Annotated in this window: 56 protein-coding genes and 3 pseudogenes (1 of these 59 only partly in view); 26 read left to right on the plus strand and 33 right to left on the minus strand. The window is 61.5% G+C overall.

From position 1 onward, the window contains the following. Nucleotides 1-215: 215 nt before the first annotated feature. Nucleotides 216-731 (minus strand): DUF1697 domain-containing protein, encoded by a 516-nt coding sequence (locus Q8O29_RS12415; protein WP_305563227.1) that lies wholly within the window; start codon nucleotides 729-731, stop codon nucleotides 216-218. Nucleotides 732-1072: 341 nt separating this feature from the next. Between Q8O29_RS12415 and Q8O29_RS12420 the strand changes: the two genes are divergently transcribed. The 3 genes from Q8O29_RS12420 (at nucleotide 1073) to Q8O29_RS12430 (ending at nucleotide 4347) form a co-directional block, all read left to right on the plus strand. Then, nucleotides 1073-1654 (plus strand): GbsR/MarR family transcriptional regulator, encoded by a 582-nt coding sequence (locus tag Q8O29_RS12420; protein ID WP_305563229.1) that lies wholly within the window; start codon nucleotides 1073-1075, stop codon nucleotides 1652-1654. 130 nt (nucleotides 1655-1784) lie between these two features. After that, nucleotides 1785-3323: a cytochrome ubiquinol oxidase subunit I gene (locus Q8O29_RS12425; RefSeq protein WP_305563231.1), complete on the plus strand. Its 1539-nt coding sequence runs from the start codon at nucleotides 1785-1787 to the stop codon at nucleotides 3321-3323. After that, nucleotides 3316-4347 carry a cytochrome d ubiquinol oxidase subunit II gene (locus Q8O29_RS12430; protein ID WP_305563233.1) on the plus strand — a complete coding sequence of 344 codons (1032 nt, stop codon included), beginning with the start codon at nucleotides 3316-3318 and terminating at the stop codon, nucleotides 4345-4347. Before Q8O29_RS12425 ends, Q8O29_RS12430 begins: the two co-directional genes overlap by 8 nt. 1 nt (nucleotide 4348) lies before the next feature. On the opposite strand, the gene Q8O29_RS12435 is transcribed toward Q8O29_RS12430, so the two are convergent. From Q8O29_RS12435 to Q8O29_RS12465, 7 genes are all read right to left on the minus strand, one after another. After that, complete coding sequence (locus Q8O29_RS12435) at nucleotides 4349-5467, minus strand: 2Fe-2S iron-sulfur cluster-binding protein (protein ID WP_305563235.1); 1119 nt, start codon at nucleotides 5465-5467, stop codon at nucleotides 4349-4351. Between the two features lie 206 nt (nucleotides 5468-5673). After that, nucleotides 5674-6174: a 1,2-phenylacetyl-CoA epoxidase subunit PaaD gene (paaD, locus tag Q8O29_RS12440; protein ID WP_305563237.1), complete on the minus strand. Its 501-nt coding sequence runs from the start codon at nucleotides 6172-6174 to the stop codon at nucleotides 5674-5676. A gap of 12 nt (nucleotides 6175-6186) precedes the next feature. Further along, a complete protein-coding gene (paaC, locus tag Q8O29_RS12445) occupies nucleotides 6187-7077 on the minus strand; it encodes a 1,2-phenylacetyl-CoA epoxidase subunit PaaC (protein WP_305563239.1) in 891 nt (296 codons plus the stop codon). Continuing rightward, nucleotides 7077-7409: a 1,2-phenylacetyl-CoA epoxidase subunit PaaB gene (gene paaB / locus Q8O29_RS12450; protein ID WP_305563241.1), complete on the minus strand. Its 333-nt coding sequence runs from the start codon at nucleotides 7407-7409 to the stop codon at nucleotides 7077-7079. The genes paaC and paaB overlap by 1 nt, the downstream gene beginning before the upstream one ends. Then, nucleotides 7406-8413: a 1,2-phenylacetyl-CoA epoxidase subunit PaaA gene (gene paaA / locus Q8O29_RS12455; RefSeq protein ID WP_305563243.1), complete on the minus strand. Its 1008-nt coding sequence runs from the start codon at nucleotides 8411-8413 to the stop codon at nucleotides 7406-7408. The genes paaB and paaA overlap by 4 nt, the downstream gene beginning before the upstream one ends. Before the next feature lie 128 nt (nucleotides 8414-8541). Further along, a complete protein-coding gene (locus Q8O29_RS12460; RefSeq protein WP_305563245.1) occupies nucleotides 8542-8700 on the minus strand; it encodes a hypothetical protein in 159 nt (52 codons plus the stop codon). Nucleotides 8701-8725: 25 nt separating this feature from the next. Further along, nucleotides 8726-9712: a 23S rRNA (adenine(2030)-N(6))-methyltransferase RlmJ gene (locus Q8O29_RS12465; RefSeq protein WP_305563247.1), complete on the minus strand. Its 987-nt coding sequence runs from the start codon at nucleotides 9710-9712 to the stop codon at nucleotides 8726-8728. 232 nt (nucleotides 9713-9944) lie between these two features. Here Q8O29_RS12465 and rplM point away from each other — a divergent pair, with 232 nt between their 5' ends. From rplM to erpA, 5 genes are all read left to right on the plus strand, one after another. Then, entirely contained in the window at nucleotides 9945-10400 is a 456-nt protein-coding gene (gene rplM, locus Q8O29_RS12470) for a 50S ribosomal protein L13 (RefSeq protein ID WP_305563249.1), read from the plus strand. Beyond that, nucleotides 10397-10789 carry a 30S ribosomal protein S9 gene (rpsI, locus tag Q8O29_RS12475; protein ID WP_188707544.1) on the plus strand — a complete coding sequence of 131 codons (393 nt, stop codon included), beginning with the start codon at nucleotides 10397-10399 and terminating at the stop codon, nucleotides 10787-10789. Before rplM ends, rpsI begins: the two co-directional genes overlap by 4 nt. Nucleotides 10790-10955: 166 nt before the next feature. Then, nucleotides 10956-11663 (plus strand): DUF6776 family protein, encoded by a 708-nt coding sequence (locus tag Q8O29_RS12480; RefSeq protein ID WP_305563251.1) that lies wholly within the window; start codon nucleotides 10956-10958, stop codon nucleotides 11661-11663. Between the two features lie 26 nt (nucleotides 11664-11689). Next, nucleotides 11690-12133 carry a polymer-forming cytoskeletal protein gene (locus tag Q8O29_RS12485; RefSeq protein ID WP_305563253.1) on the plus strand — a complete coding sequence of 148 codons (444 nt, stop codon included), beginning with the start codon at nucleotides 11690-11692 and terminating at the stop codon, nucleotides 12131-12133. Nucleotides 12134-12206: 73 nt separating this feature from the next. Further along, a complete protein-coding gene (gene erpA / locus Q8O29_RS12490) occupies nucleotides 12207-12572 on the plus strand; it encodes an iron-sulfur cluster insertion protein ErpA (RefSeq protein ID WP_305563255.1) in 366 nt (121 codons plus the stop codon). Between the two features lie 90 nt (nucleotides 12573-12662). Here erpA and Q8O29_RS12495 read toward each other — a convergent pair whose 3' ends face one another. Both Q8O29_RS12495 and Q8O29_RS12500 read right to left on the minus strand, forming a co-directional pair. Continuing rightward, a complete protein-coding gene (locus tag Q8O29_RS12495) occupies nucleotides 12663-13817 on the minus strand; it encodes an anhydro-N-acetylmuramic acid kinase (RefSeq protein ID WP_305563257.1) in 1155 nt (384 codons plus the stop codon). A gap of 73 nt (nucleotides 13818-13890) precedes the next feature. Continuing rightward, nucleotides 13891-15249, minus strand: coding sequence for a M23 family metallopeptidase (locus Q8O29_RS12500; RefSeq protein WP_305563385.1), 1359 nt, complete (start codon nucleotides 15247-15249; stop codon nucleotides 13891-13893). Between the two features lie 209 nt (nucleotides 15250-15458). On the opposite strand from Q8O29_RS12500, the gene tyrS reads away from it, so the two are divergent. The 3 genes from tyrS to Q8O29_RS12515 are packed head-to-tail and all read left to right on the plus strand — an operon-like array spanning nucleotide 15459 to nucleotide 17486. Beyond that, the gene (gene tyrS / locus Q8O29_RS12505) at nucleotides 15459-16691 is read left to right on the plus strand and encodes a tyrosine--tRNA ligase (protein ID WP_305563259.1); all 1233 of its coding nucleotides are present in this window, start codon (nucleotides 15459-15461) and stop codon (nucleotides 16689-16691) included. A gap of 58 nt (nucleotides 16692-16749) precedes the next feature. Continuing rightward, nucleotides 16750-17064, plus strand: a complete 315-nt coding sequence (locus Q8O29_RS12510) for a type II toxin-antitoxin system VapB family antitoxin (RefSeq protein WP_305563261.1) — start codon at nucleotides 16750-16752, stop codon at nucleotides 17062-17064. Beyond that, entirely contained in the window at nucleotides 17064-17486 is a 423-nt protein-coding gene (locus tag Q8O29_RS12515) for a PIN domain nuclease (RefSeq protein ID WP_305563263.1), read from the plus strand. Before Q8O29_RS12510 ends, Q8O29_RS12515 begins: the two co-directional genes overlap by 1 nt. Before the next feature lie 13 nt (nucleotides 17487-17499). On the opposite strand, the gene Q8O29_RS12520 is transcribed toward Q8O29_RS12515, so the two are convergent. Continuing rightward, entirely contained in the window at nucleotides 17500-18219 is a 720-nt protein-coding gene (locus tag Q8O29_RS12520; protein ID WP_371134229.1) for an ankyrin repeat domain-containing protein, read from the minus strand. Between the two features lie 137 nt (nucleotides 18220-18356). Between Q8O29_RS12520 and Q8O29_RS12525 the strand changes: the two genes are divergently transcribed. From Q8O29_RS12525 to dtd, 3 genes and pseudogenes are all read left to right on the plus strand, one after another. Next, nucleotides 18357-19271: a cation diffusion facilitator family transporter gene (locus Q8O29_RS12525; protein WP_305563264.1), complete on the plus strand. Its 915-nt coding sequence runs from the start codon at nucleotides 18357-18359 to the stop codon at nucleotides 19269-19271. Then, nucleotides 19268-19441 (plus strand): annotated as a pseudogene (locus tag Q8O29_RS12530) (D-aminoacyl-tRNA deacylase); the annotation flags it as partial. The gene Q8O29_RS12525 and the pseudogene Q8O29_RS12530, both read left to right, overlap by 4 nt. A gap of 168 nt (nucleotides 19442-19609) precedes the next feature. Continuing rightward, nucleotides 19610-19891 (plus strand): annotated as a pseudogene (dtd, locus tag Q8O29_RS12535) (D-aminoacyl-tRNA deacylase); the annotation flags it as partial. Between the two features lie 130 nt (nucleotides 19892-20021). Here dtd and Q8O29_RS12540 read toward each other — a convergent pair. Continuing rightward, on the minus strand, nucleotides 20022-20711 hold the full coding sequence (locus Q8O29_RS12540; protein WP_305563266.1) for a glutathione S-transferase family protein: 690 nt from the start codon (nucleotides 20709-20711) through the stop codon (nucleotides 20022-20024). Between the two features lie 96 nt (nucleotides 20712-20807). Continuing rightward, complete coding sequence (locus Q8O29_RS12545; protein WP_305563268.1) at nucleotides 20808-21797, minus strand: complex I NDUFA9 subunit family protein; 990 nt, start codon at nucleotides 21795-21797, stop codon at nucleotides 20808-20810. 136 nt (nucleotides 21798-21933) lie between these two features. Here Q8O29_RS12545 and Q8O29_RS12550 point away from each other — a divergent pair, with 136 nt between their 5' ends. Then, nucleotides 21934-22377, plus strand: coding sequence for a hemerythrin domain-containing protein (locus tag Q8O29_RS12550; protein ID WP_305563270.1), 444 nt, complete (start codon nucleotides 21934-21936; stop codon nucleotides 22375-22377). A 157-nt stretch (nucleotides 22378-22534) separates the two neighbouring features. Here the strand turns inward: Q8O29_RS12550 and Q8O29_RS12555 are convergent, their stop codons facing one another. Continuing rightward, the gene (locus Q8O29_RS12555) at nucleotides 22535-24559 is read right to left on the minus strand and encodes a lytic transglycosylase domain-containing protein (protein ID WP_305563272.1); all 2025 of its coding nucleotides are present in this window, start codon (nucleotides 24557-24559) and stop codon (nucleotides 22535-22537) included. 9 nt (nucleotides 24560-24568) lie between these two features. Here Q8O29_RS12555 and Q8O29_RS12560 point away from each other — a divergent pair, with 9 nt between their 5' ends. Then, on the plus strand, nucleotides 24569-25207 hold the full coding sequence (locus Q8O29_RS12560) for a 5-formyltetrahydrofolate cyclo-ligase (protein WP_305563274.1): 639 nt from the start codon (nucleotides 24569-24571) through the stop codon (nucleotides 25205-25207). Nucleotides 25208-25503: 296 nt separating this feature from the next. Here the strand turns inward: Q8O29_RS12560 and glmU are convergent, their stop codons facing one another. Next, the gene (gene glmU, locus Q8O29_RS12565) at nucleotides 25504-26916 is read right to left on the minus strand and encodes a bifunctional UDP-N-acetylglucosamine diphosphorylase/glucosamine-1-phosphate N-acetyltransferase GlmU (RefSeq protein ID WP_305563276.1); all 1413 of its coding nucleotides are present in this window, start codon (nucleotides 26914-26916) and stop codon (nucleotides 25504-25506) included. Here glmU and Q8O29_RS12570 point away from each other — a divergent pair. Then, nucleotides 26915-27835, plus strand: a complete 921-nt coding sequence (locus Q8O29_RS12570) for a DUF6279 family lipoprotein (RefSeq protein WP_305563278.1) — start codon at nucleotides 26915-26917, stop codon at nucleotides 27833-27835. The two genes, glmU and Q8O29_RS12570, sit on opposite strands and share 2 nt — an antisense overlap. 298 nt (nucleotides 27836-28133) lie before the next feature. Here Q8O29_RS12570 and Q8O29_RS12575 read toward each other — a convergent pair whose 3' ends face one another. Beyond that, complete coding sequence (locus Q8O29_RS12575; RefSeq protein WP_305563280.1) at nucleotides 28134-28895, minus strand: Crp/Fnr family transcriptional regulator; 762 nt, start codon at nucleotides 28893-28895, stop codon at nucleotides 28134-28136. 77 nt (nucleotides 28896-28972) lie between these two features. Between Q8O29_RS12575 and Q8O29_RS12580 the strand changes: the two genes are divergently transcribed. Then, on the plus strand, nucleotides 28973-29377 hold the full coding sequence (locus tag Q8O29_RS12580) for a BLUF domain-containing protein (protein WP_305563282.1): 405 nt from the start codon (nucleotides 28973-28975) through the stop codon (nucleotides 29375-29377). A gap of 172 nt (nucleotides 29378-29549) precedes the next feature. On the opposite strand, the gene Q8O29_RS12585 is transcribed toward Q8O29_RS12580, so the two are convergent. From Q8O29_RS12585 to Q8O29_RS12600, 4 genes are all read right to left on the minus strand, one after another. After that, on the minus strand, nucleotides 29550-30539 hold the full coding sequence (locus tag Q8O29_RS12585; protein WP_305563284.1) for an MBL fold metallo-hydrolase: 990 nt from the start codon (nucleotides 30537-30539) through the stop codon (nucleotides 29550-29552). Between the two features lie 90 nt (nucleotides 30540-30629). After that, nucleotides 30630-31226, minus strand: a complete 597-nt coding sequence (locus tag Q8O29_RS12590; protein ID WP_305563286.1) for a TetR/AcrR family transcriptional regulator — start codon at nucleotides 31224-31226, stop codon at nucleotides 30630-30632. Between the two features lie 47 nt (nucleotides 31227-31273). Continuing rightward, nucleotides 31274-33496 (minus strand): hypothetical protein, encoded by a 2223-nt coding sequence (locus Q8O29_RS12595; protein ID WP_305563288.1) that lies wholly within the window; start codon nucleotides 33494-33496, stop codon nucleotides 31274-31276. After that, nucleotides 33493-34551 (minus strand): Fic family protein, encoded by a 1059-nt coding sequence (locus Q8O29_RS12600; protein WP_305563290.1) that lies wholly within the window; start codon nucleotides 34549-34551, stop codon nucleotides 33493-33495. Before Q8O29_RS12600 ends, Q8O29_RS12595 begins: the two co-directional genes overlap by 4 nt. A 159-nt stretch (nucleotides 34552-34710) precedes the next feature. Between Q8O29_RS12600 and Q8O29_RS12605 the strand changes: the two are divergent. Next, nucleotides 34711-34902, plus strand: a pseudogene (locus Q8O29_RS12605) (TfoX/Sxy family protein); the annotation flags it as partial. A 17-nt stretch (nucleotides 34903-34919) separates the two neighbouring features. On the opposite strand, the gene Q8O29_RS12610 reads toward Q8O29_RS12605, so the two are convergent. After that, nucleotides 34920-35528: a DUF2917 domain-containing protein gene (locus Q8O29_RS12610; RefSeq protein WP_305563291.1), complete on the minus strand. Its 609-nt coding sequence runs from the start codon at nucleotides 35526-35528 to the stop codon at nucleotides 34920-34922. A 119-nt stretch (nucleotides 35529-35647) separates the two neighbouring features. Between Q8O29_RS12610 and Q8O29_RS12615 the strand changes: the two genes are divergently transcribed. Next, a complete protein-coding gene (locus Q8O29_RS12615; protein WP_305563293.1) occupies nucleotides 35648-36634 on the plus strand; it encodes a LysR substrate-binding domain-containing protein in 987 nt (328 codons plus the stop codon). Between the two features lie 48 nt (nucleotides 36635-36682). Here the strand turns inward: Q8O29_RS12615 and Q8O29_RS12620 are convergent, their stop codons facing one another. Further along, nucleotides 36683-37165, minus strand: a complete 483-nt coding sequence (locus Q8O29_RS12620) for an Lrp/AsnC family transcriptional regulator (protein WP_371134230.1) — start codon at nucleotides 37163-37165, stop codon at nucleotides 36683-36685. Nucleotides 37166-37311: 146 nt separating this feature from the next. On the opposite strand from Q8O29_RS12620, the gene glmS reads away from it, so the two are divergent. Then, the gene (gene glmS / locus Q8O29_RS12625; RefSeq protein ID WP_305563295.1) at nucleotides 37312-39159 is read left to right on the plus strand and encodes a glutamine--fructose-6-phosphate transaminase (isomerizing); all 1848 of its coding nucleotides are present in this window, start codon (nucleotides 37312-37314) and stop codon (nucleotides 39157-39159) included. 689 nt (nucleotides 39160-39848) lie between these two features. Here glmS and Q8O29_RS12635 read toward each other — a convergent pair. Beyond that, entirely contained in the window at nucleotides 39849-40325 is a 477-nt protein-coding gene (locus Q8O29_RS12635) for a peptidylprolyl isomerase (protein ID WP_305563297.1), read from the minus strand. 242 nt (nucleotides 40326-40567) lie between these two features. On the opposite strand from Q8O29_RS12635, the gene Q8O29_RS12640 reads away from it, so the two are divergent. Then, complete coding sequence (locus Q8O29_RS12640) at nucleotides 40568-42697, plus strand: TonB-dependent receptor (protein ID WP_305563299.1); 2130 nt, start codon at nucleotides 40568-40570, stop codon at nucleotides 42695-42697. Nucleotides 42698-42819: 122 nt separating this feature from the next. Further along, on the plus strand, nucleotides 42820-43527 hold the full coding sequence (queC, locus tag Q8O29_RS12645) for a 7-cyano-7-deazaguanine synthase QueC (protein WP_305563301.1): 708 nt from the start codon (nucleotides 42820-42822) through the stop codon (nucleotides 43525-43527). Here queC and Q8O29_RS12650 read toward each other — a convergent pair whose 3' ends face one another. The 10 genes from Q8O29_RS12650 to Q8O29_RS12695 all read right to left on the minus strand — a co-directional run bounded on the left by Q8O29_RS12650 (nucleotide 43528) and on the right by Q8O29_RS12695 (nucleotide 53179). Next, nucleotides 43528-45330: an ABC transporter ATP-binding protein/permease gene (locus tag Q8O29_RS12650; protein ID WP_305563303.1), complete on the minus strand. Its 1803-nt coding sequence runs from the start codon at nucleotides 45328-45330 to the stop codon at nucleotides 43528-43530. Between the two features lie 23 nt (nucleotides 45331-45353). Further along, nucleotides 45354-46388: a 5'-nucleotidase gene (locus Q8O29_RS12655; RefSeq protein ID WP_305563305.1), complete on the minus strand. Its 1035-nt coding sequence runs from the start codon at nucleotides 46386-46388 to the stop codon at nucleotides 45354-45356. Nucleotides 46389-46399: 11 nt separating this feature from the next. Beyond that, nucleotides 46400-46951: a histidine phosphatase family protein gene (locus tag Q8O29_RS12660; RefSeq protein ID WP_305563307.1), complete on the minus strand. Its 552-nt coding sequence runs from the start codon at nucleotides 46949-46951 to the stop codon at nucleotides 46400-46402. Between the two features lie 118 nt (nucleotides 46952-47069). After that, nucleotides 47070-47918: an adenosylcobinamide-GDP ribazoletransferase gene (locus Q8O29_RS12665; protein ID WP_305563309.1), complete on the minus strand. Its 849-nt coding sequence runs from the start codon at nucleotides 47916-47918 to the stop codon at nucleotides 47070-47072. 147 nt (nucleotides 47919-48065) lie between these two features. Further along, nucleotides 48066-49121 (minus strand): nicotinate-nucleotide--dimethylbenzimidazole phosphoribosyltransferase, encoded by a 1056-nt coding sequence (gene cobT / locus Q8O29_RS12670; RefSeq protein ID WP_305563311.1) that lies wholly within the window; start codon nucleotides 49119-49121, stop codon nucleotides 48066-48068. Further along, nucleotides 49090-49332 carry a cysteine-rich CWC family protein gene (locus Q8O29_RS12675; RefSeq protein WP_305563313.1) on the minus strand — a complete coding sequence of 81 codons (243 nt, stop codon included), beginning with the start codon at nucleotides 49330-49332 and terminating at the stop codon, nucleotides 49090-49092. The genes cobT and Q8O29_RS12675 overlap by 32 nt, the downstream gene beginning before the upstream one ends. 12 nt (nucleotides 49333-49344) lie before the next feature. Further along, nucleotides 49345-50937, minus strand: coding sequence for a threonine ammonia-lyase, biosynthetic (ilvA, locus tag Q8O29_RS12680; RefSeq protein ID WP_305563315.1), 1593 nt, complete (start codon nucleotides 50935-50937; stop codon nucleotides 49345-49347). A gap of 9 nt (nucleotides 50938-50946) precedes the next feature. Further along, nucleotides 50947-51459 carry an RES family NAD+ phosphorylase gene (locus tag Q8O29_RS12685; RefSeq protein WP_305563317.1) on the minus strand — a complete coding sequence of 171 codons (513 nt, stop codon included), beginning with the start codon at nucleotides 51457-51459 and terminating at the stop codon, nucleotides 50947-50949. Then, a complete protein-coding gene (locus Q8O29_RS12690) occupies nucleotides 51456-51941 on the minus strand; it encodes an antitoxin Xre/MbcA/ParS toxin-binding domain-containing protein (protein WP_305563319.1) in 486 nt (161 codons plus the stop codon). The genes Q8O29_RS12685 and Q8O29_RS12690 overlap by 4 nt, the downstream gene beginning before the upstream one ends. Before the next feature lie 134 nt (nucleotides 51942-52075). After that, nucleotides 52076-53179 (minus strand): porin, encoded by a 1104-nt coding sequence (locus Q8O29_RS12695; protein WP_305563321.1) that lies wholly within the window; start codon nucleotides 53177-53179, stop codon nucleotides 52076-52078. A 315-nt stretch (nucleotides 53180-53494) separates the two neighbouring features. Here Q8O29_RS12695 and Q8O29_RS12700 point away from each other — a divergent pair, with 315 nt between their 5' ends. The 3 genes in view from Q8O29_RS12700 to coq7 are tightly spaced (at most 1 nt apart) and all read left to right on the plus strand, a layout consistent with a single transcriptional unit that may run on beyond the window. Continuing rightward, complete coding sequence (locus tag Q8O29_RS12700; RefSeq protein ID WP_305563323.1) at nucleotides 53495-53764, plus strand: CopG family ribbon-helix-helix protein; 270 nt, start codon at nucleotides 53495-53497, stop codon at nucleotides 53762-53764. Continuing rightward, complete coding sequence (locus Q8O29_RS12705) at nucleotides 53764-54039, plus strand: type II toxin-antitoxin system RelE/ParE family toxin (RefSeq protein WP_305563325.1); 276 nt, start codon at nucleotides 53764-53766, stop codon at nucleotides 54037-54039. The genes Q8O29_RS12700 and Q8O29_RS12705 overlap by 1 nt, the downstream gene beginning before the upstream one ends. 1 nt (nucleotide 54040) lies before the next feature. Beyond that, nucleotides 54041-54171, plus strand: the beginning of a protein-coding gene (gene coq7 / locus Q8O29_RS12710; RefSeq protein ID WP_305563326.1) for a 2-polyprenyl-3-methyl-6-methoxy-1,4-benzoquinone monooxygenase. 487 nt of this gene lie beyond the right edge of the window; 131 of the gene's 618 nt are visible here — the first part of the coding sequence; the start codon lies at nucleotides 54041-54043; its stop codon lies off the right edge, out of view.

Below are 54171 nucleotides of genomic sequence, written 5' to 3' on the forward strand. Positions count from 1 at the left end.
TGACAAGTCTCCTTCAAAACCGGGGAATATTCCCCAGCTTGAAGGTTTCTCCTCAGACTCCCCGAACGCAAGCCACCCCTCAACAAAAACGCGGTGGTGGCCTGTGCGGACCCGCCACCGCGTAGCGGTTTAGTTCAACGAAAGTTGAGGGGCGCTTGGAGGCCGTAGGCCGAAAAGCGTCCCCTCGATGGAAGGGCTAGGCCGCGCTGCGAGACTCATGCGGACACGCATTTCTTGATGGTCTCCCACGTTCGCGTGGTGACCTCGCGTCCGAATGCGTTCTCGAGCAGCTTCATAAACACCGGCCCCTTGTCGCTCGGCACGTAAGCAGTGAATACCTCCCGACCAACTACGCCCAGGATTTGGGCCCCATCAGATTCAAGCGGGAGCGCGAGTTTGGGGGTGCTCGGCTCGCGCAGAAAGCTCACGACGCGCTTTGCGCCTGACGGGGCCGAGAAAGCGGTATACGGGTCTGTCTCCAACAAGCTTCGTAGAGCGTTGACTGATCGCACAATTGTGTAGAACGTGCGACCGAGTGAGTCCTGCATTGAAGCCTCTGCTTTTCGCTCAAGCGAAGATTCGGCCGCTGAGCGTGCATCGAAGACCACGTTGCCGCTGGAGAGTACGGTTCTCACGTTCGTGAAACCGGCCGCCTCGAAGGCACGCTTCAGCTCGGGCATCTTGGCATTCAGGGGACTGACCCCGCGAAGAAAAGCAACGTATCGAGGCATGATGGATTTTGCGCGGTCTAATTAATGTATAGAGCAAGGTCTGCTCGATAAACTGGCCCGTACTCGATATTCTGGACCTACCAAATACGCACAAGTCCTTATTCTTAAAAGAATATTCCATCTTTACCGGTGCTCCTCAGCCAAATAAATAAGCGCCAAACCCTGCAGCCGCAAGTTTAGGCGCTGCTGGTAGCACCGCGCATCTCCCATTTGAACGGCCCCCTTTTTTCCCGGGGGGCCTCAAATCCCCTTGGATCGTTAATGGCAAAACAAGCAAACCTTAATTTGCATCAATAATTCCTATAATTTCAGTAACTCCTGAAAATACAGTAGGTCAAATCATGAACATCGCCCCCCTGACCCAGCGCTTTGTTTTGCACTTCGGCGAAATGGGCAGCCGCTGGGGCATCAACCGCACCGTCGGCCAGATTTATGCGCTGCTGTATGTCTCGCCGCGCGCGCTCAATGCCGACGAGATTGGCGAGGCGCTGGCTTTCTCGCGCTCCAACGTCAGCATGGGTTTGAAAGAGTTGCAGTCCTGGAATCTGGTGCGGCTGCAACACCTGCCCAACGACAGGCGCGAGTACTTTCAGGCGCCGGAAGACGTGTGGGCGATCTTCCGCACGCTGGCTGAAGAGCGGCGCAAACGCGAGATTGATCCCACGCTGTCGATGTTGCGCGACGCGCTGATGGAAGAAGGCGTGACGGGTGACGATGTTCACGCCCAGGCGCGGATGCGGCAAATGCATGACTTGATTGAACTCATGACGGGCTGGCTGCAAGAGGTGCAGAAGATGGACTCAGCGACTTTGGCCAGTTTGATGAAAATGGGGGCCAAAGTCGCCAAGCTGCTGGAGGCCAAGGACAAGGTGGCGACCACCCTCGGCTTAAAGGCGGTAGTGGTAAAAAATGCATCCTTCTAAAACGGTGTTTTGTCTGTCACCGCGGGCTCGACCCGGGATCCAGTCCAATTTCTATGCAGCATGCCGAGGGAACTGGATTGCGGGTCAGGCCCGCAATGACAGATCTATACAAACTTGACCGGAACTCACCATGGAAAACCTTGACGCATTCCTGCTGGCGCGGATCCAGTTTGCGGCCAACATCACGTTTCACATCCTGTTCCCCACCATCAGCATCTCGCTGGGCTGGGTGCTGCTGTTTTTCAAGCTGCGTTTTGTCAAGACCGGCCAGCAGCACTGGATGGACGCCTACCAGTTCTGGGTGAAAATTTTCGCGCTGACTTTTGCGCTGGGTGTGGTCAGCGGCATCACCATGAGCTTCCAGTTTGGCACCAACTGGCCGGGCTACATGGAAAAAGTCGGCAACATTGCCGGGCCGCTGCTGGCCTATGAGGTGCTCACTGCGTTTTTCCTGGAAGCCACCATGCTGGGCGTGATGCTGTTCGCGCGAGAACGTGTCAGTGAGCGCATGCACACCATCGCTACCTTGTTGGTGGCCGGTGGCACCACGCTGTCGGCCTTCTGGATCCTGGCGCTCAACTCCTGGATGCACACGCCGGCCGGGTTTGAGATGATCAATGGCCAGGCGCATGTGACGAGCTGGCTTGAAGTTATCTTTAACCCGTCCTTCCCCTACCGTTTCACCCACATGATGCTGGCCTCGGGGCTGACGGTGGCGTTTCTGGTGGCGGGTATTTCGGCTTACCGCTGGCTGCGTGATGACAAAAGCGCCGAGGTGTTGGCCAGTCTCAAAACCGGCATCTACCTAGCCGCCATGCTGATTCCGCTGCAGATCATCGCAGGCGATTTGCACGGCCTGAACACGCTGGAGCACCAGCCGGCCAAACTGGCGGCGATGGAGGGCATCTGGAAAACCCAGAAGGGCGCACCGGCCATTCTGTTTGCGCTGCCCGATGAGAAGGCCAAGGAAAACCGCTACGAAATTGCCATTCCGAAACTCGCCTCGCTCTACCTGACCCATTCGTGGGACGGAGAGATCAAGGGCCTGGACCAGTTTGAAGGCAAACACCCGCCAGTGGCGCCAGTGTTCTGGGCTTTTCGCATCATGGTTGGCATGGGGCTGTTGATGCTCGTTGTGAGTTGGGCCAGTGCCTTTCAGCTCGCACCCTGGAGAAATAGAGCCCCCACGCTTGTCGCTTCGCGAGCCTCCGGCAATTCGCTGCCCCTTGCACCAGGAACAGGGGCGCTGCGCCTGCGGGCCGGCGAAGCCGGACCCGCGGCCCTGGCTGGTGAAGAGGTTGTCCCCCCGCGGGAGTTGAAGCGCTGGCAACTGCGCATGCTGGTGGCCATGACCTTTGCCGGCTGGGTCGCGCTGATCGCCGGCTGGTATGTCACCGAAATTGGCCGCCAGCCCTGGCTGGTCACGGGTGTGCTGACCACAGCCGAGGCGGCCTCCCAAGTGTCGGCGCCGCGTATTGCACTGACGCTGGCCTTGTACCTCACGCTGTACGCGGCGCTGATTGTGGCTTATATCTCGGTGGTGTTTTACCTGGCGCGCCACAAGACACACGCCGACAAACCGTTTGGCGACGACAACACCGCCGGCGACACGGAGAAGCAACTCAACGTCGTCAACTACCCGGGGAAAGAAGGAGGCGCCCATGCTTGACCTCGCTCCCGACCTGACGCAGGCCGCTGGCTGGATGCCGATTGTTTTTCTGGCGGTCATGGGCCTGGCCATGCTGGCCTATGTGATTCTTGACGGCTACGACCTGGGCGTGGGTGTGCTGATGCGCCGCGCCAGCGACGACGACAAGGACAGCATGATTGCCAGCATTGGCCCCTTCTGGGACGCCAACGAGACCTGGCTGGTGCTGGGTGTGGGCATCATGCTGACGGTGTTTCCGATGGCGCACGGCGTGATTCTGGGTGCGCTGTATCTGCCGGTCGCTTTCATGCTGATTGGCCTGACTCTGCGTGGTGTGGCCTTTGACTTCCGCGTCAAGGCGCGGGCCGCGCACAAGCCGCTGTGGAACCGCCTGTTCTACGGCGGCTCGCTGCTGGCGAGCTGGTCCCAGGGCTACATGTTGGGTTCGCTGATCACCGGTTTTGCCGATACCTGGTGGACCATGCTGTTCAATGCCGTGATCGGGCTGGCGCTGGTGGCAGCTTATTGCCTGCTCGGTGCGGGCTGGCTGATCATCAAGTCAGAAGGCGCGCTGCAACTGCACGCGGTGCGCTGGGCGCGCGCCAGCCTGCTGTTCACCATGGTCGGCGTGGCCGCCATTTCAATCGCCACGCCGCTGGTCAGTCCCAGCATTTTTGACAAATGGTTTTCGTTTCCCAACATCGTGCTGCTGATACCGATTCCGGCGGCCACAGCGGTGTTGTTTGCAGTGATCTTCCGCAGCCTGCAGCGCCTGCCGGTACGCCTGGCCGCAGGCAATGAATACGGCGCCTGGGTGCCGTTTGGTGCCACGGTCGGTGTGTTTTTGCTGGCGTTCTACGGCCTGGCCTACAGCCTGTTTCCGTGGCTGGTGATTGACCGCATCACGATCTGGCAGGCCGCGACCGCACCGGCGGCCATGGGCGTGATTCTGGTGGGTGCGACGGTGGTGCTGCCCATGATCATTGGCTACACGGTGTTTGCCTACCGTGTGTTCTGGGGCAAAAGCGCGGCGCTGAAGTATTAGGTCAACGCTCGTCGTAGCTGATGGACAGGCTGTCACTCAGCGGCCTGGCCTGGCAGCTCAGCACAAAGCCTTTTTCGACTTCCCAGTCTTCGAGCGTATAGTTTTTCTCCATCGCCACCTGGCCTTCAGTCACCTTGGCGCGGCAGGTGCAGCAGACGCCGCCCCTGCAGCTGTAGGGCAGGTCCAGGCCCGCAGCCAGCGCCACGTCCAGCACCTTCTCATGCGCGAACATGCGCAGCGCGTGGGCCTTGCCGTCGAGTTGCACCGACAAGTGGATGGGGCCGGGTACTGCGCTTTTTATAGAGCTATTTTGGCCACTAGCCCTTATCCCACCTGCGTAATTAGCTCCTGATTTGATAGCATCAGCGGTTGGCGACCCGCTTAGAAAACGTTCTGCGTGGATGTGCGCCCTGGGCACACCGGCGGCCAGCAGGGCCTGCTCACAGCCTTCAATCATGGCTTCGGGGCCACAGATAAAAGTTTCGTCAATGCTGGCAGCGGGGATCAGGCTGGCCAGCAATTCGCTGACCTTGGCCGCATCAAGTCGACCATTGAACAGGGCCACCTCCTGCGCCTGGCGCGACAGCAGGTGAATCAGGCTCAGGCGCGCCGGGTAGCGGTCTTTCAGGTCCTGTAGCGCTTCATTGAACAGGATGGAGCTGCTGCGCTGGTTGCAGTACACCAGCGTGAAGGTGGAGCCGGATTCGCCGGCCAGTGTGCTGGCGATGATGGACAGCAGCGGTGTGATGCCCGAGCCCGCTGCCCAGCCCACGCGGTGCACCGCGCCGCTCAGGCGCGGCGTGAAGCGGCCCTCGGGCTGCATCACATCCAGCGTGTCGCCGGGTTGCAGGCGGGTGGCCCAGTTGGAAAAGACGCCGCCTTCGACCGGCTTGATGCCGACTTCAATCTCCTGCGTGGCTGCCAGGTGCTGGGTGCTGCTACAGATAGAATAACTGCGGCGCACGGATTCGCCGCCTATCTGCGCCTTCAGTGTGAGGAACTGGCCCGGCGTGAAGCGGAACACATCCTGCAGCTCGGGCGGGATTGCAAAGCTGATGGCTACTGCGCCAGCGGCTTCGGGCGTGACGCGTGAAATGGTGAGTGAATGGAAGTAGGACATGTGAAGTCAGTTGCCGGTGTTCTCTTGACCAGTCGGGGCTGCGGAGACGGCTTTGCCGGGCCGCAGGCGCAGCGCCCCCTCGGGGCTGGAACCTGCGGCTCCAAACCTGCTTGAGCAGGTTTGGACAGGCGACAGAAGCGAAGCCTCTGGCGAGCGGCGGCCTGCAAGGTGCAGAGAGCTACACGGAGTGAGAGAACGTGGGGGCATCAATAACTTTTGAAATAGTCAAACGGCTCCAGGCAATCCAGGCACTTGTACAAGGCCTTGCAGGCGGTCGAGCCGAAGTGCGAGGTTTCTGTGGTGTTGACCGAGCCGCATTGCGGGCAGGCCACCGCATCAACGGCAGACTTGCGGGCTGTAAAGCGGATCACCCTGTCGCTGTCGGGCGTGGTGGTGTGCGGCGGCGCAATGCCGTAGCTGCGCAGCTTTTCCTTTGTCGCCGGGCTGATCCAGTCGGTGGTCCAGGCGGGTGCGAGCTGGGTGGTGATGCGGGCCGTGATGTGTTGCTGGGCCAGCACGGCGTGGATGTCGTCCTCAATTTGCCCCATGGCCGGGCAGCCGCTGTAGGTGGGCGTGATGATGATTTCCACCCCTGCGCTGGTGTGGCGTACATCGCGCAGAATGCCCAGCTCGCGGAGGGACACCACCGGAATTTCCGGGTCGGGCACGGCTTCCAGCGCGTCCCAGATCGCTTGCACGGTGTTCACCACATCACCTTGTCACCACCGCGCCTGGGGGTGCGCGCGCGCCAGGCTTTGCATGTCAGCCAGCAGCGGCGCCAGGTGCGCGCTGTGCTGGCCGTTTTTGCCCTGTGGCGGTTTCGCCATGACACGCGGGCGTTGCAGGCCTGCTTCTTCCAAAGCGTCGTTGACCAGTTCGTCCCAGCGGGTTTGCAGCATCGCCATACCAGCAGCAGTCTCTGGAGTTGCTATTGTTTCGATAGCTGCTTGCGCCCAGTACTCGTGGGTGTAAGGCATTAAATGGTTCACAGCCGACTGGCTGCGGGCATGCGACTCGGCGGTGCCGTCGCCCAGGCGCACCAGCCAGTCGCGCGAGTGGCGAAAGTGGTAACGCACTTCTTTGAGCGACTTGCCGGCAATCGCTGCCAGTTGCGTGTCTGTCGATGTTTGCAGCGCCTCCCACAGCAGCAGCATGAGGGCGCTGTAGAAAAAATTGCGGGTGATGGTCACCGCGTAGTCGCGCTCCGAGCTGCTGGAGGCATGCGGCAGTTCGAGCAGCGTGAAGTTGCGAAAGTCCCCAGCGTCACGAAAGTAGGCCAGCGTGTCTTCGGTGACGAGTTCGCCTGCAGCCTCTTCACCAGCCGGGGCCGCGGAACCTGCTTTGCCGGGCCGCAGGCGCAGCGCCCCCTCGGGGGGCAGCGAACCACACGAAGTGGGGAGCGTGGGGGTATAAATTTTAGCCGCATGCTGGTACAACATCCGCGCCTGGCCTATCAGGTCCAGGCTCATGTTGGCCAGGGCGATGTCTTCTTCAAGCACCGGGCCGTTGCCGCACCACTCGGCATTGCGCTGGCCCAGCACCAGTGCGTTGTCGGCCAGGTGCAGCAGGTAGTCCAGCGGCGCGGTGACGGGTGTTGCCAGCGCAGCCATCACATGTGGCCCACTTCATCGGGGATGTTGTAGAAGCTGGGGTGGCGGTAAATCTTGTCGGCCATAGGCTCAAAAAACGCGGGTTTGTCATCAGGCTCGCTGGCGGTGATGGTGCTGGAGGGCACGACCCAGATGCTCACGCCTTCCTGGCGCCGGGTGTAGACATCACGCGCCATTTGCAGCGCCTGCTGCGCATCGGTGGCATGCAGGCTGCCGCAGTGTTTGTGTTCAAGACCCTGCTTGCTGCGCACAAACACTTCCCAGAGAGGCCAGTCGCGCTGCACTACTCCCTCTCCCTCTGGGAGAGGGTTGGGGTGAGGGCTCTTGCTCATGCGGCCTCCTTCAAAAGGCGCGCTTGCTGTTTGGCGGCATACGCCTGCGCCGCATCACGCACCCACTGTCCGTCCTCATGCGCTTTCACGCGATTGGCCAAGCGTTCCTTGTTGCAGGGGCCGTTGCCGCCCACCACGGCCCAGAAATCGTCCCAGTCGATGGCGCCATAGCTGTGCTGCTGGCGCTCGTCGTTCCATTTCAGATCGGGGTCGGGCAGGGTCACGCCCAGTACCGCAGCCTGCGGCACGGTGGCATCCACAAACTTCTGGCGCAAATCGTCGTTGGAAATGCGTTTGATGCCCCAGCGCATGCCCTGCGCGCCATGGGTGCTGTCGGCATCGGGTGGCCCGAACATGGCCAGCACCGGCCACCACCAGCGGTTCACCGCGTCCTGCACCATGGCGCGCTGCTCGGGTGTGCCCTGCATTTGCACCATCAGGCTTTCAAAGCCCTGGCGCTGGTGAAAACTTTCTTCCTTGCAGATACGGATCATGGCGCGCGCATACGGGCCGTAGGAGCAGCGGCAGAGCGGCACCTGGTTCATGATGGCCGCACCGTCAACCAGCCAGCCAATCACGCCGACATCGGCCCATTGCAAGGTCGGGTAGTTGAAGATGGAGCTGTATTTGGCCTTGCTGGTGTGCAGTGCGTCCAGCAGCTGATCGCGCGATGTGCCCAGGGTTTCAGCCGCCGAATACAGGTACAGGCCGTGGCCGCCTTCGTCCTGCACCTTGGCCAGCAAAATCGCCTTGCGCTTGAGCGAGGGTGCGCGCGAAATCCATTGGCCTTCGGGCTGCATGCCGATGATTTCGCTGTGCGCGTGCTGGCTGATCTGGCGCACCAGGGTGCGGCGGTAGGCCTCGGGCATCCAGTCCTGCGGCTCGATTTTCTGGTCAGCGTCAATCTTTTCGTCAAAGCGGGTTTGCAGCGCGTCGGGCGCTGATGGCACGGCCGCTAGCGCGGGCGCCGATGCATCGGGCACGTCAAGGGATTGGGTATACATGCTTGTCTCCTGTCGCTAGGGCTCGCTGAACCTTCGGTTTTGCAACAGTATATCAATTAACCGACCGTTCGGTCGGTTAATTGCGGTTGGGCGAGCAGGCTGGTTTCAGGCGACGCGCGCCAGGTCGGTCAGCAGGTCGTCGGCCGAGGTGCAAGGTACCAGCGGGTTCTGGCCATGAGACGGTTCGCTTCGGTGGCGGCCAGGGTGTCAAAACCTTCGAGCTTCAAGAGGCGGACGTTGTTGCCTCGGATGTCATCGTCGTCCTCGATCACCGGAACCAACGCCATGGCCCTGTCCTTGCTGCCTCCGGTATCAGCCGCCGTGTTCCAGCGTGAAACCTGCGTTACGGTCCTGCCCCAGGCGCGCCACCATCTGCGGCAGGGCGGCCTGCAGGTCGGCCTTCAGCGTATGCGGTGGGTTGATCACAAACATGCCGCTGGCCGGCAGGCCGGGCCGCTTCACATCGCCGGCTTCGTCGGTCGTCAGTTTGCTGGACTTGACGGTCAGGGTCGCGTTGAGCCAGCTGCGGCCAGCCTTGACCGCCAGGGTTTTGAGCTTGCGCGGCAGGTCGTGCGCTTCGGGGCGCGGAATGATGGGGTACCAGACCACATAGGTGCCGGTGGCAAAACGCTTGACGGCGTCGGCCATGCAGACCACCACCCGCGCATAGTCGGTCTTGATTTCGTAGCTCGGGTCGCACAGCACCATGGCGCGGCGCGCCGGCGGCGGCAAAAAGGTTTTCAGCACCTCAAAGCCGTCCTCGCGCGTGACGCTGACCTGCCGGCCCGCGCCGAGCTGCTCGATGTTGCCGGTCAGCGACTTGAAATCGGTGGGATGCAGTTCGAACAACTTGAGCTTGTCGCGGCCGCTGAGGAACTTTTGCGCGATGAAGGGCGAGCCGGGGTAAATCTTGAGCTGGGCCGGGTCGCCGGTTTCCGCAAAAGCCTGGTTCAGGCTGCGCAGCAGGTCAACGTAATCCTGCAGAGCCGGCGCTAGCGGCTGCACAGCGGGCGCCTTCGTTTTTTTAGATGCTATTATTTTAATAGCTGGTTGCCCTTGACCGACGTGGGCTGGAGGCGTATTTGGCACTGAAATCAAGCGAAAAATACCGTCTTTGGCCTCACCGCTGGTTTCGGTGTAATCCCCGTCAAGCCGGTACAGGCCGGCACCCGCATGGGTGTCGAACACGGTCAGCGCCGTGTCTTTCTGGGTCAGGTACTTCATCAACGCGATCAGCGTGGTGTGCTTGAGCACGTCGGCATGGTTGCCGGCATGGAAGGCGTGGCGATAACTAAACATGGCGCTATGGTAACGGGCAGGGGATTTTGTCCGGTTAAAAGGAGGCCGGTTGGAGCTTGTTTCTGAAATTTGTACCCGCCGCCTTGCGGCATCCCACCAGTTTTGTATAATCGAAGGCTTCGCAGCGATTGGCTGGCCCCGCGGCGAGGCTTAGACACCACCTAAGAGGTTTCCATCAGAGAAACACCGACCGTGGAAAAGGGCTGCTCAAACCAACTTTAGAAGTAACTCCATGACAACTTTCAGCGCAAAACCCGCTGACGTGGTGCATGAGTGGTTTGTGATTGACGCGACCGACAAGGTCCTCGGACGAGTAGCCAGCGAAGTTGCTCTCCGTTTGCGCGGCAAACACAAGGCCATTTATACGCCCCACGTCGATACCGGTGACTTCATCGTCATCATCAACGCAGCCCAGCTACGTGTCACCGGCGCCAAGTCGACCGACAAGATCTACTACCGCCATTCCGGTTATCCCGGCGGCATCTCGGCGACCAATTTCAAGGACATGCAGGCCAAGCACCCCGGCCGCGCGCTTGAAAAAGCCGTCAAGGGCATGTTGCCCAAAGGACCGCTGGGTTACGCCATGATCAAAAAACTCAAGGTGTACGGTGGTGCCGAGCACCCGCACACTGCCCAGCAGCCCAAAGTGCTTGAGATTCCAGCTTTATCGAACGGGGTGGCCAAATGATTGGTGATTGGAACAATGGCACCGGCCGTCGCAAATCCAGCGTCGCCCGCGTGTTCATCAAAAAAGGCACTGGCAAGATCACCGTCAACGACCGTGACATCCAGACCTTCTTCGGTCGCGAAACGTCGATCATGATCTGCAAGCAGCCGCTGCACCTGACCAACCATGTCGAAACCTTTGACATCATGGTCAACGTCCACGGCGGCGGTGAGTCCGGCCAGGCCGGCGCGATACGCCACGGCATCACCCGTGCGCTGATCGACTACGACACCACCCTCAAGCCGGTTCTGAGCCAGGCCGGGTTTGTGACACGTGATGCACGTGAAGTCGAACGTAAAAAGGTCGGTTTCCGCTCGGCACGCCGCCGCAAGCAGTTCAGCAAGCGTTAATTCGTTTCGCTGTTCCCGAAAAAGCCGTCCGGTTTGCGCCTGGCGGCTTTTTTCATGGATTGTCGCCGGACGGACGCGGACGCAAATCCTTACCCGCTTATAGGCGGTTGCGGGTTCATCTGCGTGCACAATGCACCTCCCAACATAAAAACCGCAGGGTCTGCCTTTGAAGTTTCGCCTGTTTCGCCGCCGTCTGACCATCAGCTCCCCGCGCATGGCGATACGCACTTCCATGCCCTGGCCGTTGCGCTGGGCGCTGGGCGCGATGATGCTTGGTTTTTCTGCCGCCATTGCGCTGTGGACCTTTGAGCTCGGCGTCAGCATTGCCGGACTGGACAAGGCCGCCAAGCTCGAATTGAGCAAGCTGCGTGAAGAAGTTGCGAAGCTTCGCTCTGAACGCGACAAATCGCAATCGATCGCCAACATTTCAGGCAGTCTGCTGACGGCCGAGAAAGCTGCGCAGGAAAAGATGGTGGGCCAGATCAAGCAACTGGAGTCGGAGAACCGGCTGCTGCGTGATGACCTGGGGTTTTTCGAGAAGCTGCTGCCGGCCGGCGGGGCCGACAGCGCAGCCATTCGGGGCCTGCAGGCCGAAAAGCTGTCTGACATGCAACTCAAATGGCAGGTGCTGGTGATTCAGCCCGTACGCGATGCGCCGGTATTTAACGGCAAGCTGGAGTTGACGTTCAGCGGCACGCTGGCCGGAAAGCCCTGGACCACCGGTTTGTCCGGTGGTCCGCAAACTTTACAGTTCAAACAGTACCGGCGCGTGGAAGGTGTTCTCGACTTGCCGCCCCAAGCCGTGGTACAAACGATTACAGCCAAACTCGTCGAAGGAACCGCCACGCGTTCCGTGCAAGCCATCAAGTTGTAGTGTTGATGCAAGACAGGAATTTCCCCATGTTCGGTAAAAAAGCCCAGCCCTCTATTCGCAGCCTGATCGCTCAGGGTAGCTGTATTGAAGGCAATCTCAAGTTCACCGACGGCTTGCGCATTGACGGCGAAGTGATTGGTGACATACGTGCCAACGAAGGCAGCCCCAGCATTCTGGTGATCAGCGAGACGGCCTGTGTCACCGGCCATATTCACGCCGACCACGTCATCATCAACGGCCGCGTGGTTGGCCCTGTGCACGCGTCAGAACTGCTTGAGTTGCAGCCCAAGGCCAAAATCCAGGGCGATATCGCCTACAAGGCGCTTGAAATGCACCAGGGCGCGGTCATCTTTGGGCAGTTGCGGCCCACCAACCACGAGGTGGGCGACAAGCCCCTGTTGACGCTGGCGGCCAACAACGTCGAAAAAACACGGGACGAAGTCTCTGTCAGCGGCTTCGGGCGCCTCTAAGTCAGCGTGCGCCTTATGGTTGATCGAATTGCTGTACTATAAATTGATTGATTTGTGAAGAACGGAGTTTCCCATGAGCGCAGTTGCTGAAAACATCCAGACCCAGATGCCCGATCCATTTGTCTTTACCGACAGCGCGGCGGCCAAAGTGGCAGACCTGATTGCCGAGGAAGGCAACCCGGACCTGAAACTGCGCGTGTTTGTTCAGGGTGGCGGTTGTTCCGGCTTCTCCTATGGCTTCACGTTTGACGAGATCACCAACGAAGACGACACCACCATGACCAAGAACGGTGTGTCGCTGTTGATTGACGCCATGAGCTACCAGTACCTGGTCGGCGCCGAGATCGACTACAAGGACGACCTCGAAGGCGCCCAGTTCGTGATCAAGAACCCGAATGCCACCAGCACCTGCGGCTGCGGTTCCAGCTTTTCTGCCTGATAGCGCAGATCAAGCACCTTTAAAAAGCCGCCGAAAGGCGGCTTTTTTGTTGTCAGCCTTTTCAGCGCTCGCTGGGCCGGCCTGCAACCGTCAGGCCGGGTAAATCGCTCCCAGCACCCGCAGCCCGGCAGCCCCAGTCACGCTGGGCAGGTTACCGGCCTGGCGCAGAACCGCCTGGCGCGCCAGCCAAGCAAATGCTGCGGCTTCGACCTGCAACGGCGGCAGGCCCTGCAACTCCGACGATTCAACCCGCAATTGCGGCAAGCTTGCCTGCAGGCGCTGCATCAGATGCTGGTTGAAGGCACCCCCGCCACAGACAATCAGCAATTTGCTATCTTTTGCATAGCTGTTGATGCCCGCTACACATGGGCTGACAGTGAATTCGGTCAATGTATTCTGGATATCTTCAGGGCGTTCGCGGGAAAAGGCGGCCAGCTTGTGATCCAGCCAAGCCGCGCTGAAAAGATCGCGACCGGTGCTTTTCGGAGGCGGTAGAGCGAAGTAGAGGTCGTCGAGCAGGCTGGCCAGCAGGGCCGGGATCAGCTTGCCGCTGGCAGCCCAGGCGCCGCTGGCGTCGAACGCCTGGCCAGTGTGCCGCTGGCACCAGGCGTCCATCAGGGCGTTGCCCGTGCCGCAGTCAAAGCCCTGCACGGCTCTTGTGCCTTTAGGCGGCAACACGCTCAGGTTGGAGATACCGCCAAGGTTCAGCACGCACACGGTGGCATCCTCCTGGCCAAACACGCCCTGGTGAAAAGCCGGTGCCAGCGGCGCGCCCTGGCCACCCGCCGCCAGGTCGCGGCTGCGAAAATCGGCGACCACAGGCAAGCCAGTCAGCTCTGCCAGCAGGGCCGGGTTGTTGAGCTGAAGGGTGTAGGCGGCATGGGAAGCCTGGGAAGCCTGGGAAGCCTGGGAAGGGCCGGGTGGCGGCTGGTGCCTGACGGTTTGCCCGTGCGCGCCGACGGCCTGCACATGGCTGGCTGGGACCCCCTGGGCAGCGCCCTGGTCCAGCAGCGCTTTGACGACGCGGGCGTAGACCACCGCCAGTTGGTTAGCGGCCAGGGCCGCGCGGTGCAGCTCGTTGTGACCGGGGGCGTTCAGCGCCAGCAGTTCGGCGCGAAAGTCATCCGAAAAAGACTCGGTAGCCGTCGCGATCACCTGCGGCTTGCCGCCCAGAAAATCAACCAGTACGCCGTCCGCGCCATCGAGGGAGGTGCCTGACATCAGGCCGATGTAGTGATTGAGCATGCAGCCATTTTGCCGCATGGCAGCATGCACCCGTGGCAGAGACTTGGCGTCGGTGAGCGACCGTGGGGGGCAACTATTCCGCGCGGGTCTGAGTGATCGTCGCTGCCGCCTGAAGCTGGCTTTTCACGCCGGCAGCCAGTTCGCGGAATGCGGGCATGGCTGCCGCAGACAGCGCAATGGTTTCGCTTTGCTTGGCTATCGTCATCGGGTCCTGGTGGACACCGTTGACGCGAAATTCAAAATGCAGGTGCGGGCCGGTGGCCCAGCCGGTCGCGCCGACCAGGCCAATGGTCTGGCCCTGGCTGACATTCTGGCCGCGCTGTACCGAGATTTTGCTCAGGTGCGCATACACGGTCTCGTGGCCGTTGCGGTGCTTGATGAAAACCACATTGCCGTAGCCGTTTTGCATACCGGCAAACTCGACCACACCGTCACCGACAGTGCGTGCCGGGGTGCCGGTGGCGGCCGCGAAATCAGTGCCCAAATGCGCGCGCCACTTTTGCAGGATGGGATGAAAACGCATGGAAAAGCCACTGCTGACGCGCGAGAACTCGACCGGTGAGCTCAGGTAGACGCGGCGCAGGCTCTGGCCGTCCAGGGTGTAATAGCCGCCCTTGTTCTGCGCGCCCGCACCCTGGCCGGGGGTCTGGAACCACATGGCCTGGTAAGTTTTGCTGGCATTGACGAACTCGGCCGACAGCACGCGGCCGGTGCGCAAGGCTTCGCCGTCGGCTTCCAGGGTTTCATACACCACGTTGAAGCGGTCGCCCTTGCGCAGGTCGCGCCGGAAATCGATATCGCCCGAAAAAATTTCAGCGACTTGCACTGCAACGGCGTCGGGAATGCGGGCCTCATCGGTCGCCGCAAACAGCGAGGTCTGGATGTTGCCGCTGGCCAACCGCGCCGATGCTGCGTAGGGCGCCGTCTCAATGCGTGAACTCAGGCCCGCCGCGCTGCGTTCGATCACCAGGCGTTTGAACAGGGCTTCATCGTCGGTGGGCCAGCGCATGCTGAGCTTGAGCAGTTGCTGGCTGTCGCTGGCTTCGACCGTGACGGTCTTACCTGGGCGGCCTGCCAGGATAAGGCGTGCATTGGCATCGCTGCGCAAAAAAACCGAGGCGGAGGCATCGTCAATGTTCAGTCGCCTGAGCAGGGCGTCGGCAGTATCGCTGCTGCGGGTGGTGTCGGTGCGAAACAATGAGTAGCGAAAATCGCCCAACACCTCGGTCTGGCTTTCCGTGGGCAGGGCTTGAACGGCTTCCAGCACCTGGCGCACGGGCAGATCGGCTGCGTCAGGTGCGAGTGGGGCCACGCCGAAAGCGGTCACGCCTGTGCCGAGCAACAGGGCAGCCAATGTGCCTGTGATCCTTTTCGGGTGACGGTGAAAAAAAGCGGTGACGACTTGCAGGCCGTATGAGAGATCGTTCTTGATCAAAACTGAATTTCCCAACTTAGAGAGCCGTCAGGCAACAACAAGAAGCCCGGTGACGGCGGATGAAAATGATGTGCCGCCGGAAAAAACGTGGGCGGACGACAATTTAGAATGGGTTTGCAACTTGTGGGCCAGCCAGCACTGGCGCCTAACCATGGCAGAAACGCGAGTATATCTGTCAGACAACCGCCCGACATGTGAAAACCCTTATGAATCAAGAGCTTGTTACAAATTTCCTGGTCACTGACCGTGTCAGGGAGGCCATGGCGGTGTCCTTGCGCGGCTGTGAAGAGCTGATTCCTGAAGACGAGTGGCTCAAAAAACTGGCCCGCTCCGAGGCCACCGCTACGCCGCTGCGCATCAAATTGGGGCTGGACCCGACCGCGCCTGACATTCATGTCGGCCATACCGTGGTTCTGAACAAAATGCGCCAGTTGCAGGATCTGGGGCACACAGTGATCTTTTTGATCGGTGACTTCACCTCACTGATTGGTGATCCGTCCGGGCGCAACACCACCCGGCCGCCGCTGACCCCCGAGCAAATCAAGGCCAATGCCGAGACCTATTACCGACAGGCTTCGATGGTGCTCGACCCGGCGCGCACCGAGATTCGCTACAACAGCGAATGGAGTGACCCGCTGGGTGCGCGCGGCATGATTGCCCTGGCCGCCAAATACAACGTGGCCCGCATGATGGAGCGCGACGATTTCAACAAGCGTTTCAAGGCCGGCCAGTCTATTAGCGTGCACGAGTTTTTGTACCCGCTGATGCAGGGTTACGACTCGGTGGTATTAAAGAGCGACCTGGAACTGGGTGGTACCGACCAGAAATTCAACCTGCTCATGGGCCGCCACCTGCAGGCCGAATACGGCCAGGAGCCGCAGTGCATTTTGACCATGCCGCTGCTTGAAGGGCTGGACGGCGTGGAAAAAATGTCCAAGAGCAAGAACAACTACATTGGCATTTCCGAAGACGCCAACACCATGTTTGCCAAGGTGTTGTCGATCTCCGACGTGTTGATGTGGAAGTGGTACACCTTGCTGAGCTTCAAAAGCGAAGCCGATATCGCCGCGCTTAAAAAAGAGGTGGAGGCTGGTCGCAACCCCAAAGAGGCCAAGGTGGCGCTGGCCAAAGAAATCACCGCGCGCTTTCATTCCGCAGCAGCCGCTGACGCAGCAGAGCAGGACTTCATCAACCGCAGCAAAGGCGGCGTTCCGGACGAAATTCCTGAAATCAGCCTGAGCGGCGCTCCGCTGGGCATTGCCGCTTTGCTCAAAATGGCCAGCTTGGCCACTTCAACCGGCGACGGCAACCGGCTGATCGAAGGCGGCGGGGTGCGTGTGGACTCCAGCGTGGTCAGCGACAAGGCGCTCAAACTGTCTGCCGGGGTGTATGTGGTGCAGGTTGGCAAGCGCAAGTTTGCGCGCGTGACCCTGACATAAGGGCCGCCTGACATGGCGTGAAGATCTGATTTGTACAGGCAGTGTACAATCTATCCACATGATTACCAACATCGATATTGATGAGGCTGTTGTGGCTGAGGCCATGCGGCTGTCGGGTGCACGTACCAAACGTGAGGTGGTGGACCGCGCCCTGCGCGAGATGGTCGCGCGCGCCACACGACCCTCGGTGCGTGAGTTGTTTGGCATAGGCGGTGTGGACGCTGACTACGACCCCAAGGCGCCGTGGGCACGCGGTGTCGAAGTCGGGCAAAACCGGGTGGAACAACCGCGTGCCATCTACCCGGTGGCCGCCCAACCCAGCGCCAAAAAACCCTCCAGCCCGATCAAGCCCGCCCGACCCAGGAAGAGCTGATGCTGCTGGTCGATTCCTCGGTCTGGATTGACTGGCTGCACGGGGCTGACACCGACGCGGTTCGTTTTGTTCAAGAGCGCGAGGCGCACGAAGAACTGGCGCTCACGCAGATGATTTACCTGGAGGTGCTGCAAGGTATCAGCTCCGAGCGCCAGTTTGCCGCGACCCGCCGGGTGCTGGGCGCGCAGACCCTGCTGCAGCCACTGGATGCGCTGGAGACTTTTGAGGCGGCAGCGCAGCTGTATCGGCGTGCGCGGAAGAAAGGCTTGACGATCCGTAAATCAACCGACTGCCTGATTGCGGCCATGGCTATCGAGCATGAAGCCATGCTGGTGCACAACGACCGCGATTTTCTGGCACTGGCGCAGGCAGCGCCAGCGCTTGTGATCTATCCGAACCGCGCCTTTTCGCCCAGGCACTGAGGCGTTTTCTGCCTTATCTGGCGCCTGCCTTTTCCAGCATCTGCACCATCGCGGTGTAGCCACGCGACCGGGCCAGTTGCAGCGGCGTGTTGCCCTGCCGGTCGGTCAGTTGCAGGCGGGCACCCGCGTCTATCAGCGCTTTGAGCGTGACCTTATGCCGGGCGCCACCGTCGCCCAGCACCACCGCTTCAATCGCCGCTGTCCAGTGCAGGTTGTTCACATGGTCCAGCGGCGCGCCGGCAGCAATCAGCTGTTTGACGACACCATCATGGCCCAGATGCGCAGCGGCAATCAGCGCGGTGCCGTCGTAGCGACTGGTGACCTGCCTGGCGCTGGCGCCGAGTGACAGCAACACGCGCAGCGTGTCTTCATCGTCAGCGACCGAGGCAATCGTCACGCCGTCGTAGCGGTCCTTGTCGAGCAGGTTGATGTTGGCGCCAGCTTTCACAAGCGCGCGAATCGCGTCGTGCTGTCTGGCAAAGGTGGCCACATGTAGCGGCGTACGGCCGTTGCCGTCGCGGGCATTGAGGTCGGCTTTGGCGGCAAGGTTTTCAATCTCTGTCACATTACCTGTGTAGGCGGCTGCGTGCAAACCCTTGTACTGTGCCGCCTCCACGCCGCTCGGAGCCACTTGGGCGTTAGCGGGCTCCATGCCCAGGGCACCCAAGCCACAGGCGACGGCGACGATGCTGCCCTGCAGGTGGAGGTGCAGGCGAAGTAAGTTCTGGTTCATGGCGTGACTCCTGCTGACTGCTTTGCTGCCGGCTGAACCGGTGTAGGGTTTGGTCGGTGCGTCTATGTCAGCGTCTGCAGCTTCGGTACATTTTGCGGCATGAGGGGTGAGCAAGGAACATCATTCACAATGGATCGATGAAATTTCCGCAATTGCAATCGCTGACGCCACGAGGCCTGCTCCGGGCCTCGGTGCTGGTGGCGTTGGTGACCATTGTGCTCAAGACCGGGGCCTGGTACATCACCGGCTCCGTCGGCTTGCTGGCTGATGCGATGGAGTCTTTTGTGAACCTGGCCAGCGCGATTTTCGGGCTGGCCATGGTCACCATTGCGCAGCGCCCCGCTGATGATGACCATCCCTATGGCCACCACAAGGCAGAGTATTTTTCATCGGGTTTTGAGGGGCTGCTGATTGTGGCGGCGGCGCTCGCGATCATCTGGGCGGCGGGCCACCGCATTCTGGACCCACAGCCCTTGCAGCAGGTGGGCTGGGGTCTGGGTTTGTCGGTGGTCAGCTCTGCACTCAATGGTTTGCTGGCTTGGGTGATGTTTGGCGTTGCCGCCAAAAGCCGTTCGATTGCACTCGAAGCCGATGCCAAGCACCTGGTGACCGATGTCTGGACCTCAGCCGGTGTGGTGGTCGGCATAGCGGCGGTGGCGCTGACCGGCTGGCTGTGGCTGGATGCGCTGGTGGCCATCGGTGTGGCGCTCAACATCCTGTGGGAAGGCTTCAGGCTGATGTGGCGATCGTCGCAGGGCCTGATGGACGAGGCGCTTGAGCCCGAAGTGCTGGCCGACATCCACAAAACCCTTGCCGGTTTCGAACATGCCACCATTCGTTTTGACCACCTGAGCACGCGCCGCGCCGGTCAGCGCCGTTTTGTGGATCTGCACATGCACATGCCGGGCAGTTGGTCGCTGGGAAGGGCAGCCGCCCTGCGTGCCAGCGTCGAGCAGGCGCTGATGAGCGCGGTGCCTGGCCTGCGTGCCACCATTCAGTTGCTGCCATCGGATGTGGAAGCGCACTTTGACGATGAGAGAAATTTGATTTGATCAGTGTGATCCAGCGGGTAAGCCAGGCGCGTGTGTTGGTGGGTGGCGCAGTGATCGGCGAGATCGGCATGGGCCTGCTGGTGCTGTTGTGTGCCGAGCGCGGAGACAGCGAAGTGCAGGCCGACAAGCTGCTGGCAAAAATCCTGAAGCTGCGTATATTTGCTGACGAGCCGGGCGCCGGGCCGCCCCAAGCACGGCCACCCCCCGAGGGGCTGGAGCCTGCGGCTCCAAACCTGCTTGAGCAGGTTTGGACAGGCGACAGAGGCGAAGCGTCTCGCGAGCTGCGGCCTACAAGGCCTTGCGCAGCACACGAAGTGGCAAGCGTGGGGGCCAGTAAACCGGGCAAGATGAACCGCAGCGTGCAGGACGTGAGCGGCGGTCTGCTCATTGTCAGCCAGTTCACGCTGGCCGCTGATGTGTCTGGCGGCAACCGGCCCAGCTTCACGGGTGCTGCTGCGCCGGACGAAGGCAGGCGGTTTTACGACTACTTTGTGGCGCAGGCGCGGCGGCTCCATCCGGTGGTGCAGACCGGCCAGTTTGCAGCCGACATGCAGGTGCACCTGGTCAATGACGGGCCGGTGACGATTCCGCTGCGCATTGATCCGCTATCAATTCAGTAGCGTCTTCCGCCTATGAAATAAGGGCTGGAGCCTTATTTGATGCTTGAAATCGGCGACCTTCCGGTGGGCCACCATTTCGATCTCATTCGCTTCCATCGCCTTGCTGTGCTCACGCAGTGGTGCTGGCCGCTTACCGTGTCAACCGGTAAGGTTCATCAAAATCAACAAAGTCTTTTTCAGCCAGAGCCTCGTCCATCCAGGCCTTCACGCCGGGCAGGCCGCCGACCCGATCCATGTAGTCGCAGATGAGGTCCGGTACCGGCAGGCCATAGTTTTTCAGGCGCATGCAGACCGGAGCGAAATAGGCGTCAGCGACTGAGAACTCGCCAAAAAGCATGGGGCTCTTGTGCTGCGCCAAGAGTTCGGTCCACATCTCCACAAGGCGCTGCACATCGGCTCGTACCGTCGGTTTGTCGCGCCAGATGATGGCTCCGGTCTGGGACAGGTCCGCTTCGATGTTCATCGGGCAGGCACTGCGCAAGGCGCCAAAGCCTGAGTGCATTTCGGCGCAGATGCTGCGCGCGCGGGCGCGCGCCTTCACGTCTTGCGGCCAGAGCTGCTTTTCCGGAAACTTCTCGGCCACATACTCGGCAATAGCGAGCGTGTCCCAGATCGCGAAGCCGTCGTCCACCAGCACCGGCACCCGGCCCCCCGGACTCACCGCAAGCACCGCCTGTTTGAAGCTGGAGGTGGGGGCGAAGGTATCGGTGCCGACGCGCACCATGACTTCCTCGAACGGTATGCCAGCCTGCTTGAGCAGCACCCAGGAGCGCATGGACCAGGACGAGTAATTCTTGTTGGCGATGTAGAGCTTGAGCACGGGGCCTCCCTTGAAAATGACCGCCTATGCTACTGCGCGCCGGCCATCCCATTGATGCGCAAAGGCGCGTCGATTGATGCATGCACGGGTGACCGCTTAGAAGCGCCCAGCGGTCTTGCGTTTGGCCACCAGGTTGCTGCGCAGGCCCCAGCCGCCGGCGTTGGGCCCGAGGTAGCTGGGCGCAATCGCCTCGAGTGCCGCAGGCGTGATGCCCAGCGCCTCCAGCCCCGGCAGGTTGCCGCTGGCGATGTTGGGTACGCTCATCGAATCGAGGTTGTCGCGGCTCATCAGCGGTTCGCCGGGCGCCAGGGCCATCATGCGGGCCTGCAGCCGGCCCAGCGCCGCAGGCAGCGCAAGCACGGGTCGGCCTCGGCCTTGGTTGATGCCGCTGAAACGTCCTGCCAGCTCGACCAGTTGTCTGAGCGTGTAGACATCCGGGCCGCAGGCTTCAAAGGTCTGGCCCGTCGTGGCGTGCAGATGCGCGTCCTGCAGGCAGTGCACGATGGCGCTGGCCACATCTTCCACCCACACCGGCTGGAACAGCGCATGGCTGCCGGCCAGCGGGATCACCGGGAACATCTTTTGCAGACTGGCAAAGACATTGAGAAATTTATCCTCGGCGCCAAAAATCACACTGGGCCGAAATATGGTCAGCGCCAGCGGCGCCTGGTGCAAGGCCACTTCGCCATGGCCCTTGCTGCGCAGGTACATGGACGGCGCGCCATCCGGGTTGCGCGCGTCGACGCCCAGAGCGCTGACATGCACCACGCGCCTGACACCGGCAGCAGCGCAGGCGCGGGCGAGTTTTTTCGGCAACTCGACATGCGCTTTGTCAAAGGCCTGCTGCTTGCCATGCAGGATGGCAATCAGGTTGACCACTGCGTCGTGCCCGGCGACCAGTTGCGTCAGCGCCGCTTCGTCATGCACGCTGGCCTCAAACACGTCCAGCGAAGGCAGCATCTGGATATCGCGCGCGCTGGCAAGCTGGCGCGTGGGCACCGTCACGCGCCATTGAAGTTGGGTCAGCTTCTCGCAGACATGGCGGCCGACAAAACCTGTACCGCCCAGAACCAGTATTTTTTTCATAGCTGTCATTAAACGCCTTCAGGACGACGCATGCAAAACAGATACCCAAAACACCCGCTGGTGTAGGCCTCGGGCGCAGGCGAAACTGGCTTGCCGACCTACGCCGCTATGGCGCTTGCCTTTGGATAATCTGCTGATGAACATTTTTGAAGCCCTCCGCACCAGCCACATCACTCAACGCAACCTTGCGGACAACCTGATCAAGACCTCAGGCGACAGCAAGGAGCGTGATCTGCTCTTCAAGGAACTCAAAGCCGAGCTGGCTGCCCACGCGGCGGCTGAAGAGCGCTTCTTCTACGTGCCACTGATTGCACACGACATGACGCAGGAGCCTTCGCGTCACGGCATTGCAGAGCACCATGAGATGGACGAGCTGGTGGAAAAGCTGGAGAAAACCGAGTTCAGTTCACCGGCGTGGATTGCGGTCGCCAAAGAACTGCACCACAAGGTTTATCACCATCTTGAGGACGAAGAGCAGGGGATATTCCAGCTGGCTGGCAAGGTACTGACAGAAGCCGAAAAACTGTCACTGGCCAAGGACTACGAAGGTGAGTTTTTGTCGCAGCGCGTCAAGGACTGAGGCGTTCTCACCCGCGCGTTGGCCCTCACCCCTGCCCTCTCCCAGAGGGAGAGGGAGTAAGAAGGCCCCGTTGCAGCATGGGCAACTCCATTTTTAAGTCATTTTCGGCTTCAGCCCTTGCCACACCTGCGCAGACAGCTATCTATTTGATAGCATCTCAGGGCATTTTTTCATCCGGCAACGGCGCCGACGCATCACGCGGGCCCACGCTACCGAGCCGCGCTTTCAGCGATTGCGGCTGTCCGGTCAGAAGCGCGGCGTAATTGGTGGTGTTGGACAACACTTTTTTCACGTAGTCGCGCGTCTCGCTGAACGGCACGTTTTCGGCCCAGATCGCGGCCTCCATGACCGGGCCGTTGCGCCAGCTGCGCGGCCTGCCCGGGCCGGCGTTGTAGGCCGCCGCAGCCAGCGGCATAGAGCCGCCGAAGTCGTCGAGGGCGCGCTTGAGGTAAGCGGTGCCTATGACGATGTTGGTATCGCGGTCATTGATCTGGTTGGCGGTGAAGCTGGTCAGACCAATGTGGCGCGCCGTCTCACGCGCAGTGGCCGGCATCACCTGCATCAGGCCCGACGCGCCAACGTGCGAGCGGGCGTCCATGATAAAACGCGACTCCTGGCGGATCAGGCCATAGACATAGGCCGGGTCCAGCCCGATGTCACGGCTGCGCTGCATGACCGCCTCACGAAAGGGTGTGGGGAAGCGCTGCTCGAAATCCATCACAGTGGGCGTTTTTTCGCTGGTGTTGATGCAGCGATCCCAGATGGACCGGTCACAGGCAAACTGGGCAGCGGCCAACAGATCACGCTCGCCCATACCGCCACGCTGGTGCAGGTTGGTGCTGTAGTTCCATTCGCGCACGCCGTCGGGCCGAAGGCCAATCGCAATCGCATAGGCTGCACGGTTCAAGCCCGGGTTCAGGCGTGCTGCTTCTTTTTCTTCTGGCGACAGTGCCGCTGGTTTGGGCGGTGCGATAATTTTTTGCCCCAGCTCTTCCAGCGCCAATTGCTCATAAAAGCCGCGCACCGAAGCAATCGACTGTAACAACGCCAGGGCTTCGGCGCGTTGCGGCGATATCGGGCCACCGGGCGCAGCGGGCGGCGCGTTGCTCAGCAGCGCGCGCGCCTTCCAGTAGACCCAGGTTGGGTCTTTGCGGGCGTCGTCGCTCATGGCGTTGATGGCGCCCAGCACGACCGGCCAGCGCGGCGTGCTGCCGGCGCGCAGGGCGGCACGCACTTTCCAGCCCAGCATTTCGTCGCTGAGGTCGCTGTCCTTGCTGACTTTGGCAAAGTAGCCCGGTGCCTCGTTGCTCAAGCGGCTGGCGGCTTGTTTACCGATGGCGCCCCAGACCCAGTTGCGCTCTTCGCCGGTGAGCTGCATGCCCCATTTGTCTTCTACAAAACGCGCAGCGCCGTCGGCGTCGGTGCTGGCCAGCTTGACCAGCGCCAGCACAATGATTTCGCGGCGCACCTCCCTGATCGCAATCATCTTGCTGCTCAAGAACTTCACCGGGCTGGTGTTCAGTTCTGCCAGCAGGTTCAAGGCCTCCGGGGCGATGATCTCAACCGCTTCGCGCGCGGCGCGCGGGCGGTTGGCTTCTGTTGCCAGCCTGGCCTTGATCCAGACATCATGCGTGGACAGGCTTTTGTTGCCCACCAGCCGCGACGCCGCAGAGGTACAGCCGTCGCTTGCTTCGCGCTGGGCCAGCCAGTTCTTGCGCACTTCATCGGCCAGCCGCGTATCTGCGCCCGGGTTTTTCAGGTGTTCGACCAGCAGCGCATAACAACGCACATCCCTGTCGTCACCCATGCGGAAATTCGGGTATTCGGAAGCAAAAGTGGCCCAGTCGCGGCGCTGGCCCAGCAACAACAGCCAGTCGTTGCGCAGCCGGTCTTCCTGGTAGCTGCCGACGTAACGCGCCATGACATCCTGCACCTCTGCGGCGCTGGCTTCGCCCAGCCTGTTTTTGAGTTCCCAGTAGGCGGCCCAGGGTTCGAGCGCATGGCCGCGGGCCTGCGGCAGCAACTGCGCCAGCCGGTTTTTGTCCCCGCGTTTAAAGGCCTGGTTCATCTCCAGCAACACGTCGTCGCCGCGCGAACCACTGGTTTGTGCGAAGGCTTGTGTGGGCAGAAGTGCCGAGCTGAGGCCCGAAATCAGGGCTGTGACAAAAAATTTGGATAGCATCGGGACATTATGGACAAATTAACCGCGCGCAAAGCATTGATCGAACAACGCCTGAATCTGCCGGATCGCCTACAGCGTGCCGACCTGTTACAGCGTGTCATGCGGATCTGGCTGGTCGGCCGCGAAGATGCGGTGATCGGGGCCTACTGGCCGATCAAGGGGGAATTTGATCCGCTGCCCGCGCTGTACCGCTGGCAGGAAGACGCGATCTTAAGCCAGGAATCTGAATCAAATCAGGCGTCAGCCCATGAGGGACGGGCAGAAGCAGCTACTGAAAACATAGCAAACCGGTCGCCCCGCAAGATCGGCCTGCCGGTGGTCAACAAGCTGCACAAGACCTTGACCTTCCACGCCTGGTACCCTGGCTGCCCGATGGAAGAAGACGCCTACGGCATCCCCAAGCCCAAGGACACCGAGATCATTGTGCCGACCCTGCTGTTTGTGCCCTGCGTCGGTTACGGGCCCGGCGGCTTCCGGCTCGGTTACGGCGGCGGCTTTTACGACCGCACGCTGGCCACACTGCAGCCCAAACCCTTCACCGTCGGCCTCGGCTACAGCCATGGCTGGCTGCCCGACCTGGACCCCGAGCCGCACGATGTGGCGCTGGATGCCATCCTCAATGACAACGGGGTGGTTTGGCCGGTGTAGTGTGGCCCCCACGGTCGTTCACTTCGTGTAACTCCCTGCCCCCGAAGGGACCCCGACTATCGGGTCGCCTTTTTCTTTGCTTACTTTCTTTTTGGCGACGCAAAAAGAAAGTGAGTTGCCGCCGGGCAACCCCCGGCTAGTTGGCACACCACTGCGCCACGAAACAAGCTGATTAGTCGGTGAACATGGATCCCGGATCAGGTCCGGGATGACGGACGATGCGATAAAATTGCTATGAATTCAATAGCTTCTCATGCCCGCTGGTCATGGGCTAACAGCATAAAACACCTCAAGCATCAGGCTTTCGGTGCTTTCACTGGCCGCTGCCAGGTCGCCAGACTCACCTGCTTGCCGCGCGCCACGCTCAGCGTACCGGGCGGGGTGCTTTTGGTGATGGTCGAGCCGGCGCCCACGGTGCCGCCCGCGCCTATGGTGAGCGGCGCCACCAGCACGCAGTTGCTGCCGATGTGCACATCGGCCTCGATCACCGTGCGGTGCTTGTTGGCGCCGTCGTAGTTGGCGGTGATGCTGCCGGCACCGTAGTTGACACGTTCGCCCAAGGCCGCATCGCCCACGTAGGCCAGGTGGTTGGCCTTGGCGCCTTTCGCCAGGCTGGCATTCTTGACCTCGACAAAGTTGCCGATATGCACCTCGGCGCCCAGTTGCGCGCCGGGCCGCAGCCGTGCAAACGGACCGACCAGCGCGCCTTCGCCAACCGTCACGCCGAGCTTTTCACCGTCAATGTGGGTGAACGGGTGGATCACCGCGCCAGCGGCGATGTTGGCGTTGGCGATCATGCAATGGGCGCCTATGCGCACGCCTTCGCCCAGCGTCACTGCGCCGTCAAAAACGCAGTTGACATCAATCTCCACGTCCTGCGCGCAGTCCAGCGTGCCGCGCACATCGAGCCGTGACGGGTCGGCCAAGCGCACGCCCCGCTCCATCAGGGCAGTGGCAATTCGCAGCTGGTAGATCCGCTCAAGCTCGGCCAACTGCACCGGGCTGTTGACGCCGGCCACCTGGGCGGCGTCGGTGATCTGGTGCGCCACCACGGCCACGCCGTCAGCTACTGCAAATTTCACGATGTCGGTCAGGTAGTACTCGTTCTGGGCGTTTTTGTTGTCCAGCCGCGCCAGCCAGTCGCGCAGCAGCCGGGTCGGCACGGCCATGATGCCGCTGTAGATTTCGGGGATGCTGCGTTCGGCCTCGCTGGCGTCCTTATGCTCGACGATGGCGCGTACCTGCGCCGACGGCTCCTTGCCGGCGCGGACGATGCGCCCATACCCCGTGGGGTCGGCCATACTCAGCGTCAGCAGCGCCAGCCGCTGGCCGTCGCATTGCGCCAGCAGGGCTTGCAGGGTGTCGGCCTGCATCAAAGGCACGTCGCCCGACAGTATCAGCGTGATGCTGTCGTCGCCCAGCAGAGGGATGGCCTGCTGCACCGCATGGCCGGTGCCGAGTTGGGGCTCCTGCCGCGCAAAAGCCAGTTGCAAGCCGCTGGGCGCCGCTGCGGTGAGGGCGGCCTCGACTTCGGCAGCGCCGTGGCCGGTGATCACCACTGCCCGCCGTGCCGATAACCGCGCCGCACAGTCAATCACATGGGTCAACAGCGCACGACCGCCCAAACGGTGTAACACTTTGGGCAGCCGGCTTTTCATCCGGGTGCCTTTGCCCGCTGCCATGATGACGACATCAACTGGAGGTGCCATGAAATTTCCTGTGCCTTGTGTGTGTGGCGCGCGAACGGCGCAATCTGGAGGTTTGCTACGGATTATCCGTCTTACCGCGCTGCTGGCACTGGCCGGCCTGCTGAGCGCCTGCAGCGCGGTAAAAATCGCCTACAACCAGGCCCCCGAGCTGGCTTTCCTGCAGCTCGACGGCTATTTTGATTTCAGCGGCGCGCAGACCAGCCGGGTCAAGGAAGAACTGGTGAAAATCCAGCGCTGGCACCGTAGTAACCAGTTGCCGGCTTACAGCGACTTCCTGAAGAAATGGCAAGGACTGCTGCCCGGCGACCTGGACGAGGCGCAGGTGTGCAGCGCCACCGACGATCTGCGCAGCAGCTTGCTGGCGATTTCGAGTCGAGCCGAGCCGCTTGTTGCCGAGCTTGCGGGAACGCTGGCGCCCGAGCAGTTGAAGTTTCTCCAGCGCAAATTCTCAAAACTGAACCGCACGTACCAGAGCGACTTTCTGGAAGGCACGCTGGCGTCGCGCATCGACAAACGTGTCAAAAAAGCCGCAAGCCGCGCCGAAATGTTGTATGGCGCACTGGAAGAAAAGCAGCTGGCGGTTTTGCGCCGGCAGATCGCGCAATCGGTGTTTGACGCCAGCCTGTCTCTGGCCGAGCATCAGCGCCGTCAGCAGGATGCGCTGCAAACCCAGGCGCCCCTGGCAGCCGGCGCTGCCACGGCAACGCAGGCCAAATCAGCGATCAGGGGCTACTTTGAGCGGTCTTTCAACTCACCGAATCCGGTCTACCGCAGCTACCAGGAAAAGCTGACGCGCGACAACTGCAAAACACTGGCGCTGCTGCATAACAGCACAAGCCTGGCGCAGCGCGCGAAGGCGGTCCAGACGCTGGCGGACTATGCTCGGGACCTCAGGATTTTGGCGGCGCAGGATTTTTAACGCGGCTTCCGTCGCTGCTGTGTTGCCGGGTCGGGCTTGAGGCCTGGCCCAGTAGCCCGCCGCGCGGCGGCTGGAATTCGCCCGAACCGCTGCTTTGCTGCTGTAGCTGGTTGCCCGGGCGCCGGGGTTGCTGCTGAAGCAAACCGGGCCGGAAAATAATTTTGTTGTTCATCAAGGCTTTCTTGCGCGGAGCGTCGGTATCGCGTCGATACCGCGTCGGTTAGACAGGTCAATCAGCTTAAAAAGCTTGTGTTGCTGAGGCTGTCATCCGGCACAGCGCGCTGGCGTCAGAGCCTGCCTACAACAAAGGTACTTTGCGCAGGGGCAGGTCGTAGTAGTCCGCCAGGCGGTGCAGCGCCTTGGGGTTGAGCAGGCGCAGACGCCCATCCCGGACCTGGTGCAAACCCAGCTGTGCCAGGCGCCGCAAGGTCTTGTTGGTGTGCACCAGCGACAGGCCCAGCGCGTCGGCGATGTGTTGCTGGTTGATTGGAAATTCAATCGACCCATCGGTCGCGAGCCCCAGCCACTCGACACGCCGGTACAGGTGGATCAGCAGCATGGCCACCCGTTCGGTGGCGTTGCGCCGCCCGTTGGTCAGCAGGTTTTCGTCGACCATGCCTTCCTCGCGTGCGGACAGCCAGGTCACGTCGTAACCCAGGCCGGGAAACTGCCGGAACAGGTCCCATAGACCATCGCGCGGAAAAACGCACAAGGTCGCGTCGGTCAACGCTTCCACACCGTGGCTGGCGCCATCGGCAAACTCCTGCTGCAGGCCGATGAAGTCACCGGGCAGCAGGAAATTGAGAATCTGCCGGCGCCCGTCGCTGAGGGTTTTGTAGCGAAAGGCCCAACCGGCGTAGAGCGTGAACAGTTTGCCGTTGGGGTTTTGCTCCGAAATGATAGAGGTGCCGGCCGCTGCAAACCCCGCGCTGCTGCGAAGGCTTTGGATAAAGCCCAGCTCCTGCGGCGTCACCGGCTTGAAGGCGTCCAGGGCGCGTAAGCGGCAATCCTTGCAGTGCCGGGGGCACACACTGGTGTTGGAAAGAGGGGTGATGACCACGCGGAATTTTAGTACTGAACGCCTGTGTCTTTTGACATTGTTGCGGCCGCGCCCTCTGGCTACATTACACGCCACCTATGGAAAAAGCCTTGCAATTGCACGAGGTGCTCTATGTCAGCACCCTCTCCCCCGACTCCCCCGTAAAGGTTGTTTCCCAAATTGCCGCGAAAGCCCGGACCGCCAACGAAGTGGCTGGCGTCACCGGCCTGCTGATCTTCGACGGCATGCGTTTTTGCCAGCAGATCGAGGGGCCGCGCAAGCAGGTGCTCAGGCTGATCGAGCGTATCCGGCAGGACCTGCGCCACGTCAACGTCGAAATACTTCACCATGGACCGCTTGCGGAACGCCGTTTCCGGCGTTTCGGCCTGGGCTATGTCACGGTGGATGACGTGGACGTGTTGGCGCGCATCGAAGAAGCCGGCGCGGAACAGGCGATGGCGCAATTTCTGGCGCTTATCCCCAACGTCGATATGGACAGCTAAGGCGCGCCCCTGTAGAGCCCGAGTGTCAGGCTTGCAGCGCCGTCCCCATTTCCTTGTCGCGCTGTGCCCTCCAGATGCGTGGCGAGCCCTTTTGCGACCTGCGAGGGGCCCCGCTCGCGGGGATCGAAGCGCAAAAGGGTGAGGATAATCCGCGTCGGCTCGATCAGTGAAATCAGGCTTGCAGCGCTGCCCACATTTCCTTGTCGCGCTGTGCCGTCCAGATGCGCGGATTCTTGATCCCGCTGGCCTCGTCGTAGGCGCGGCTCACGTCAAACGGCAGGCAGTGTTCGTAGATGAAGACCTGGCCGAAGATCGGGTCCATGCTTTGACGGGTGTGCGCCATCGCGCTTTTCAGGTCCATCTTCGCGGCGGCGGCTTCTTTGCCGCAGCGGTACAGCGTTTGTACCCACTGGACCGTGTAATCAATCGCCTTGTTGACATCCGCAGCGCCTTTCATGGCTTCGCCGCGTCCCGGCACGATGGCTTGTGCCCCGAGCGCGCGCAGCGTTTCCAGCGTGGCCGGCCACTCTTCGAGCTGGGCGTCACCGGTATAGACGCCGGCGTTGTACTCGACCAGGTCGCCGGAGAACAGCACTTTTTCTTCGGCCACCCAGGCAATCGTGTCGCCACGCGTGTGGCCGGGGCCGGGGTGCCAGATCTGCACGCGCACGCCGCCCAGGTCGATCACCAGCTTGCCCGGAACTTCGCCTTTGACCGGGTTGCCGCCGGCGATCACCAGGGTCGGCCAGGTCAGGCCGGGCACGCTTTCGGCATTGCGGAACAGGCGCGGAAAACGCTCCATCTCACTTTGCATGTCCTCGGCACCGCGCTCGACGATCAATTCGTACGTGCCCTGGCTGGCGATGACTTCGGTCGCGCCCTCGGCCACATAGGCGCTGGCGCCCAGCACACGCACCGCGTGGTAGTGCGTGAGCAGCACGTACTTGATCGGCTTGTCGCTGACGGCACGGATGCGTGCGATCAAATCCTGCGCCATCGCCGGGGTGGCGGTCGCGTCGCTGACCATGATGAACTTTTCGCCGATGATCACGCCGGAATTGGGGTCGCCCTCGGCGGTGTAGGCCCAGCAATGCGCACTGAGTTGTTCAAAAGTGATTTTTTTGTCCGTGAGGTCGGACTGCGAGGCAAAAGCTTTGGACATGGGGTCTCCGTGGGTTGGCGGGTCCGTACTGGCCCTTGCCTGGAATTTTACTATACGTAACTTATTACGAATAGTAAAACGCTGAGACGGTCAGTTCAGGCCGCGCTCCAGCATGGTCACCACTTCTGCGGAAAACGCCCGATAACTCATGGGCCCGTCGGGGCGCATCCAGGTGAAGGTCCAGTTGATCATGCCGAACAGCATCATGGTCACGGCCGTTTGGTTGGCTGCGGTGATGCGCAGCGGGTAGGCGCGCTTGAGAAAACGCGTCATGGCCGAGACCACATCGCGCTGCCGGTCCAGGATCAGTTCGCGCTGAACGTCGCCCAGGAACTTGGTGTCGCCCAGCAGCGCAACATGGCGTGTGGCTGAACTTTCATACTGGTCGAGAAAGTTGCGGATCAGCTCATGCAGCGCGGCGCGGTCGTCCAGGTTCTTGCGCTGGGCACTGGCTTCGGTCTGGCCGATGATGGCCAGCAAATGCTGGGTGTAGCGGTCCAGCAGGTCGAACAGGATGGCCTCCTTGCTGCCATAGTAGTGGTACAGCCTGGCCTTGGAGGTGCCGCAAGCGGCGGCAATGTCGTTCATGCTGGCGGCCACGTAGCTGCGCTGCGCAAAACACTGGGCAGCCACATCGAGGATGGCTTCGCGCTGAAGCTCGTGGGTGGCGGATTTGGGACGGGCCATGCGCTATTGTGAAGCACGGAGTCGGCTTTTAAATTGGACGTTGGCCGTCATTTTGGCATTGCCCACACACTCTCTTGGTCAATCACTTCGATGAACCGTGCTGCGGAAAAACCGTCCGTGTACAGCGTCCAGCACGGCGCACTGGGTGGAGATTCGCCATCCTCCCGCTTCTGGCGGAGCAAGCCATCGGGATCGTTGAGCAAGCGACGGTCGTCTCGCAGGGCAATCAAAACCTCTTCCAGCGACACCTTCAGGAAACCGCTGAAGCGCTGGTGATCGCATTCAATCGAGGTGTCGACGATCCAGCCCGTCATCGTGGGCATCCCGTCGGTGGATGAGAGCCCCAAGGGGTGCAAAAATTCCGGGTCCGAGGTCAGTGCATGACGCACAGCCCGCAGCTTGCGATGCAGTTGCAGGCCGGCCTTGCGCAAGGTGGTGGTGCCGTGCATCCATGCGTCTTTCTTCGACCGACGCAGGAAGGTGGACTTAACTTCCAGCACCAGCAAGTGGCCGTCGCGGGCGCACAGCAGGTCAATCTCTCCAGCGTCGCCCTCGTCGAGCACGGCAGGCTGGTGGTTGGCCAGTACGCGAAAACCTCGCCTTTCGAACTGTTCGCCCAGCCGCTGTTCAATGCGGCGGGTTTCCTCCCGCGCTTCCATGCGACGTGATCCGATGCGCCGCAGGTTGTTGATGGCCGCTGTCGCGTTGTTCTGCAGTGCCACCATCCAGGGAAGCTGGAACAGATGACGCCCCATCTTCAGCATGGGCCGCTCCAGCAGCGTTGGCTGCAGGCCGGGTTCATGACTGCGCAGCCGTGCCGACAGAGCCGTCCAGTCACTGGTCCAGAAGTCGAGAATCGCTTCGGCGGCCTTGGCGTGGCCTTGGGGGAATTCGGAGCTAACGGTCCAGGACTTGATGCGTTCGACCTTGGCGGCCTTGTCCGACCATGTGATCGGAAAGCGGTTCTGCATGTCACCCTGCAGCAGGCCGACGAATGCCAGCCGGCCCAGCGCAAGCCGACCATCGCCGAACTGCTCCAGATACTCGCCATAGGGTCGCAGGAAGTTCTTCATGAAGAAGGCCGTCATCAATTCCATCGCCAGCAGCGCCCGGAACACATCGACAGGCAGGCCGGATTCGGTCCGCACCGTTTCAGCCAGTCCGTAGACTTCCTGCAGCTGCAATTGCGAACCCATGGATTTGGCAAAGGCCTGCAGATTCGCTTCGAAATTCTCGGGACCGACCATCGCCAGCATCGACTCGGAAGCCATCAGCGCGTCCATGCCGCGGTAAAGCCAATAGCTGTGCAGGCGCGTGAGTTTCTCGCTATCGCGCTCCCAGGCGGCCCGCTGGCCGGTGTCAACCTCGAGAATCTCCAGACGGTCGCTGTTGCGCACAAAGCGGATGCCGTCGTCGTAGCTTAAGGCGTCGGTTGACTGCGAGATAAAGCTGTTCAGCTCCATTTGCGCGTCCATCAAATGCTGGAACGCCCGGTACAGGTCGTCACGCGGAAGCGACCCTTCCCGTGAGGGGAAGAGAAACGGCGATAGGTGCTGCCGCAAGGAGCTTCCGATGTCTGCATCGCTGAGTTGAAGGCTGCGCGGATCGCAGGTCGTGAGCTTCCAGGCGAGCAGATCGTTGATGGCATCCCATCCCTCCTGCATGTCGATATCGCCGTCAATCTTCGGGACGAGCCCGAGTGCACGAGGTACCAGATGCTCGAAGGCATAGAGACTGGCGTACACCAACAGCTCCAACGGCGTGAGCAGAGCCAGCGGCCGCTCGAACAACGCGACCGCCGCCCCGCGCTCACGGTGGGCCAGATCGAAAATCTCGAAGATGCGGACGAACTCGTCGAACTCGGCTGCATGCACATGCCGCAGGGCTTCGATCTCGCCCCAGCGAAGCGAGTGTTGCCGCAGCACAAGACCTGAGTAACGTGCCGCGCGGCGAACGGCCTCTGGGGTCACGGAAGCGACATGCGCGATCAGCGTGAGGTTCGCGTAGCGCTCCTGCCCCATGTAGCGCGCCAACGCCAGGACCATTGGCTCGGTCAGCCAAACGACCGACGGCAAGGCCATGAGAAAAGCAGACGACCAGAAAGCCTGGAGTCGATCCGTCGCCGTGAACTTGCCGCTTCTTGCAGGTTTGCCGTCCAGGAAGGCCTCGGCCACAGTCACGGCAGCATCGTTAGCGGACTGTCCCAAATCCAATTGCCTGGAAAACAGCAACTCGTAGTAGCTGCTGCTGTGCTCGTCTGTTGTTGTCACTTAAGTTGGTACCAAACCCCGCGCCCACTGCCACGTTGTTCCAGATTTCCGCGCTCCACCAACGCCCGAAAGTGCTGCTTGAGTGTATTGCGATTGCCACCTGTCAGACGGATCGCATCACCCATCGTCATGCGCCCATGGTCACGTGCAAACTCGACAATCTGCAGCGACAACTCGGGCAGTGCGGCGAGCACCAGCTTCTCGCGCTCGACCTTGCGGTTAAGCCTGCGCACCTGTTCCGCCATCGCCCGCAAGAAAAAGATTAACCACGGTTGCGAATCCGGGGCATCGGTCCGGATCGTGCCTTGTGTCTGCCGCAATGCGAGGTAGTACGCCTCCTTGCTCTGCTCGATCACGCTTTCGAGTGAGCTGTACGGCACATAGGCATAGCCGGCCTCTAGCAGCAGCAAAGTGGTCAGCACGCGGCTCAGGCGGCCGTTGCCATCCTGGAAGGGGTGGATCTCCAGGAAGACCACGACCCAGATGCCGATGAGCAGCAGCGGATGGAGCCGGCCTGTTCCTTGATTCTCTCGCTCTTCGTTGAACCAGGCCACCAACTCGGTCATCAAACGTGGTGTATCGAAAGGCGCCGCGGTTTCGAACACCACGCCGAGCTGCTTGCCGTCTTCGTCGAACGCGACCACGCTGTTCGATGAAGTCTTGTAGCTGCCGCGGTGCCAGGCATCCTTCTCGCTGTAGATGAGCAGGTCGCGGTGCAACTGCTTGATGTGGTTTTCGGTCAGCGCGATGGCCTGCCAAGAGGAGAACACCAGCTCCATGACCTCTGCGTAGCCGGCCACTTCCTGCTCGTCGCGTGTGGCGAACGACCTGATCTGCAGGTTGGACAGCAGACGCTCGACCTCGCGGTCCGACAGCTTGCTGCCCTCGATGCGGGTGGACGAACCGATGCTCTCGATGGTGGCCACGCGCCGCAACGCCGAAAGGCGGTCCGGCGCGAGCGTGCCGAGCGCGCGCCAAGCCCCTTTGAACTCATCGACACTGGCGATGAGGCTCAAGATTTCAGGGGTGATCTGGACGCTGTTGGGCTGGATCATTACACCCAATATTACACCCATTTGCACCCATTCAATGTCAGACCTTCACGCCGTTAGGCTTGACTTTGAAATTAGACTGCAACCATGCCTGTGGACCTGTCCTTTTCCCATTACTGCTGCGAACTGCTCGGCAGCGTCGGTCCGTGCAAGGCACGCCGCATGTTCGGCGGCTTCGGCATCAGCACCGAGGGGCTGAACATCGCGCTGCTGGCCGATCTCGGCGGCGGCGACACCCTGTGGCTCAAGGCCGACGACGAAACCCGCAGCGCCTTTGAAGCTGCCGGCTGCCGGCCTTTTATTTATGAGGCCAAAGGCAAGGCCATGAAGCTGAACTACTACAGCGCGCCCGACGACGCCATGGAGTCCGTTCAACTGATGGCGCAGTGGGATCGGCTTTCGCTGGCCTGCGCCTTGAAGGCGCGTGCGGCCAAGGCTGTGCGGGCGCGGCCGGTGGCCCGCTCCAGGACAAAACGCGGCAGCAGCACCAGCAAGGCGGCCCCAAACACACCTGCCAGCCCAAAAGCGAGCCGGCCCGAGGCCGCAGCAGCCAGTCCCAGGGCGCCACGCAAGTCGCGCAGCGGCTGAGCCACACCGGCGCGCCAGGGCAGGCTGACCGCTCGCTGCGCCAGTGCATGCCGTGAGGGATTCGCAAGCGCCAGACCGGCTGCGACGGGCAAGGGGTCCCAGCTGAAATAGGCGGGCGATGCGTTGGCCGCATGCCAGGACTCCATCACCAGCACCTGGCCCGGCAGCAGCTTGAGTTCTTGGCCCGCGCCCAGAAAATGATCGCCGCCGCGCACACCATCGTCCTGATGCGCGTTGTTGAAGGTGATCCAGACCTGGCCGTGGGCGATACGCAGCACGCCGGGCTGGGTCGGCCGCAAGGTCAAGGCTCGTTCGCTGCCCAGCTTCCAGCAGCCCGACAGCGCATCAGCACCGCTCAATGATTGCAGGGGAAAGTGGGTCGAGGTGGTCATTGCAGTTCTCCATCAAAAGCCAGTAAGGCCGAGTGAATGATCCTCGCGCGGTGCTTGGCAGTCCAATGAATTCGGGTTAGGCTATTCATTCCATAAACGCATGAATCGAAAACCCTGCCATGCAGCATTCCCAGACCCATTTGCGCTCCCGGCCGATCTCCGCCGGCCAGTTGCGCGCCTTTGAAGCTGTCGCCCGACACCTGAACTTTCGCGCCGCCTCGGAAGAATTGGCGCTGACCCAGTCCGCAGTGAGCCGGCAGATCCAGGCGCTCGAAGAAGAGGTCGGCCTGAGCCTGTTTCACCGCCACACCCGGTCCGTCGAGCTTACTGGCGCCGGTGGCATTTTGCTGCGCGCCGTGACGCCTTCCTTGGAACGCATCGACGGCGCTGTGCGGCAGATCCGCCAGAGTGCGGGCCGCAAAAGCGTGGCCCTCACCACCTTCGCCTCCTTTGCATCGATGTGGCTGATTCCGAGGCTCGAAGCCTTCCAGCGTGACAACCCCGACATGGACATTCGCATTGACGCGTCGGACTCGGCGATTGACCTGGATACCTCGGACCTGGACATGGCGTTGCGTTACGGCCCGGCCAGCCGGATGGCGTCCTCCGGCGCCATTCGGCTGTTTGGCGAACAGCTCACGCCGGTCGCCAGCCCCTGGCTGCTTAAAAGCAGCCCGCGCCTGAAAAAGCCCGAAGACCTCGCCAATTTCGCATTGATCGAAGCCGGCGATTCACACGCCACGCATATGGAATGGCTGACTTGGCGGCGCTGGCTGGAGGTCAATGGCACGCCCAAGCTTGAAGGCAAACGCTGGCTCTATTTCAACTACGCCTACCAGATGGTGCAGGCGGCGCTGACCGGCCAGGGCATTGTGCTGGCGCGCCTGCCGCTGATCGCCGAAAGCCTGGCCTCGGGCGACCTGATCGAGCCGCTGCCGCACCTGCGGCTCGACTCGCCTATGGCCTACTGGCTCATCGTCGGCCCGCGCAGCGCGGCGCGGCCGGAGGTCAAGGCCTTTTGCGACTGGCTGCTGGTGCAGGGCGCGCTGACACGCCAGGCGATTGGCGATGTGCCGGATCCGGACACGGTGGATGACATTGATTGAGGGTCTGCGCCAATATGCTATGAATTTAATAGCTACTTGCGCCCGTGGCTAAAGGGCCAGAGGCAGTTTTGGCTCAAACTTTGCACGCTTGATACTGAAAAACGCCTTGACGTTGCGCACATTCGCATCGCTGGTAAACAAGCGCTGCGCCAGCGCCAGGTAGGCCGGCATGTCGCTGACGTGCACCACCAGCACAAAGTCCGGACCCGGCGAGACGCGGTAACACTGCTGCACCGCGCTGTCCTGCGCCACGCGGGCTTCGAATGCTTCCTGCCGTTCGGTGCCTTGCTGGTCCAGCGTGATTTCAACCAGCGCTGTCAGGCCGTGGCCTAAGGCGCTGGCCAGCTTGTCGGGGTTGAGAATCGCGATTTCGCGCTCGATCAGGCCGGCGTCCCGCAGTCGTTTGACGCGCCGAAGACAGGTCGGCGGTGAAATGTGCGCGCACGCTGCCAATGCCTGGTTGCTCAGCGAGGCATTGTCCTGCAAGACTTCAAGCAGTTTGATGTCGATGTCATCGATGTCTGAAACCACATTAATTCCGTATTTTTAAATTAATTGAAATAATATTACAAAAATTTCAATAAATGAAATTTATATGCTATTTAGAAGAAAAAATGTAGATTCAAAAAAACATCTTAGGCCTAATATTCGCTCATTATTTTTATCTGGAGCGGCTTATGTGCGGCATTGTGGCGTCGGTTTCGACTCGAAATATTGTTCCCATCCTGGTGCAGGGCCTGCAGCGCCTGGAGTACCGGGGTTACGACTCCTGCGGCGTCGCCATCTATGCCGACGGCCTCAAACGCGCGCGCAGCACCTCGCGCGTGGCCGAGCTGATGGAGCAGGTCAGTAGCGACAAACTGGAAAGTGGTACCGGCATCGCGCACACCCGGTGGGCCACGCATGGCGCGCCTGCCGTGCACAACGCGCACCCGCATTTCAGCCACGGTTCCGGCGACGTCGCGCACAAGCCCGGCAAAGTTGCGCTGGTGCACAACGGCATCATCGAGAACCACGACGAATTGCGCGCCGCGCTGCAGGCCAAGGGCTATGTGTTTTCCAGCCAGACCGACACCGAGGTCATCGTGCACCTGATGGACAGCTTGTACGACGGTGATTTGTTCGAGGCGCTGAAGGCCGCGACGCGCCAGTTGCACGGCGCTTACGCGATTGCCGCGTTTTGCAAGGACGAGCCGCACCGCGTGGTCGGCGCACGCGCGGGCTCACCGCTGATCCTGGGCGTCGGCAAGGAAGGTGGAGAAAACTTCCTGGCCAGCGACGCGATGGCGCTGGCTGGCGTGACTGACCAGATCCTCTACCTCGAAGAAGGTGACCTGGTGGACATGCAGCTCGGCAAATACTGGGTCATTGATCGTGAACACAAGGCCGTGCAGCGTGAGGTCAAGACCGTGCTGGCACACAGTGGTGCAGCCGAGCTGGGCCCCTACCGCCACTACATGCAGAAAGAAATTTTCGAGCAACCGCGCGCCATCGGCGACACGCTGGAAGGCATCGCCGGCATCACACCCGAGCTGTTCGGCGACGAGGCTTTCCGCGTCTTCAAGGACATCGACTCGGTGCTGATTCTGGCCTGCGGCACCAGCTACTACAGCGGTTGCGCCGCCAAGTACTGGCTTGAATCGATTGCCGGCATTCCCACGCAGGTGGAAGTCGCCAGCGAATACCGCTACCGCACCTCTGTGCCTAACCCCAAGTCGCTGGTGGTCACGATCACCCAGAGCGGTGAAACCGCCGACACGCTGGCGGCGCTGCGCCACGCCCAGTCGCTGGGCATGCAGCACACGCTGACCATCTGCAACGTCTCCACCTCGGCCATGGTGCGCGAATGCAAGCTGGCCTACATCACGCGTGCTGGCGTCGAGATCGGCGTGGCCTCCACCAAGGCTTTCACCACGCAACTTGCCGCCCTGTTTTTGCTGACACTCGCGCTGGCGCAAAGCAAAGGCAAGCTCAGCGATGAGGAGGAAGCCGGACACCTCAAGGCCATGCGCCATCTGCCAGCCGCGCTGCAGGCGGTGCTGGCGCTGGAGCCGCAGGTCATCGCCTGGGCCGAGGACTTCGCCAAAATGGAAAACGCGCTCTTCCTCGGCCGCGGCCTGCATTACCCGATCGCGCTGGAAGGCGCACTCAAGCTGAAAGAGATCAGCTATATCCACGCCGAAGCCTACCCGGCCGGTGAACTCAAGCACGGTCCGCTGGCCCTGGTGACCAGCGCCATGCCCGTAGTCACGGTCGCGCCCAACGACAGCCTGGTGGAAAAACTCAAGAGCAACATGCAGGAAGTGCGCGCCCGCGGCGGCGTGCTCTACGTGCTGGCCGACGCCGACTCCCGGATAGAAAGCGGCGAAGGCATCCACGTCATCCGCATGCCCGAACACTACGGCGCTCTGAGTCCGCTGCTGCATGTGGTGCCGCTGCAATTGCTGGCGTATCACACGGCGGTGGCACGAGGCACCGATGTTGACAAACCGCGCAATCTTGCAAAGAGCGTGACCGTCGAATGACGGGCACGGTGCGCGGCCGCGCACTGCGGGGTTTGGTGGACGCTCACTTCGCGTAGCGAAGTTATGCGGCCGCACAAACCGCGCAACCTCGCCAAGAGCGTGACCGTCGAATGACGTACCCACGGTACGATTGCCGTCGCTTACATGTACCAAGGATTGACGAGCGCTACGCCTGTATCGACAAAGTCTGACACGTTGCGGGTCGCCACCGTAAAGCTGTGTTCAATCGCGGTTGCAGCGATCATCCGTTGGTGTCCAGGACGAACATCAAGGGCCTCAGTCAAGCGATGCGCCATGGGTCTGGAGATCCAGCCGAGGTGAATTGAAATCGATGTCGTCCCCACCAGGGATGCCATCCATGACGTCGAGGAGCGAGAGTTCGCTTTGCCCGGCGATGCGCTAGTAGTCGTCGATTTTGACCAGCGCAAACGCAGGACGCCCACGGTCGGTAATAAACACAGGGCCATTTACCGCCGCGCGCGTGGCCGCTGACACATCCCGAGTGAAGTCTGCAGCATGGGCTGCACGCCCATGCAAGGGATCCGGCCTGCCTGCCGCCTCGTTCTTGAATTCAGGCTACAGAATTGCTATTAAAACAGTAGCTGCCTACGCATGCTGGACATGGGCTGGAGGCCTTTTTTTGCTTATAAATTGCGCCAGCCTGCCCGGCGTAGCCGCAATGTCAGGGCTCAGTGGTGGTGCCCGTGCTCGCCATGCACATGGCGGTGCGCGATTTCCTCGGCGCTGGCGGCCCGCACGTCGGTCACGGCCAGGGTGAAGCGCAGCGCCTTGCCGGCCAGCGGGTGGTTGCCGTCGAGCAGCACGGTGTCGCCCTTGATCTTCATCACGGTGAACGCGATGGTCTTGCCGTCCTCGCCACGGCCTTCAAGCTGACCGCCGACCTTGACGCCAGGGGAGAACTGTTTTTTTGGAATGGTCTGGACCAGGCTTTCATCGCGCAGGCCGAAGGCGTCCTCAGGCTGCAGCTCCAGCGTGGTCTGGTAACCCGTCGTCTTGTCAGCCAGCGCTTCCTCGATCTTGGGCAGCGTGTTGCCGTAGCCGCCATGCAGATAGACCATGGGTGCCTTGCTGTCCTCAATGAGTTTGCCGTCCAGGTCGGCGACCTTGAAGCGCAAACTGACGGCGGTGTCTTTGTCGATGATCATGGGGATGTCAAAACAGGAAGTGGAGGAGAGGGGTCCTATTTTCACTCAAAGGGCGCGCCAGGCGCAGGGACGGGAAAGCCGCTTACGGCGTGGACCGCCGCCAGCCAGTATGCTGATCTGTTGAGAATTGCAGAACACATGGTATTTACCTCACTCCCGTTCGTCCTGAGCTTGGCCCGAACGGTTTGATGCCATCAGTCAAGTAAACGTCAATAATTTTCTTTTCACCGCGCATCCACACCATGAAGCTCCCTGCCCGCCCCCCATCCGCCCCGGTAGCCTGCCTGGTCCTGGCGGTTGCGCTGGGCACGCCGGTGCTGGCCCAGACGCTGGCGCCCATCAATGTGACGGCCACACTAACCGAAGTCCCGCTTTTCGAGGTTCCTGCTTCCGTCGATGTGTTGGACGGCGGGCGTACCCGCGGCGATGGACGAGCGCAGGTCAACCTGTCGGAGAGTCTGGCGCTGGTGCCCGGCCTGCTGGCGCGAGACCGGCTGAACCAGGCGCAGGACATGCAGTTGTCGGTGCGCGGCTTCGGCGCACGCGCGACTTTCGGCGTGCGCGGCGTGCGCCTGTATGTGGACGGCATCCCGGCGACCATGCCTGACGGCCAGGGCCAACTCTCGCACATCGACCTGGCGTCGGTCGGCCGCTTGGAGGTTTTGCGTGGCCCGTTCTCGGTGCTGTATGGCAACTCGTCGGGCGGTGTGCTGCAGGTGTTCACCGAAGAAGGGCAGGGGCAGCCCCTGTTGGGCGGCAGTGTGGCGACCGGTTCGTATGGCCTCAAGCGCATTGACATCAAGGCCAGTGGCGGCACTGGTGCGCTGGGTTATGTGCTGAGTGCCGGACGCTTGAGCATCAACGGTTATCGCCAGCACAGCGCCGCCGAGCGCGATGGCGCCAATGCCCGATTCGATTGGACACTGGACGGTGATCGCAAGTTGACCTTGCTGGCCAACACACTGTCGGTGCAGGCGCAGGACCCGTTGGGGTTGAACCGCGCGCAGTTTGATGCGTCGCCGCGCAGTGTCGATGCATCGGCGACCACGTTCAACACCCGCAAGACGGTGCGCCAGAGCCAGCTCGGCGCGGTGTATGAGCACCGGCTTGATGCCGACAACCAGCTGCGGCTGATGGTGTACGGCGGCGAGCGCGCCGTCACCCAGTTTCAGGCGATTCCGACCGGGCCGCAAGCCAGCCCGCTACACCCCGGTGGTGTGATCGGCCTGGCGCGCAACTACGGCGGGCTGGACGCGCGCTGGACCACACGCACGGCGCTGGCGCAGCGCCCGCTGGAAATCGTCGGCGGCCTGGCCTATGACACGATGAACGAAACGCGGCGTGGCTGGCAAAACTTCCAGGGCAGCACACTGGGTGTGCAGGGCGCTCTGCGGCGTGAAGAAGACAACCGGGTCACCAGCCTTGACCCCTATGTTCAGGCGACCTGGAAGCCGGATGCGCGCTGGACCGTCAACGCTGGCGTGCGCCACAGCCTGGTGCGTTTCAGCTCTGCGGACAATTACATCGTCGGGGCCAACGGCAATGACAGCGGCAGCGTGCGCTACAGTGCGACCTTGCCGGCGGCGGGCGTGACCTATGCCCCGTCGGAGCAGTGGCGGGTGTACGCGGCGGCCGGGCGTGGCTTTGAGACGCCGACCTTCAATGAGTTGGCTTACCGTTCCGTCGGCACCGGACTTAACTTTGCGTTGCGTCCTTCACACAGTGACAATTTAGAGACCGGTGTCAAATGGCGGACCCTTCCCGGTGCCGCCACGCGCATGGAGGCGACAGCCGCGATGTTTCATACCGCAACCCAGGACGAAATCGTCACGCAGTCCAATGTGGGTGGCCGCAGCACCTTCCAGAACGCAGGTGCCACACGCCGCCGCGGGCTGGAGCTGGCCACCAGCATCGCGCCCGCGCGCCACTGGCTGGCGCAGGTCTCCTACACGCTGCTTGACGCCCGTTACCGCGATGCTTTTGTCTGCCCGGTCAATGTCAACCTTTGTCCAGCCGGCCGGGTCCCGGCTGGCAACCGGATTCCCGGCACCGCGCGCAACGCGCTGGCGGCGGAGATGGGCTGGCGCCCGACTACCGGCTGGCGTGCAGGTGCCGATGCGCGTTATCTCAGCAGCGTCGCCGTCAACGATGTCAACAGGGATGCGGCAGCGTCTTTTGTGAGCCTGGGTGCGCATGTCGGCTACGTGCTGGCGCTGGATCGCTGGCGCATCGCCGCGACGGCGCGCGTGGACAACCTGGCAGACCGCAAGTACGCCGGTTCGGTCATCGTCAATGAGGGCAATGGCCGCTACTTTGAACCAGCGGCGGGGCGCAACTACGTGCTCTCGCTGTCGGCCAGTTACCGCTTTTAATGGTCTTCCCCAATTACACGACAGTGAATTGGGCCGCCTTCACCCTCGCCCTTTGGGAGAGGGCCGGGGTGAGGGACACCCGGGCACAATAGTCGCTTTGTCCTCGGCCTGATTGCCCACGTATGCACACCACCGCCCTTGTTTTGTTCTCCGGAGGCCAGGACTCCACCACCTGTCTGGCGCAGGCGCTCTCGAAATATGAGCGCGTCGAAACCGTGGGTTTTGATTATGGCCAGCGCCACCGCGTGGAGTTGCAGGCGCGGCTGGTGGTGCTGCGCGAAATCAAGGCACAGTTCCCGCAATGGGCCAGCCGGCTGGGCGATGACCATGTGCTGGACCTGGCGGTGCTGGGTCAGGTCAGCGAGACTTCGCTGACGCGCGATATGGTCTTCAAGATGGAAAGCTCGGGCCTGCCCAATACCTTTGTGCCGGGGCGCAACCTGCTGTTTTTGACGCTGGCCGCCGCGCTGGCCTACCGGCGCGGCTTGCAGGTGCTGGTGACCGGTGTCTGCGAGACCGATTTTTCAGGTTACCCCGACTGCCGCGACGACACCATGAAGGCCATGCAACTGGCGCTGTCGCTGGGCATGGACAAGCGCTTTTTGATTGATACGCCGCTGATGTGGATAGACAAGGCCGCGACCTGGGCCATGGCCGAGGCGCTGGGCGGCCAGGCGCTGGTGGACTTGATCATCGAGCACACCCACACCTGTTACCTGGGCGACCGCGAACACCGCCAGGCCTGGGGCTATGGCTGCGCGACGTGTCCGGCCTGCGAGCTGCGCGCGCGCGGGTACGCGGTCTACGCTGCGACCTTGCACGCGCGCTGATCAGCGTCGGGTCTCGCGCAATCCGTACAGCGCGGGCGAGCCTTCGGGCAGCTTCTCCAGTTCCCATTGTTTGTCATGAAAAGCCGCGACCGCCGGCCGGTGCGCGATGGACACCAGCGCGCCGCCCGCCTGCCTGACCTGTGCCACCAGGCGTTCGTACAGGGTTTTTTCGGCGGCCTCGTCGAGCGCGCTGGTGGCCTCGTCGGCAAACAGCCAGGCCGGTTTTTTCAGCAGCACGCGCGCAATCGCCAGGCGCTGCTGCTCGCCGCCCGACAGTTTTTGGCTCCAGGCGTCCTCGTCGTCGAGCCGGTCACTGAGCTGCGGCAGCAGTGCGTCATGCAGCGCCTGGCGCAGGGCTTCGTCGCTGTAGCTGCCGGCAGGCTCCGGGTAGGCCAATGCATCGCGCAGGCTGCCGTTGGGAAAATAAGGGCGCTGCGGGATGAACATGGTGTTGGCCGGCAGCGTGGTGCGGCCTCGGCTGAAAGGCCAGATCCCCGCAAAAGAGCGGAACAACGTGGATTTTCCGCTGCCAGACGGGCCCTTGATCAGCACCGTGTCGCCAGCTTCGGCGTGCAGCGAAATACCGGCCAGCAAGACCGCGCCCGTGGGCAAAGACACCGTCAGGTTCTGCGTGTCCAGTGTTCGCGCAGACTCATCAATTGCTACTGAATTAATAGCTGCTAACGCTTGCTGGGTATGGGCCAGAGCCCTGAAACTGTCTTCAAAGCTGGTCAAGCGGTCAGTCGTGGCGCGCCAGGCCGCCAGGCTGCTGTAGTTGTCGACAAACCAGCTCAGGGAGTCCTGCACTCTCCCAAAGGCCGAGGCAATCTGCATCAGTTGCCCGAGCTGGATCGCGCCGCTGAAAAAACGCGGTGCTGCGACGATGAAGGGAAACACCACCGCTGCCTGGCCGAAAAAGTTGGTGAACCAGATCAGGTTTTTCTGCTTCTTGATCAGCGTCAGGTAGTTGGCCAGCACTGTCGAAAAACGGCTGTCCAGTTGTGCCCGCTCGACCGCTTCGCCCTTGTCCAGCGCAATCGATTCGCTGTATTCGCGCACGCGCACCAGATGGTGTCGGAAGTCGGCCTCGTAGCGCTGCTGCAGAAAATTGAGCCGGATCTGCGGCCGGCCGATGTAGTGCGTGATGATGCTGCCGACCGTGCAGTAGAGCACCGCCATCCAGACCATGAAGCCTGGGATGTTGAAGCTGTTGCCGCCCAGCGTGAAGGCAAACGGCCCGGACAGACTCCACAGGATGCCGACGAAACTCAGCAGCGTCACCACGGCGTTGAGCAGGCCCATGCTCAGCGAGATGGTGTAAGTGGTGAACAGATTCAGGTCTTCCTGGATGCGCTGGTCGGGGTTATCGGGAGTGGCCGGCTGCGCGCCCGAAGGCGCATACCGGGCGAGCTCCATCTGGTAGAAAGCGTGGTTGGACAGCCAGCGCTGCAGGTAATGCGCGGTCATCCAGGCGCGCCAGCGCACCTCCAGCAACTGCGTCAGGTAAAAGCGGTAGACCGCGATGATGATGAAGGCAAAGGCCAGGTAGGTGAAGCGGCCCAGTTGCTCCCAGAACACCGGCTGGTTTTTCTCCTGCACCGCGTCGTAGAAGACCCGGTTCCACTCGTTGAGCAATACCAGCATGTAGACCGCAGCCAGGTTAAGCAGCACGATGGCCAGCAACAATCCGCGTGCCTTCCACTTCTCCTCCGACTGAAAGTAGGGCCGCGTCAGCGCCCAGGTTTTGCGACAGAAGTCCTTAAAGGCGGCGAATTTGCCGAAGGGCTTGGGGGGCTGGTTCATTGCTGGACGCCTCGGTAGGAATATCAAGACAACTGGTTGGACACGCCGCTGACCACATGGCCCGAAGGCACATGCTGCGACGCTGAATCGACATGGCCGGTCTGGTCGTCGAAGAAGAAGTCGGGTTCGAACTCGCGCAAAAATTCGCCCTTGGCCAGCCCGCCGAGAAACATCGCTTCATCGACCTCGATGTTCCAGTCCATCAGCGTGCGGATCGCGCGCTCATGCGCCGGTGCGCTGCGCGCAGTGACCAGCGCGGTGCGTATGCGCATGTGCGAGGTGCCGACTTGCTGCAGCCGGTGCAAGGCTTCAAGCAGCGGCTTGAAGGGCCCGGCCAGCAGGGGCTGCGCGGCCTTGTCGCGCTCATGCGCCTGAAAGGCCGACAGACCCTGCGCCTGGAACACGCGCTCGGCTTCGTCGGAAAAAAGCACCGCATCGCCGTCGAAGGCAATGCGCACTTCATGCGGGTGTTTGTCGCTGGCGTGGGCTGATTGGGGGTACACCTGCGCCGCCGGTACCCCGGCCGCCAGTGCGTCGCGCACGTCGCTCAGGTGGGCCGACAAAAACAGGTTGGCGTGCAGCGGCTTGAGGTAACGCCACGGCGCTTCGCCGCGGTTGAAGGTGCCGCGCTGGATGTTCAGGCCGTAGTGCTGGGCCGAGCGGAACACCCGCATGCCAGAGACCGGGTCGTTGCGCGAGAGGATGACTACTTCAACCGGCTGCCCACTGCCGCCCTCACCCCAACCCTCTCCCAGTGGGAGAGGGAGCAAGGCACCTGCACCCGGCTGTTCACTCCCTCTCCCTTTGGGAGAGGGTTGGGGTGAGGGCGGGGCCTGGTTAAAGGCCAACAGCTTCTTCACCAGCGAAAAAGCCACGCCGGGTTTGGCTGGCACGTCCAACCGGTCCAGTTGCAATTGCATATAGGCAGCGTCTTTTTTTCGGCCCGGCTCGGGTGGCTGCACCAGGCCGTCTTCAAACACGCGGTTTTCTTCCTCAAAGTCAAACAGCGCGCGTGACGAAATCGCCACCACCAGTTGCCCGTCCAGAGTTGCTGCCATGGTTTACCTGTTTACTGCGTAAGCTCAAGTGTGCGCCATTGCCCGCAGGCCACGCCATCGCGTGGCCACTGGTCGGGGCGGCTGACCTGGCGCACGCCGTTGGCCACCAGCTCTGCCGCCCGGATGATGCCGGCATGTGTGATCCAGACGCTATCGACGGCCTGCGGGAGCTCGTCAAAAGCCTGCGCCACGCGCGCCATCACCGCACCCACGCTGTCGCCGTGGCCACCCACCGCATGATCGGCAAAGTTCGCAGTCCAGACTTCAAACTCGCCCAGGGGGATGTCGGCCCAGGGCCGGCCCTCCCAGGCGCCGAAGTTCATTTCTTGTAGGCGGGCGTCGGTTTTATAGACTAAGTCCGGCCGCAGCTCAATCACCGCCTGTGCCAAATGCTCACATCTTTGTAGCGGCGATGTGCTGATGCAGGCCCCGGCCGGAAGCGCCGCGGCGAGGTCGCGGGCACACTCGAGCGTGACCTCGGGGCCAGCCGGCACGTCCAGCAAGCCGTAGCAAGTGCCTGGCGGGAACAGCACCTGCGCGTGTCGGACCAGCCAGAGCTTCATGCCGGTAACGGCATGAAGCCGCGCCGCGCGGCAATTTTCCGCTGGGCCGCCCCAAGGAAAATTCGCCCCCTTGGGGGGCAGAGAGCTACACGCAGTGAGGCGAACGTGGGGGCCAGTTTCATAGGCTAAGGGCCAGACCGAGGTAAAAAGCGATCTCGCAAACCTGCTGCGTGGCGCCCAGGCAGTCGCCGGTAAAACCCTGCAAACGGCGGGTGAACAGCCGCCCCATCCACAGCAGGGCAAGCACTGAAAAACTGCAAGCTGCTATTAAATTAACAGCTGTAAACGCAGTACTGACAAGGGCTAGGGCCAGAAAACACCATAAAAATGCAGCCCCCAGGCTGGGCAGCGTGATCTGGTCGGCCAACGGCTTGGATTTGGAGCCCGCCACGTCCCCGACGTGCGGCAGGATGCGAATCAGCAGCAGCGGCAGCGCGCGTGAGACCACATGGGCCGCAAACAGCGCGGCGGCAACCAGCCAGCCGTTGAAAGGGGCTTCCAGCGTGGCGCCGTCTGTATCGGTCAGCGTGCCCTCTGCGCTACCCAGCAGGCCCAGCAGCGCAACTTTGCTCAGCAGCGCCAGCACCAGCGCCATCGCGCCAAAGGCGCCGACGCGCGAGTCCTTCATGATCTCCAGCGCGCGGTCGCGGTCCGAACTGCCGCCCAGACCGTCGGCCACGTCGGCCAGCCCGTCTTCATGAAAACCACCCGTCAGCAGCACCGTGGCCACGGTGGACAGCGCGGCTGCAACCAGCGGCGCGAATGGGCTGGCGGGCAGCAGCGCCAGCAGCAACACATACACGCCCGCTGCCGCTGCGCCCACCAGCCAGCCAATTCCAGGGAAATGGGCGGCGCTGGCACGCAGCATGACCGGGCTGCAGCCGACCCACTCCGCCAGCCGTCCGGTCACCGGAATGCGGGTGAAAAACTGCACCGCCAGCAGGTAGTGGCGAATGAACTGGCTCATGACTTGGCCCCGGCATGGGCTGTCATTGCGGGCCTGACCCGCAATCCATGTTGGATCACTACGCCTTTTGGTAACTGCTGCATGGATCCCGGATCGAGTCCGGGATGACGAGACATGTACAGGGACATCACTGAACCGGCCATGATTTCACGTGTCCGCTTTCCCGCTGACGCCGGCCGACTCAAAACTCGCCATCTCCGCCATGAACAGCGCGGCAGATTGCAGCAGCGGCCAGGCCAGCAGGGCGCCTGTGCCTTCGCCCAGGCGCATGTCCAGGTCGAGCAGCGGTGTGGCCTGCAGATGGGCCAGCAGCAGGTGGTGGCCGCGCTCGGCCGAGCGGTGGCAAAACACCAGGTAGTCCAACACCTGCGGCGCCAGCGCGCACGCCACCAGGGCCGCCGCGCCGGCAATAAAACCATCGACCAGCACCACGCGGCGTTCGCTGGCGGCTTGCAGCATGGCGCCGGCCATCATGGCAATCTCAAAACCGCCCAGCGCAGCCAGCACCGCCAGCGGCTCACGCACGTCGGCATGGCGGGCGAGGGCGCGCGTGAGAACGGTCTGCTTGTGCGCCAGTTGCGCGTCATCCAGCCCGGTGCCGCGCCCGACCACATCGCTGACCGGCAGGCCAGCCAGCCGCGCCAGCAGCAGCGTCGCTGCCGAGGTGTTGGCAATACCCATTTCGCCAAAGGCCACCACGTTGCCGGGCAGACCCCGCACGACGTCCATACCGGCCTGCAGCGCCTGGTCGGCTTGCGCCAGTGACATGGCAGGGCCTGCGCAGAGGTTGTGTGTGCCGGCGGCGATTTTGCGCTTCAGCAGTTGCGGGTGGTCGGCCAGCTCGGCGGCGACACCGGCATCGACGACCTGCAAGGCAAAGCCATGCTGGCGCGCAAACACATTGATGGCGGCACCTCCCGCCAGCATGTTGCCCACCATCTGTAGCGTCACCGCCTGCGGAAAGGCCGACACGCCCTCAGCGGCAATGCCGTGGTCGGCGGCAAACACCACCATCTGTGGCGCTTCAAAGCGCAGACTGTCGCTGCGCTGGATCATGCCGATTTGCAGCGCCAGGCGCTCCAGTTGGCCGAGGGCGCCCTGGGGTTTGGTTTTCTGATCGATCTTGTGCTGCAGGCGGGCTGCCAGCGCGTTGTCCGCAGTGGCTTCAATTTCAGGCAGGCAGGGTGTTGTGTGGGCGGTCATCGGTAATTTTTTTGAGGCAGGCGGGGCAGAAGCAAGAGGCTCCAGTTGTGCCGGTGTTTGTTGTGGAGGCGGAGCTGGCTGGTACGCGCATGAGGTGCGGCAGCTTGACGCACCAGCATTCATTGTCGCCACCGACCATGCCGCAGCGAAAAGCCGCACCGCAGCGATGACACGACGAGTTGAGTTCCGCGTTGGTGCCTGCTGTAGTCATGGAAAAGCCGCCTCAGGCCTGCAAAAACAAGCGATAAACCGGGTTGTCGGTCTCTTCCACGTGCGGGTAGCCCAGGGTATCCAGAAACGCTTTGAAAGCCTTGTTGTCGGCCTTGGGCACCTGTAGCCCGACCAGGATGCGGCCATAGTCGGCGCCCTGGTTGCGGTAATGGAACAGGCTGATGTTCCAGCCCGGCTTCATGGCGCCCAAAAACTTCATCAGTGCGCCAGGCCGCTCGGGGAACACAAAACGCAGCAGACGTTCGTCTTTGGACAGCGCGCTGTGTCCGCCCACCATGTGGCGGATGTGTTCCTTGGCCAGCTCGTCGTGCGTCAGGTCCAGCGATTTAAAGCCGTGTTTGCTGAAGTTGTTGGCGATTTTGGTGCTTTCACCCTTGCCGTGGGTGGTCAGGCCGATAAACACATGGGCTTCTCTAGCATCGCTGATGCGGTAGTTGAACTCGGTCACGCTGCGCGGGCCGCCGGGCAACTCGCCTATCAATTCGCAAAAACGCCGGAAGCTGCCGCGCTCTTCAGGAATCGTCACCGCAAACAAGGCCTCGCGCTCTTCACCGACCTCAGCACGCTCGGCGACAAAGCGCAGGCGATCAAAATTCATGTTGGCGCCGCACAGGATGGCGGCGTAGGTTTCGCCCTTGGTTTTGTGGGTGGCCACGTACTGCTTGATGGCGGCCACACTCATGGCACCCGAGGGCTCGACAATGCTGCGGGTGTCGATGAACACATCCTTGATGGCAGCGCAGACGGCGTCGGTGTCCACCGTGATGAACTCATCGACAAGCGCACGGCTGATGCGGAAGGTTTCCTCGCCGACCAGTTTGACGGCCGTGCCATCGGCAAACAGGCCGACATCGGGCAGCGTGACGCGCTTGCCGGCGCTCACCGACAGCGCCATCGCGTTCGAGTCGCTCATCTGCACGCCGATGACCTTGACCTCGGGACGCACCGCCTTGATGTAGTTGGCCACGCCGGAGATCAGCCCGCCGCCACCAATGGCGACAAACACCGCGTCGAGCGAGCCCTTGCCGATGGTCTGGATCTGCCGCAGGATTTCCATGGCGATCGTGCCCTGGCCGGCAATCACGTCCGGGTCGTCAAAGGGGTGCACAAAGGTCATCCCGTTTTTTTTCTCCAGCGTGAGCGCGTACAGGTGCGCGTCCGAGTAACTGTCGCCGTGCAGGATCACCTCGCCGCCGAGTGCCCGGACCGCATCGACCTTGACCTGTGGCGTGGTGACCGGCATCACGATGACTGCGCGCGTGCCGAGTTTGTGCGCGCCCAGCGCCACCCCCTGCGCATGGTTGCCGGCCGAGGCGCAGATCACGCCCTTCTTGAGCTGGGCTGCGCTTAAATGCGCCATCTTGTTGTAGGCGCCGCGCAGCTTGAAGCTGAACACCGGCTGCTGGTCCTCGCGCTTGAGCAGCACCGTGTTATGCAGGCGCTTGCTCAGGTTTTTGGCTGGTTCCAGACCGGACTCGACGGCCACGTCATAGACGCGTGCAGTTAGGATTTTTTTTAGATAGTCGGCTGGGTTGAGGCCGAAAGTCTTAAGCGGTGCGGAATTTTTTTTTGAGGTCGATTTCATCTTTGTTTCTCACGCCGGGTGGAGTCGAGTGTCGAGCGCAAAGTCTTCAATGCTTAAACGGTCGAACATTCCACGGGCCCCCACAACATCAATCACGAGGTTCCACGAATGCGCGCTGACCACGCTAGGCACCACCAGAAGTGGGTGAATATCAAGCAGCGCGTTGCCAAAGGCTTGCTGACCGGCGCTTACCGCACCGGGGCGTAGCCATCCTTTGTTCGGTACTGTTGCTGGGTCGAGCACATGCGCCTTATCAGGCCTGGAAATCCTGATCTGCAGGAGCTTGTGGGCAACCGTATCGAGAACTTTGAACCCCTTGTGCACCGCCACCTCCATGATCGCCGTGGCCGGGTCCAAAGCGCAATAGATGACACGACGCCCCTTGGGGGACCATCGCCCGCCTACCTTGAACGCACCTTCCCCCTTTTTCCAGGTCTTGGCATGAGTTGCAGCTTCCATTCTCCAAACCAAAATCTCTGTCTTCGTGGTCGAACCGCCAAGCGCAGGCGGCAAAGGGGTCAAGCGTACACCCCGTACTCCATCCTGGTCAGATGGTCCCTTACCAGTTCTGCGCCAGAGCTGGTGGCAATCAAATCGATTGGTTTTCTCCCGTCTAAACCGAGGGCTGGTTTTAAAAGCCATTCCTCAGCTTCAGCATGGCTGCCCAGAATGTTTTCTGCCATGGAGGTGATCTCAATCAAGGCCAGCGTCGCATCCGAGGCCCCGCGCGGCAGCAACTCATCTTTTCGTCTGTTTGCCGTCTTGCTGCTGATGCCGATGACCGAATAAACCTGGGGCTTGCTGATGTGAATGTACGAATCTAAAAGCGTGATCAGAACTTCGGTGCGCACGCCCTTGTTCACCACATCGTGCCGTGAGATCTGATTGAGCTGGCCTACAAAAGTTCGAAGGCTGCTCCAGTTGTTGTCGGGCGATTTAATTACCACAGACTTGCTGGCGGGACGAAACCTCGGTGTACGTGAGATCGGTGCGGCTGTGCTCATGATGGTCTCCTTGGACAAGTGGGATGATACACCAGGACAAATGACCACGATTCAGAATAAAAAAAAGCCGCCAAGTCCGAAGACCTGACGGCTTTTGAGCTTTGAATCTCAAGCTGGCTTATGCCAGCCGGGGATCAGAAAGCGTGGCGAACGCCCAGGTACAGCTGGCTGGGATCCTGGCCAACAGCGTTGTTAGGCGTACCGTTCAGTGCAGCCTGCGTGTACAGGTTGTAGCCGGCGGCGGACTGGTTGTTGATCTTGGCGTAAGACACGCCCACCGATGTACGCTTGGACAGTGCGTAGTCGTAGCCCACAGAGAACATCGTAGCGCCAGTGTTAGGCGTGGTCGTGCCATTCAGCTTGACTTGTTGGGCCTTGGTGTAGGTGACCAGGAAGGTGCCAGCGCCGAGCGGCACAGTCACAGGGATGGAGAATGCGCGACGACGGTTTTCAGCAGCAGCGCCGCCGATGGTGCCGCCGTTGATTTGCGAGCTGTCATAGGTCAGGCCAACGGTGGCAACACCGAAGTTCCAGTCGATGAAAGCGGAGCCAGCGCTCTGGTCGTTACGTGCTGCACCAGTGACACGGCTTTCGGAATTGGCATCCCAGAACGACACGCCCGTCCTCAGGGGGCCGTTGCTGTAGTTCAGGCCCAGAGACATTGCGCGGCCTTTGCCTGCATCGCCCACGGCGCCTTCAGAACCAACCCAGTTGGTGCTGTAGTTCGCCTGGCCCTGGAAGCCAGAGAAGTTAGGCGTGGTGTAGCGGACAACGTTGACCGAACGGCTGGCGTTGGCAATCGCGTTGGTGCCGCCGTTGACATAACCGAGGATGGAGCAGCTAGAAGCTTGCAAAGCAGTAGAGCGAGCGCCGTGCTGGTCAGAGCCCAGGCAGTAGTGGGTGTCCAACTTGCCGAGCTGGACCATGCCCAGGCCGCCGCGCAGGCCGACGAAGGTGTTACCACCAGCTTGTGCGGCAGCTGGGGATTCGTCAAGGCGGAAGCGGGTGTCGATCTGGAAAACAGCTTTCAGGCCGCCACCGAGGTCTTCAGTGCCACCGATGATGAAACGCGAAGAGCCGTCAGCAATGGCCAAGCCGTTACCGTTGGTACCAGCGCCGCCGCCAGAATATTTGGTTTGTGCAACGCCGCCCTTGACGATGCCGGACAGGGTCACAGAAGACTGAGCGAAAGCGCTAACAGCCGCGAATGCAGCCAGAGCAACTAGGGATTTTTTCATTGCGAGTTTCTCCAAGGTTAAACATAGGGCTCCAGGATTTTGGATCCCCGGGCCAACCTCCATTTAGGAAGTTGTATGTATTGCACCAGAGGCCGGGAGCTTTCGCAAAGGAATTAGCTCGCTAAATACATTTCCGTTGCACACCTGCAACAAATACTGACTGCTTGTGGAAAAGATGGGCCAGCTCCGTCACATGCCTTCTTGTTGCGGATTGATTTAATCACTATTAATCGTTATGATTAATTGAAGTCGAGCGCCTCGGAGAAGTTTCTTTTTTAATTGATGTTGAGTTTGTTCGGCGTATAAAGATCAGTCATGACACAGGCAGAAACCAAAGTACTTACCGCTCATGTTCCACTGCCACTGGCCAATAAGGTCGATCAGATGGCTGCACGTTTTGATCGGTCGCGTGGCTGGGTCATGAAGCAGGCGCTATCGGCGTGGATCGACCAAGAGGAAGAGCGTAGTCGTCTGACACTTGAGGCGTTGGCTGATGTGGACGCTGGTCGGCTCCTCGACCACCTGGCCGTGCAAGCCTGGGCTGACAGTCTGAATACCGATAGCCCGTTGCCGGTGCCGCGTTGATGGAGTTGAAGTGGACGAGCAAAGCGCTGTCCGATCTGTCGCGGGTCTACGAATTCTTGGCTTCGGTGAAGGGGGTCGTGGCGGCGCGCACTCTGCAGTCTCTCATTGGTGCACCGCTCAAGCTGTTGGCGAATCCGCGCATCGGTAGAAAGCTCGAGGAGTTCGAGCCGCGAGAGGTGCGCCGAGTGATCGTGGGGCAGTACGAAATGCGCTACGAGATTCGGGGGGCTACGCTTTACGTGCTGCGCTTGTGGCATACGCGTGAGGATCGTTAACATGGATACCCTGCTCAACGCCGCTGACAGTGCCCTGCGCACGCTGTTTGCCAAACCACATGCGAGTCGAAGCTGCCCGACTGTCGCCGGACAAACAACGGAGTTGTCCAGCGCAGACAAAGCACTGGCCGG

The organism is Polaromonas sp. (assembly GCF_030689685.1).
Taxonomy (GTDB): Bacteria; Pseudomonadota; Gammaproteobacteria; order Burkholderiales; family Burkholderiaceae_C; genus Polaromonas.

Coding starts and splice junctions, on each gene's coding strand:
- Q8O29_RS12555 (WP_305563272.1), bottom strand. CDS start 24,559: ATGCTATCCAAATTTTTTGTCACAGCCCTGATTTCGGGCCTCAGCTCG.
- Q8O29_RS12700 (WP_305563323.1), top strand. CDS start 53,495: ATGACACAGGCAGAAACCAAAGTACTTACCGCTCATGTTCCACTGCCA.
- Q8O29_RS12590 (WP_305563286.1), bottom strand. CDS start 31,226: ATGGCCCGTCCCAAATCCGCCACCCACGAGCTTCAGCGCGAAGCCATC.
- Q8O29_RS12560 (WP_305563274.1), top strand. CDS start 24,569: ATGGACAAATTAACCGCGCGCAAAGCATTGATCGAACAACGCCTGAAT.
- Q8O29_RS12465 (WP_305563247.1), bottom strand. CDS start 9,712: ATGTTTAGTTATCGCCACGCCTTCCATGCCGGCAACCATGCCGACGTG.
- Q8O29_RS12690 (WP_305563319.1), bottom strand. CDS start 51,941: ATGAGCACAGCCGCACCGATCTCACGTACACCGAGGTTTCGTCCCGCC.
- paaB (WP_305563241.1), bottom strand. CDS start 7,409: ATGAGCAAGAGCCCTCACCCCAACCCTCTCCCAGAGGGAGAGGGAGTA.
- Q8O29_RS12600 (WP_305563290.1), bottom strand. CDS start 34,551: ATGATCCAGCCCAACAGCGTCCAGATCACCCCTGAAATCTTGAGCCTC.
- Q8O29_RS12650 (WP_305563303.1), bottom strand. CDS start 45,330: ATGAACCAGCCCCCCAAGCCCTTCGGCAAATTCGCCGCCTTTAAGGAC.
- Q8O29_RS12420 (WP_305563229.1), top strand. CDS start 1,073: ATGAACATCGCCCCCCTGACCCAGCGCTTTGTTTTGCACTTCGGCGAA.
- Q8O29_RS12510 (WP_305563261.1), top strand. CDS start 16,750: ATGATTACCAACATCGATATTGATGAGGCTGTTGTGGCTGAGGCCATG.
- Q8O29_RS12640 (WP_305563299.1), top strand. CDS start 40,568: ATGAAGCTCCCTGCCCGCCCCCCATCCGCCCCGGTAGCCTGCCTGGTC.
- Q8O29_RS12520 (WP_371134229.1), bottom strand. CDS start 18,219: ATGAACCAGAACTTACTTCGCCTGCACCTCCACCTGCAGGGCAGCATC.
- queC (WP_305563301.1), top strand. CDS start 42,820: ATGCACACCACCGCCCTTGTTTTGTTCTCCGGAGGCCAGGACTCCACC.
- Q8O29_RS12525 (WP_305563264.1), top strand. CDS start 18,357: ATGAAATTTCCGCAATTGCAATCGCTGACGCCACGAGGCCTGCTCCGG.
- Q8O29_RS12635 (WP_305563297.1), bottom strand. CDS start 40,325: ATGATCATCGACAAAGACACCGCCGTCAGTTTGCGCTTCAAGGTCGCC.
- Q8O29_RS12515 (WP_305563263.1), top strand. CDS start 17,064: ATGCTGCTGGTCGATTCCTCGGTCTGGATTGACTGGCTGCACGGGGCT.
- Q8O29_RS12430 (WP_305563233.1), top strand. CDS start 3,316: ATGCTTGACCTCGCTCCCGACCTGACGCAGGCCGCTGGCTGGATGCCG.
- Q8O29_RS12655 (WP_305563305.1), bottom strand. CDS start 46,388: ATGGCAGCAACTCTGGACGGGCAACTGGTGGTGGCGATTTCGTCACGC.
- glmU (WP_305563276.1), bottom strand. CDS start 26,916: ATGGCACCTCCAGTTGATGTCGTCATCATGGCAGCGGGCAAAGGCACC.
- Q8O29_RS12695 (WP_305563321.1), bottom strand. CDS start 53,179: ATGAAAAAATCCCTAGTTGCTCTGGCTGCATTCGCGGCTGTTAGCGCT.
- Q8O29_RS12550 (WP_305563270.1), top strand. CDS start 21,934: ATGAACATTTTTGAAGCCCTCCGCACCAGCCACATCACTCAACGCAAC.
- Q8O29_RS12665 (WP_305563309.1), bottom strand. CDS start 47,918: ATGAGCCAGTTCATTCGCCACTACCTGCTGGCGGTGCAGTTTTTCACC.
- Q8O29_RS12675 (WP_305563313.1), bottom strand. CDS start 49,332: ATGACTACAGCAGGCACCAACGCGGAACTCAACTCGTCGTGTCATCGC.
- Q8O29_RS12485 (WP_305563253.1), top strand. CDS start 11,690: ATGTTCGGTAAAAAAGCCCAGCCCTCTATTCGCAGCCTGATCGCTCAG.
- glmS (WP_305563295.1), top strand. CDS start 37,312: ATGTGCGGCATTGTGGCGTCGGTTTCGACTCGAAATATTGTTCCCATC.
- Q8O29_RS12545 (WP_305563268.1), bottom strand. CDS start 21,797: ATGAAAAAAATACTGGTTCTGGGCGGTACAGGTTTTGTCGGCCGCCAT.
- Q8O29_RS12570 (WP_305563278.1), top strand. CDS start 26,915: ATGAAATTTCCTGTGCCTTGTGTGTGTGGCGCGCGAACGGCGCAATCT.
- Q8O29_RS12610 (WP_305563291.1), bottom strand. CDS start 35,528: ATGACCACCTCGACCCACTTTCCCCTGCAATCATTGAGCGGTGCTGAT.
- Q8O29_RS12660 (WP_305563307.1), bottom strand. CDS start 46,951: ATGAAGCTCTGGCTGGTCCGACACGCGCAGGTGCTGTTCCCGCCAGGC.
- paaC (WP_305563239.1), bottom strand. CDS start 7,077: ATGGCTGCGCTGGCAACACCCGTCACCGCGCCGCTGGACTACCTGCTG.
- Q8O29_RS12585 (WP_305563284.1), bottom strand. CDS start 30,539: ATGTCCAAAGCTTTTGCCTCGCAGTCCGACCTCACGGACAAAAAAATC.
- Q8O29_RS12415 (WP_305563227.1), bottom strand. CDS start 731: ATGCCTCGATACGTTGCTTTTCTTCGCGGGGTCAGTCCCCTGAATGCC.
- Q8O29_RS12460 (WP_305563245.1), bottom strand. CDS start 8,700: ATGGCGTTGGTTCCGGTGATCGAGGACGACGATGACATCCGAGGCAAC.
- paaA (WP_305563243.1), bottom strand. CDS start 8,413: ATGTATACCCAATCCCTTGACGTGCCCGATGCATCGGCGCCCGCGCTA.
- Q8O29_RS12425 (WP_305563231.1), top strand. CDS start 1,785: ATGGAAAACCTTGACGCATTCCTGCTGGCGCGGATCCAGTTTGCGGCC.
- Q8O29_RS12705 (WP_305563325.1), top strand. CDS start 53,764: ATGGAGTTGAAGTGGACGAGCAAAGCGCTGTCCGATCTGTCGCGGGTC.
- rplM (WP_305563249.1), top strand. CDS start 9,945: ATGACAACTTTCAGCGCAAAACCCGCTGACGTGGTGCATGAGTGGTTT.
- Q8O29_RS12495 (WP_305563257.1), bottom strand. CDS start 13,817: ATGCTCAATCACTACATCGGCCTGATGTCAGGCACCTCCCTCGATGGC.
- rpsI (WP_188707544.1), top strand. CDS start 10,397: ATGATTGGTGATTGGAACAATGGCACCGGCCGTCGCAAATCCAGCGTC.
- ilvA (WP_305563315.1), bottom strand. CDS start 50,937: ATGAAATCGACCTCAAAAAAAAATTCCGCACCGCTTAAGACTTTCGGC.
- cobT (WP_305563311.1), bottom strand. CDS start 49,121: ATGACCGCCCACACAACACCCTGCCTGCCTGAAATTGAAGCCACTGCG.
- Q8O29_RS12615 (WP_305563293.1), top strand. CDS start 35,648: ATGCAGCATTCCCAGACCCATTTGCGCTCCCGGCCGATCTCCGCCGGC.
- Q8O29_RS12435 (WP_305563235.1), bottom strand. CDS start 5,467: ATGTCCTACTTCCATTCACTCACCATTTCACGCGTCACGCCCGAAGCC.
- Q8O29_RS12580 (WP_305563282.1), top strand. CDS start 28,973: ATGGAAAAAGCCTTGCAATTGCACGAGGTGCTCTATGTCAGCACCCTC.
- tyrS (WP_305563259.1), top strand. CDS start 15,459: ATGAATCAAGAGCTTGTTACAAATTTCCTGGTCACTGACCGTGTCAGG.
- erpA (WP_305563255.1), top strand. CDS start 12,207: ATGAGCGCAGTTGCTGAAAACATCCAGACCCAGATGCCCGATCCATTT.